This window comes from Haladaptatus marinus, from assembly GCF_051194195.1.
The window spans coordinates 115,344-173,014 of sequence record NZ_JBLZNK010000006.1 but is presented as its reverse complement, the minus strand read 5'-3'; the positions used below and the strand labels follow the sequence as shown (position 1 = coordinate 173,014).

48 protein-coding genes and 1 pseudogene (2 of these 49 cut by a window edge) are annotated in these 57,671 nt (G+C 50.6%); 24 read left to right on the top strand and 25 right to left on the bottom strand.

The window, feature by feature from the left end; genetic code table 11:
* The 10 genes from ACN2TU_RS20800 to ACN2TU_RS20755 all read right to left on the bottom strand — a co-directional run.
* Positions 1–615, bottom strand: the 5' end (the start) of a protein-coding gene (locus ACN2TU_RS20800; protein ID WP_435158100.1) for a long-chain-fatty-acid--CoA ligase. Its footprint begins 954 nt before the window's first position; only the first 615 of its 1,569 coding nucleotides appear in the window; its start codon is at positions 613–615; the stop codon falls past the left edge of the window.
* A gap of 248 nt (positions 616–863) precedes the next feature.
* Positions 864–3,137, bottom strand: a complete 2,274-nt coding sequence (locus ACN2TU_RS20795; protein ID WP_435158098.1) for a TRAP transporter permease — start codon at positions 3,135–3,137, stop codon at positions 864–866.
* 132 nt (positions 3,138–3,269) lie between these two features.
* On the bottom strand, positions 3,270–4,337 hold the full coding sequence (locus tag ACN2TU_RS20790) for a TAXI family TRAP transporter solute-binding subunit (protein WP_435158096.1): 1,068 nt from the start codon (positions 4,335–4,337) through the stop codon (positions 3,270–3,272).
* Between the two features lie 950 nt (positions 4,338–5,287).
* On the bottom strand, positions 5,288–5,740 hold the full coding sequence (locus ACN2TU_RS20785; protein WP_435158094.1) for a TRAM domain-containing protein: 453 nt from the start codon (positions 5,738–5,740) through the stop codon (positions 5,288–5,290).
* 144 nt (positions 5,741–5,884) lie between these two features.
* Positions 5,885–7,114: a hypothetical protein gene (locus tag ACN2TU_RS20780; protein WP_435158092.1), complete on the bottom strand. Its 1,230-nt coding sequence runs from the start codon at positions 7,112–7,114 to the stop codon at positions 5,885–5,887.
* A gap of 259 nt (positions 7,115–7,373) precedes the next feature.
* On the bottom strand, positions 7,374–7,778 hold the full coding sequence (locus tag ACN2TU_RS20775; RefSeq protein ID WP_435158091.1) for a hypothetical protein: 405 nt from the start codon (positions 7,776–7,778) through the stop codon (positions 7,374–7,376).
* The gene (locus ACN2TU_RS20770) at positions 7,775–8,107 is read right to left on the bottom strand and encodes a hypothetical protein (RefSeq protein ID WP_435158089.1); all 333 of its coding nucleotides are present in this window, start codon (positions 8,105–8,107) and stop codon (positions 7,775–7,777) included. Before ACN2TU_RS20770 ends, ACN2TU_RS20775 begins: the two co-directional genes overlap by 4 nt.
* Positions 8,104–8,541 carry a hypothetical protein gene (locus ACN2TU_RS20765; protein WP_435158087.1) on the bottom strand — a complete coding sequence of 146 codons (438 nt, stop codon included), beginning with the start codon at positions 8,539–8,541 and terminating at the stop codon, positions 8,104–8,106. Before ACN2TU_RS20765 ends, ACN2TU_RS20770 begins: the two co-directional genes overlap by 4 nt.
* A 386-nt stretch (positions 8,542–8,927) precedes the next feature.
* Positions 8,928–9,422 (bottom strand): hypothetical protein, encoded by a 495-nt coding sequence (locus ACN2TU_RS20760; RefSeq protein WP_435158086.1) that lies wholly within the window; start codon positions 9,420–9,422, stop codon positions 8,928–8,930.
* A 989-nt stretch (positions 9,423–10,411) separates the two neighbouring features.
* Positions 10,412–10,780: a hypothetical protein gene (locus ACN2TU_RS20755; protein WP_435158084.1), complete on the bottom strand. Its 369-nt coding sequence runs from the start codon at positions 10,778–10,780 to the stop codon at positions 10,412–10,414.
* Between the two features lie 328 nt (positions 10,781–11,108).
* Here ACN2TU_RS20755 and ACN2TU_RS20750 point away from each other — a divergent pair, with 328 nt between their 5' ends.
* Complete coding sequence (locus ACN2TU_RS20750; RefSeq protein WP_435158082.1) at positions 11,109–11,408, top strand: hypothetical protein; 300 nt, start codon at positions 11,109–11,111, stop codon at positions 11,406–11,408.
* A 649-nt stretch (positions 11,409–12,057) separates the two neighbouring features.
* On the opposite strand, the gene ACN2TU_RS20745 is transcribed toward ACN2TU_RS20750, so the two are convergent.
* The 3 genes from ACN2TU_RS20745 to ACN2TU_RS20735 form a co-directional block, all read right to left on the bottom strand.
* Positions 12,058–13,404 carry a hypothetical protein gene (locus ACN2TU_RS20745; protein ID WP_435158080.1) on the bottom strand — a complete coding sequence of 449 codons (1,347 nt, stop codon included), beginning with the start codon at positions 13,402–13,404 and terminating at the stop codon, positions 12,058–12,060.
* Between the two features lie 1,260 nt (positions 13,405–14,664).
* Positions 14,665–18,186, bottom strand: a complete 3,522-nt coding sequence (locus ACN2TU_RS20740) for a CHAT domain-containing protein (protein WP_435158079.1) — start codon at positions 18,184–18,186, stop codon at positions 14,665–14,667.
* Positions 18,187–19,319: 1,133 nt separating this feature from the next.
* A complete protein-coding gene (locus ACN2TU_RS20735) occupies positions 19,320–19,466 on the bottom strand; it encodes a hypothetical protein (protein WP_435158078.1) in 147 nt (48 codons plus the stop codon).
* 623 nt (positions 19,467–20,089) lie between these two features.
* On the opposite strand from ACN2TU_RS20735, the gene ACN2TU_RS20730 reads away from it, so the two are divergent.
* Entirely contained in the window at positions 20,090–20,293 is a 204-nt protein-coding gene (locus tag ACN2TU_RS20730; RefSeq protein WP_435158077.1) for a hypothetical protein, read from the top strand.
* Positions 20,294–20,696: 403 nt separating this feature from the next.
* A complete protein-coding gene (locus tag ACN2TU_RS20725) occupies positions 20,697–21,296 on the top strand; it encodes a hypothetical protein (protein WP_435158075.1) in 600 nt (199 codons plus the stop codon).
* Here the strand turns inward: ACN2TU_RS20725 and ACN2TU_RS20720 are convergent.
* Positions 21,245–21,700, bottom strand: a complete 456-nt coding sequence (locus ACN2TU_RS20720) for a 5-methylcytosine restriction system specificity protein McrC (protein WP_435158073.1) — start codon at positions 21,698–21,700, stop codon at positions 21,245–21,247. The two genes, ACN2TU_RS20725 and ACN2TU_RS20720, sit on opposite strands and share 52 nt — an antisense overlap.
* A 147-nt stretch (positions 21,701–21,847) precedes the next feature.
* On the opposite strand from ACN2TU_RS20720, the gene dptF reads away from it, so the two are divergent.
* Genes dptF through ACN2TU_RS20705 form a run of 3 tightly spaced genes read left to right on the top strand, consistent with a single transcriptional unit; the run spans position 21,848 to position 30,619 of the window.
* Positions 21,848–23,650 (top strand): DNA phosphorothioation-dependent restriction protein DptF, encoded by a 1,803-nt coding sequence (dptF, locus tag ACN2TU_RS20715; RefSeq protein ID WP_435158071.1) that lies wholly within the window; start codon positions 21,848–21,850, stop codon positions 23,648–23,650.
* Complete coding sequence (gene dptG, locus ACN2TU_RS20710) at positions 23,647–25,125, top strand: DNA phosphorothioation-dependent restriction protein DptG (RefSeq protein ID WP_435158069.1); 1,479 nt, start codon at positions 23,647–23,649, stop codon at positions 25,123–25,125. The genes dptF and dptG overlap by 4 nt, the downstream gene beginning before the upstream one ends.
* The gene (locus ACN2TU_RS20705; RefSeq protein WP_435158067.1) at positions 25,109–30,619 is read left to right on the top strand and encodes an FtsK/SpoIIIE domain-containing protein; all 5,511 of its coding nucleotides are present in this window, start codon (positions 25,109–25,111) and stop codon (positions 30,617–30,619) included. The genes dptG and ACN2TU_RS20705 overlap by 17 nt, the downstream gene beginning before the upstream one ends.
* Before the next feature lie 236 nt (positions 30,620–30,855).
* On the opposite strand, the gene ACN2TU_RS20700 is transcribed toward ACN2TU_RS20705, so the two are convergent.
* A complete protein-coding gene (locus tag ACN2TU_RS20700) occupies positions 30,856–34,218 on the bottom strand; it encodes a helicase-related protein (protein WP_435158065.1) in 3,363 nt (1,120 codons plus the stop codon).
* Positions 34,211–37,990 carry an Eco57I restriction-modification methylase domain-containing protein gene (locus ACN2TU_RS20695; RefSeq protein ID WP_435158063.1) on the bottom strand — a complete coding sequence of 1,260 codons (3,780 nt, stop codon included), beginning with the start codon at positions 37,988–37,990 and terminating at the stop codon, positions 34,211–34,213. The genes ACN2TU_RS20700 and ACN2TU_RS20695 overlap by 8 nt, the downstream gene beginning before the upstream one ends.
* A gap of 671 nt (positions 37,991–38,661) precedes the next feature.
* Here ACN2TU_RS20695 and ACN2TU_RS20690 point away from each other — a divergent pair.
* The 7 genes from ACN2TU_RS20690 to ACN2TU_RS20660 all read left to right on the top strand — a co-directional run bounded on the left by ACN2TU_RS20690 (position 38,662) and on the right by ACN2TU_RS20660 (position 43,187).
* The gene (locus ACN2TU_RS20690) at positions 38,662–38,898 is read left to right on the top strand and encodes a MarR family transcriptional regulator (protein ID WP_435158061.1); all 237 of its coding nucleotides are present in this window, start codon (positions 38,662–38,664) and stop codon (positions 38,896–38,898) included.
* 7 nt (positions 38,899–38,905) lie between these two features.
* The gene (locus ACN2TU_RS20685; protein ID WP_435158060.1) at positions 38,906–39,997 is read left to right on the top strand and encodes a type I restriction enzyme HsdR N-terminal domain-containing protein; all 1,092 of its coding nucleotides are present in this window, start codon (positions 38,906–38,908) and stop codon (positions 39,995–39,997) included.
* A gap of 190 nt (positions 39,998–40,187) precedes the next feature.
* A complete protein-coding gene (locus ACN2TU_RS20680; RefSeq protein ID WP_435158059.1) occupies positions 40,188–40,436 on the top strand; it encodes a DUF8139 family protein in 249 nt (82 codons plus the stop codon).
* A 49-nt stretch (positions 40,437–40,485) separates the two neighbouring features.
* Positions 40,486–40,785 carry a hypothetical protein gene (locus ACN2TU_RS20675; RefSeq protein WP_435158058.1) on the top strand — a complete coding sequence of 100 codons (300 nt, stop codon included), beginning with the start codon at positions 40,486–40,488 and terminating at the stop codon, positions 40,783–40,785.
* 1,174 nt (positions 40,786–41,959) lie between these two features.
* Entirely contained in the window at positions 41,960–42,127 is a 168-nt protein-coding gene (locus ACN2TU_RS20670; protein ID WP_435158057.1) for a DUF1931 domain-containing protein, read from the top strand.
* Positions 42,128–42,240: 113 nt separating this feature from the next.
* The gene (locus ACN2TU_RS20665) at positions 42,241–42,717 is read left to right on the top strand and encodes a helix-turn-helix domain-containing protein (protein WP_435158055.1); all 477 of its coding nucleotides are present in this window, start codon (positions 42,241–42,243) and stop codon (positions 42,715–42,717) included.
* Positions 42,714–43,187: a PIN domain-containing protein gene (locus ACN2TU_RS20660; RefSeq protein ID WP_395284227.1), complete on the top strand. Its 474-nt coding sequence runs from the start codon at positions 42,714–42,716 to the stop codon at positions 43,185–43,187. The genes ACN2TU_RS20665 and ACN2TU_RS20660 overlap by 4 nt, the downstream gene beginning before the upstream one ends.
* A gap of 29 nt (positions 43,188–43,216) precedes the next feature.
* On the opposite strand, the gene ACN2TU_RS20655 is transcribed toward ACN2TU_RS20660, so the two are convergent.
* Positions 43,217–43,483, bottom strand: coding sequence for a hypothetical protein (locus ACN2TU_RS20655; protein ID WP_435158054.1), 267 nt, complete (start codon positions 43,481–43,483; stop codon positions 43,217–43,219).
* A gap of 156 nt (positions 43,484–43,639) precedes the next feature.
* On the opposite strand from ACN2TU_RS20655, the gene ACN2TU_RS20650 reads away from it, so the two are divergent.
* Positions 43,640–44,032 carry an SWIM zinc finger family protein gene (locus tag ACN2TU_RS20650; RefSeq protein ID WP_435158052.1) on the top strand — a complete coding sequence of 131 codons (393 nt, stop codon included), beginning with the start codon at positions 43,640–43,642 and terminating at the stop codon, positions 44,030–44,032.
* Between the two features lie 100 nt (positions 44,033–44,132).
* Here the strand turns inward: ACN2TU_RS20650 and ACN2TU_RS20645 are convergent, their stop codons facing one another.
* Entirely contained in the window at positions 44,133–44,762 is a 630-nt protein-coding gene (locus ACN2TU_RS20645; protein WP_435158050.1) for a TMEM175 family protein, read from the bottom strand.
* Here ACN2TU_RS20645 and ACN2TU_RS20640 point away from each other — a divergent pair.
* Positions 44,742–45,185, top strand: a complete 444-nt coding sequence (locus tag ACN2TU_RS20640) for a SprT family zinc-dependent metalloprotease (RefSeq protein WP_435158048.1) — start codon at positions 44,742–44,744, stop codon at positions 45,183–45,185. The two genes, ACN2TU_RS20645 and ACN2TU_RS20640, sit on opposite strands and share 21 nt — an antisense overlap.
* A gap of 194 nt (positions 45,186–45,379) precedes the next feature.
* On the opposite strand, the gene ACN2TU_RS20635 is transcribed toward ACN2TU_RS20640, so the two are convergent.
* Both ACN2TU_RS20635 and ACN2TU_RS20630 read right to left on the bottom strand, forming a co-directional pair.
* Complete coding sequence (locus ACN2TU_RS20635) at positions 45,380–45,700, bottom strand: hypothetical protein (RefSeq protein ID WP_435158047.1); 321 nt, start codon at positions 45,698–45,700, stop codon at positions 45,380–45,382.
* The gene (locus tag ACN2TU_RS20630; RefSeq protein WP_435158046.1) at positions 45,700–46,080 is read right to left on the bottom strand and encodes a MarR family transcriptional regulator; all 381 of its coding nucleotides are present in this window, start codon (positions 46,078–46,080) and stop codon (positions 45,700–45,702) included. Before ACN2TU_RS20630 ends, ACN2TU_RS20635 begins: the two co-directional genes overlap by 1 nt.
* Before the next feature lie 144 nt (positions 46,081–46,224).
* Between ACN2TU_RS20630 and ACN2TU_RS20625 the strand changes: the two genes are divergently transcribed.
* Positions 46,225–46,380, top strand: coding sequence for a hypothetical protein (locus tag ACN2TU_RS20625; RefSeq protein WP_435158045.1), 156 nt, complete (start codon positions 46,225–46,227; stop codon positions 46,378–46,380).
* 315 nt (positions 46,381–46,695) lie between these two features.
* On the opposite strand, the gene ACN2TU_RS20620 is transcribed toward ACN2TU_RS20625, so the two are convergent.
* Positions 46,696–47,271 carry a DoxX family protein gene (locus tag ACN2TU_RS20620; RefSeq protein ID WP_076433614.1) on the bottom strand — a complete coding sequence of 192 codons (576 nt, stop codon included), beginning with the start codon at positions 47,269–47,271 and terminating at the stop codon, positions 46,696–46,698.
* Positions 47,272–47,407: 136 nt separating this feature from the next.
* Between ACN2TU_RS20620 and ACN2TU_RS20615 the strand changes: the two genes are divergently transcribed.
* Complete coding sequence (locus ACN2TU_RS20615) at positions 47,408–48,169, top strand: SprT-like domain-containing protein (protein WP_435158043.1); 762 nt, start codon at positions 47,408–47,410, stop codon at positions 48,167–48,169.
* Here ACN2TU_RS20615 and ACN2TU_RS26985 read toward each other — a convergent pair.
* From ACN2TU_RS26985 to ACN2TU_RS20595, 3 genes and pseudogenes are all read right to left on the bottom strand, one after another.
* A pseudogene (locus ACN2TU_RS26985) lies at positions 48,161–48,910 on the bottom strand (TraC-like domain-containing protein); the annotation flags it as partial. The gene ACN2TU_RS20615 and the pseudogene ACN2TU_RS26985 overlap by 9 nt on opposite strands.
* A gap of 237 nt (positions 48,911–49,147) precedes the next feature.
* Positions 49,148–50,401 (bottom strand): TrbL/VirB6 family protein, encoded by a 1,254-nt coding sequence (locus ACN2TU_RS20600; protein WP_435158039.1) that lies wholly within the window; start codon positions 50,399–50,401, stop codon positions 49,148–49,150.
* A gap of 120 nt (positions 50,402–50,521) precedes the next feature.
* A complete protein-coding gene (locus ACN2TU_RS20595) occupies positions 50,522–51,013 on the bottom strand; it encodes a hypothetical protein (RefSeq protein WP_435158038.1) in 492 nt (163 codons plus the stop codon).
* Positions 51,014–51,137: 124 nt separating this feature from the next.
* Here ACN2TU_RS20595 and ACN2TU_RS20590 point away from each other — a divergent pair, with 124 nt between their 5' ends.
* The 4 genes from ACN2TU_RS20590 to ACN2TU_RS20575 all read left to right on the top strand — a co-directional run bounded on the left by ACN2TU_RS20590 (position 51,138) and on the right by ACN2TU_RS20575 (position 53,873).
* The gene (locus ACN2TU_RS20590) at positions 51,138–51,383 is read left to right on the top strand and encodes a winged helix-turn-helix transcriptional regulator (RefSeq protein WP_435158036.1); all 246 of its coding nucleotides are present in this window, start codon (positions 51,138–51,140) and stop codon (positions 51,381–51,383) included.
* An 816-nt stretch (positions 51,384–52,199) separates the two neighbouring features.
* The gene (locus ACN2TU_RS20585) at positions 52,200–52,697 is read left to right on the top strand and encodes a hypothetical protein (RefSeq protein ID WP_435158034.1); all 498 of its coding nucleotides are present in this window, start codon (positions 52,200–52,202) and stop codon (positions 52,695–52,697) included.
* A gap of 58 nt (positions 52,698–52,755) precedes the next feature.
* Entirely contained in the window at positions 52,756–53,160 is a 405-nt protein-coding gene (locus ACN2TU_RS20580) for an FxLYD domain-containing protein (RefSeq protein WP_435158032.1), read from the top strand.
* A 182-nt stretch (positions 53,161–53,342) separates the two neighbouring features.
* Positions 53,343–53,873 carry a hypothetical protein gene (locus ACN2TU_RS20575; protein ID WP_435158029.1) on the top strand — a complete coding sequence of 177 codons (531 nt, stop codon included), beginning with the start codon at positions 53,343–53,345 and terminating at the stop codon, positions 53,871–53,873.
* Between the two features lie 319 nt (positions 53,874–54,192).
* Here the strand turns inward: ACN2TU_RS20575 and ACN2TU_RS20570 are convergent, their stop codons facing one another.
* Complete coding sequence (locus ACN2TU_RS20570; RefSeq protein WP_435158026.1) at positions 54,193–54,855, bottom strand: AIM24 family protein; 663 nt, start codon at positions 54,853–54,855, stop codon at positions 54,193–54,195.
* Positions 54,856–55,520: 665 nt separating this feature from the next.
* On the opposite strand from ACN2TU_RS20570, the gene ACN2TU_RS20565 reads away from it, so the two are divergent.
* From ACN2TU_RS20565 to ACN2TU_RS20555, 3 genes are all read left to right on the top strand, one after another.
* The gene (locus ACN2TU_RS20565) at positions 55,521–56,813 is read left to right on the top strand and encodes a TIGR00341 family protein (protein WP_435158023.1); all 1,293 of its coding nucleotides are present in this window, start codon (positions 55,521–55,523) and stop codon (positions 56,811–56,813) included.
* Between the two features lie 251 nt (positions 56,814–57,064).
* A complete protein-coding gene (locus tag ACN2TU_RS20560) occupies positions 57,065–57,364 on the top strand; it encodes a hypothetical protein (protein WP_435158020.1) in 300 nt (99 codons plus the stop codon).
* A 280-nt stretch (positions 57,365–57,644) separates the two neighbouring features.
* Positions 57,645–57,671, top strand: the 5' portion of a protein-coding gene (locus tag ACN2TU_RS20555; protein WP_435158018.1) for a M14 family zinc carboxypeptidase. Its footprint extends 1,296 nt past the window's final position; only the first 27 of its 1,323 coding nucleotides appear in the window; it begins with the start codon at positions 57,645–57,647; its stop codon lies beyond the right edge, outside the window.

Genomic DNA, 57,671 nt, shown 5'->3' with positions numbered 1-57,671 from the left:
GAGCGTCCCGATGAGCCGGTCATCTGGGCCAATGGGCGGATCTAATAACTCCATATTCGATCGTGTATTGGATGCAAGATTGTGGTGGGTAAGGAGAACTCCCTTCGGGGATCCTGTGGTTCCCGACGTGTAGGGCTGGACAGCAATGTCATCGTCGTTTCGTTCGACGATTTCTTTCGTTTCGTCGGCCAAGAACGACTCGAACTCCGTCCCATTGCTGACAATCTCGCCGACGGTGACGATCCTTTCAACGTCAGTATCTGCCTGAATTTCAGTAACCGCTTCGACGTTCTCGGAAAGCGTCACGACGGCTTTTGCGCCGCTGTCGGCGAGGAGATGACTAATCTCCTGAACCTTGTACTGGGGGTTCATGGGAACCACGATACATCCGTTGCGAAGCGCACCATAGAACGCCGTCACGAACTGCGGGAGATTGGGAAGATAGACGGCGATCCGGTCATCTTCACCGATCCCATGGTTGGAAAGAGCAGCCGCAAACTGCCCTGTTCGCTTCCATAAGGTCTCATAGGTCACCTCATTACCGTCGAACGAGATGGCCACCGAGTCAGGCATAGACTCAACCGTATTGGCAAGCGTTGTAACAAGATTCGTCATGATATTATCGAATAGTCTCGACCTCAGAAGAAAAGCTTCCCGATTGTTCGAACATAATGGCACGGGTGACCTCGTGGTGGGGGATGTTGGTCATGCGGTTGACACGGTTGACGAGAACACGAATCGGTTCAGACCCAGTAACAGAGGATGACCTCTGAACAGGTCATTGTCCGGCTATACGTGGCAGCCACTATCAAGCGATATTTATCGATAATAAAGGACGAACGCGAACTCGACGAAGCGAGTCCTCAGCGGTCTCCAGCTTCTGCTCTTGGTGTGATAACACTCGGGAGTCGGTCTATGTGAGCGAGGCTCAGCCCCAAAAGAGCGAGTAGTGCCGTCGCGAGCTGAACCGTCGTCGCGACGCCACCACCGACAAACTGAGAGAGTGCTGGTCCATACATCGATCCCAATGCCAGCGCAAGGTATACGAGCCGATGCGGAAGCTGGAGCACGTGCTGACCATCGAACCCAATGGTGACGGCCGTTAACGCGACAGTGCCGATGAAGACGCAGAAAACGGCGATTGGCGTCCCAGTAACAGTCCAGTTGACGAGGCTGTCGTTCGCAACAAGTGCGAATGGGATAAGGAACCCGGCGGCACCGATTCGAAGCGCTTGCTTGGCTGAGACAAGAAATCCGCTGTCGGCAATACGCGAGGCAACGGCCACCCCGACGGCGACCGGCGGCGTTATCGCCGAAAGCATCGCAAAGTAGAACACGAATAGGTGCGCAGTGATCTCCGTGACGCCGAGTTCCTGGAGCGGCGCAGTCAGGAGAGCCGCTACCAAGACATAGGCGGCTGGAGTTGGCATTCCCAGCCCGAACAGGATACTCGTGACCATTGCGAGGAATAACGCGATGACGAGAATTCCACTAGCCAGTGCGACCATACGGAGGCTGATTTTTCCAGAAAGACCGGTCTGGGTGAGCATTTTAATGATAACGCCCATTGCTGCAAGCACACCGACAAGCGGGGCCATGTCGAGCGCACCCTGTTTGAACCCGCGGAGGGTCTTTATCGTCGTGGCACACAACTGTCGTGGGACGGTCGATACGGTCGAGCCAAAGTCGCTTACCTCTCCGTCGTAGCCAGCGACCACCCACGCGTCGTCGGACGTGCCGGTTGTCAACAGGAGAGTAAGGTCACGGATGTACATGACAACGATGAGTGTCAACACGGTGTACAAACCGGTTGCGAGTGCCGACAGCTGCATCACGGCCAACGCGTAGACGAGTACTGCCATCGGGATGAGGAAATATCGACCCTGACAAAACCTCGCGACGGCGGTCTGCAGTTCCGACCAGCCACCCTCGTCCGAACCGGAGGCCACGCCGTGGACGTATCGACTGAAGAGGAGCACCACTAAAGTAACGATACCCGCGACGAGTAGCGAGAGCGTCAAAACCTGACGTGCTATGTAGAACGCGCCGACAGAGAGGGCGAAGTAGACGGCAACCAAAAGCGCACCCTTGCTGAAGGTGACCTCGAGCAACCCGCCGGTGCTCTCATCTTTTTCACTGGTCCACCCGTAGCGGAGTACCGCGAATTGAACCGCAATTGCCACGCTGAAATAGAACAAGAGTGCGGGGAAGAGCCCAGCCTGAATGATGCGGACGTAGGGAACACCGATAAAATCAGCCATCAGGAAGGCAGCGACGCCCATGACCGGTGGCATGATCTGCCCGCCGCTCGAAGCCACTGCTTCGATAGCGGCGGTAAAGTCCTCTCGTACACCCTGGCGTTTCATCATCGGGATGGTAAAACTCCCGGTTGTTGCGGCGTTGGCCGCTGCACTACCGGTGATCGACCCCATCGCCATCGACGAGACGACGGCGACGTGGACGATGCCGCTTCGGAGCCGTTTCCCGAGTCGCTGACTCAAGTCGAGGATAACGTCTAGGATGCCGTAGGCCCTCGATAGACCAGCGAACATGATGAAGATGGCCACGTACTTCGCGCCGGCTTGGGTGATGAACCCGTACACTCCGGAGCGCTCGACCTGAGTTGCACCGTACAGGGTCACGTCTCGCAGCCCTAAACCGGTGTGATTGAGGAATCCTGGGAAATACGCTCCATACAGCGCGTACAAGATAGAGATGACTCCTACTAGTGCGATAGACCACCCGTAGGCACGACGTGTGGCGTCAAGAATCATCACAACGACGATAAGCCCTAAGGTAAGATCGGTGTTCGAATATCCAAGCAGTATTGCGTCGCCCGTCAGTCGTCCGTACTCTGTTACAAAGTAGTAGCCCGTAATTCCCGCGAGAGTCGCCATTATGAGACACACGACAGTATCAAGCTGGGCGTAGCGTTGCTGAATGGATTCGTTCACTCGACTCAGTATCGATCCGTCTACCACTGATGGGCCCTCTGTCATTCGCTCAAAGGCGAGGTGCAGATAGTACAGGGCGAGTCCGAAGTGCAGGAAGATCATGCCGTGGATGATTTGTGGGAAGGGGCGGGCCCAGGCGTAGTAGATGGTGTAGGATGTCAACCCAACCGCAAAAAGAAGCACAGTTGACAATAGAACCTTCTCTGGTATCGAACGTGCGACGAAAGTTTCGTGCAGACTGCGAGGGGAGGTCATCGAGTCGTCGGTAGTTTCGTTCATTACTGGGGAATCGTGTTGTGCTATTGTGGCGTCTCGTTACGGTTTTTCTCCGCGCTGGAAGTCTTCTGACCAAATGCCTTTCTCCTCGTAGAAATCGGCAGCTGCGGGGTGGAACGGGAAGTCAGTGTACGCATTCTTTACCCAGGCGTCACGTGTTGCCAACGGTTCGAGGAGCTTCGTCTGCTTCTGGAGTTTCTTGCGTTGTGCCCACAGCGCCTCGAGGAATGAATAGAGCGTGTCGTAGTCGTGATCGTCACGAACGATGAAATTGTATGCCAGCGTTGGGGTGCTGAGCTTCTCGGGTTTGTAGGCGTAGTTGTCGAACTGACTCATATCGATGTCAGAGACGACGATAGCCGGGTCGTCTTCAAGTTTCTTGACGATATTATCTGGCCAATTAAGCACGCGGAGGCCGACCGTGCTTTTCATTTGCTGGAGCCATCCCGGCTCGATGGAGAGATTAACATAGGTCGCGGCACCGACATCCAGTCGCCCCTCGCTCATCGCACCCGCCTGGTCACTGTAGCTGACGCTGGTTCTTTTGTAATCGCCCGATACGGAGTTCAGTGCATGTTCGAGCATCTCCGCAGTGCCGGATCCCTTTGGGGTTGGTGAAACATCGGATTCGGCCTTGATGTCCTTCACGCTCTTCCAGCCGTCGTTCGCCGTCGCGAGGAACCATGCCAGGTCATATAAGTGAAATACTTGGTACGGCTGGTGTTCGAGGTTCTTAAACGGCTTCTCGTTCTGTCGTATTTTGTTTGCCGTCCAATTCTGGATGTACGCGATCTCCGTCTTCCCATTGATGACCTCTGAGACGTTTCGATTTGTTCCCTGACTCGGCCTAGCGTCAACCGAGACCTTCGAGTTCTGGCTGACGGCCGAGGCGATAACCTGACTCATTGAGTAGGCTGACGTCGTCTCAGAGGCAGTTTTCATTACCATCTTGCCGTTCGTTCCGGGTTGCTTCGAACTACCCCCAGTTTTATTTTCGTCTCCAAAGCAGCCAGCAAGTCCTGTTAGTCCTGCCGCCCCGGTAACTCCGGCCGAGCGTTTGAGAAACGTTCGTCTCGGCACATCCGGAGATCTGTCATGATCATGCATACCAAACTAGTATTGCCCTCATGTTAAATATGCTTCTATGGTATACATATATTAAATTTTTACACAATAAGACTATTATCTTGGCGATATATTTCCATCTCTTCTCATATATCGGCTATGACCAATACAGAAACGTCGATTACCGACGTTGTCCGACAGCACCCTGCTCAATTAATCCTCGATGGCGGGAGAATTTGTTATTGTTTCAACGGTCTGGATTGGAGTAGAGTCGTTACTTCTCTTGATTCTGACGACGGTTCAAGTTGTTAGAATATTTAATAAAAATGCCGGATCGAAGTGATATCACAATCAATCGAGTTCTCGTCGTTCAACTTTCTCTCACACTCGTATCGGTGTAGGGTCGAACCCGACGAATAGAGACGTCGATTCATCAACAACACGGAAGAAAAACCACGAAAGCTAGCAACTAAACAAAATTAAATCGCTTACAGTTGGAGAAAATTTTAAATAGCTATGTAGTCTAGAAGTCCGCACGAAACCTCTTGAAGTGACGGACGACTCGTGGTCGTCCGGAACAGCGTGTTTCTTCGGTGGTTCGTGTCCGTTCGTGGTTTGCGTGTCTTCGTGTCGCTGTCCACCGTGAGAACCGTCTTCGGTTTCATCGACCGGACAGGTTTGTTGGAATCGTGTGGACGAGAAGAAGATCGACGATTGTGATATCACTCCGTTCGGGTGGTGTTTCGTTGCATCGAGAGCGCGATTTTCTAAAGAATTGAGTTTCGCGGCTGGACGAGAATTCGCCGAGTGATATCACTCCCGTCGAAATGTCGTCAGGTGGGCCGGGCGCATGTAAGAGTCCTCGTTGTACAGCGACGGCTGGTCTGGATCCGTCTCTCCTGTTCGACTGCAAATCGCTGTTTCTTCGAGCTAGGCATTACGAAAACCGTGATTGAACAATCGTGGAAACGGTGAGAGACCAAGCAGAGAGACTACTCGTAGTAGGCTTTTCGTTCGACGACCTCAGCGAAGGCCACGGTTGGCGTGACATTGGCGATCTCGATGGTGACTCGGTCGCGTTTCTCCGTGTCGGGCACGATAATCACGTAGCCGCGCTCGACGCGGGCGATACCATCGCCTTGCTCACCAACGTCTTCGATTTCGACTGTTCGGCGGTCGCCCTCTTCAACTGGGGCTGTTGAGTGATTCGACTGTTGGTCTTGATTCCGTTCCTGGCGTGTCGACGGTGATGTAGTCGAGGATTCTGTCTCTCGCGCTGAGCTGTCCGCTGATGACGGCTGTTTCAGTATCGCCACACGGTATGCACTGTCCGGCTGGATGTCGCCATCTTCAATTTCTCGGCTTGGCACTGTGAGCGTGTACGATCCATCCTCTGCTTCGACTTCGCTACTAAACAGACAGCGTAGTTCGTCGGGAATTTCCATCTACCTACGAATTATTCTGTACATACAAGAATCTGTGTTTGTATCTGCCACTGGAGGCGACAATACGGGTTTGAGAGGTACCTCGGCAATTGGAGTGAGAAAGCTATCGCTATCGACCGCAGGCGATCACTGTTGTGGTGCTCGTTAGTTTGGCCGAGCGGCGGCGAGCAACGCATCGTCGAGGCCGTCGATGACCTCGGCCTTCACGTCCGCCGAGAGGGTGCCGAACGCTCTCCGCGCAGTATGTAGATGTTCGTAGAGTGCGTCGAACGCCGTTGCCGGTGTGTCGTCTTCACCAGCTCCCGACGCGTTCTCTCCATCGCGATCTGCGTTCAGATCAGTCTCATCGCCCGTGTTCGGAGTGGGAATGTCATACTCATCCCGTCGAAGTTCCGTGGCATACGTGCGACCGATATGTTTCGCTTGCAGAATCTCGGTCACCCACTGGTGGAGATCAAAGAACCACTGTTCTCGCGTCGTCTCGTCTTCTGGGTTGCTAACACTCGTGTGGCCCGCTCGTTCTTGTTTCCGTTCTTCGTTCCGTTTCCACGTCTCAAACTCGGTGATGGTGTCGGCCTGCTGGGCCAGCCGGTGAGCGGTGTCAACTTCGGCTTGCAATCTCTCTTGGAGTTGTGACTTGGTGCAGTAGTAGGACTTCGCGGTCGGTGACGGATTCTCGTACAAGTGGTCTGCCACGAGACTGGTATACGTTTCACGGATATGCGCTTTTCCACGTTCCTGTTCGTCGTCCGTGACGCGATTGGTGAGATGCAGACAGTGCTCCTCGACGAGTTCGTCGATCGTGTCCTGCGGTACGATGCCGTTCTCGTACGCTTTCGCGCGAGCAAGACCGGTGAGAATGCGGGCGGCAGAACGGTGGCTGGCTTTCAGCGTCGTCTCGTCAACTCGACTCTCGTGGATTTCGAGGTCGTCATTCCAGTAGCCACCGTCTTCAGGATTTGCGACGGCATCGCGGAGTGTTTCCCACTCGAGTTCTGATCCCGGTTCAGCGAGGTCGTCGGGTGTGACTGTGAGGTAGTACGAGTCCGATTCGTATTCCGCGACGGGCTCGGGTGTGTCGGCACTCAACTCCAGTTCGTCGACGGTGATCTCATCGTTCGCAAGCGCCTGGAGATCCTCGACGGACACTCGATCTTGGTCGATATACCTTGGATCGAGGTCGTCGAACTGCTCGGCGAAGGCCTCGTCAACAAGTGATCGAAGGAGTGCACCCTGCGAGCAGTCATTGAGTGCGGCGAGTGCATCGAGTTGGGCGTTTCCCTGACCATCCGTCCAGAAGGTTTTCTGGACGTTTTTGGGCTGAGAGCGTTGGGGATGGTGTGGTTGCGTGACTGAGTCGGTAGTTGCCGCCATCTATCGGTCACCTCCCACAGAACCACCGCCGCTGATCAGTGTTCGTATCGTGAATTCGTTGGGCTCGACTCCGGACGCAGGAGTGTGACTATTCGATGTTACTACAAAGTTTGACTCTATGGTAATACTGTTGGCTGTGAATTCTGCTGGTTCGTCTTGCAACGGTAGCTGAAATGCGACGAATCGCTGGACGTGCTCGAGGAAATCACAGATCGAACCCTCGCCATTGAGGGTACTGGACGCTCCGGAAATGATGGTGTTACTCATTCGCATCCACCTCCACTGTTGCCCCAGTGTCCTCTGTTGGCGTGGACAAATTCGGCAGGTGGGCAATGGTAGTGAGCGAACCAATACAACGAGACCTAGTGGCAGTCGGAGTGTGGAGATACTCGAGAACAGTCATGGCAGAATCGGGGTGACTGGTGCAGTGAAAGGTGGGTTGCTGAATCTCGTCCTGTGCCGTCGTGGTAATCGGCGGAGCCGTCAGGACGAGGTGTGGCCCACAGCGTGTCGATGTCTTCGTTGCTTTGACGGTGCAAATCGTCCGTGGCAACTCCGTGGTCGTGATACGAACGCGATCACCCGGCGAGAGGCGTCTGGTGAGTGCGTCGGCATCGCGTGGATTCAGTGGTTTCGGAACGATCGAGCGCTGGTTGGTACTCACGCCTGCCCACCTCCTTTTGGGTTGGTGATGGATTCGATACACGCACCTGTCCGAAGCCAGGTGTACCGACCAGTGGGAGTCAGATCGTATCGCTCGAGAGTAGCCTCGGTGTGTTCAATCTCGTTGTAGTAGCTGTACTGGAGTCGGTAGCAATCGTGGGTTGGCGTGGCGACGTACAGGACGTGCTCGCCGGGTTCAGGGCCACGACAGGTGAGTTCGGGTTCCGAATGGTCGCACTGGTAGACCACGCCCGTGATTGTGCGCTTTTCCGTGTGGATCTGGATCGGGTCTGCGCATTCGAGTGCGAGAACAGTCTCTTGGTCGGTCATCGGTCTGCCTCCTGTTTTTCGCGGATGCGTTCACAGCGCTGACAGGGCGCTTGGAGTTGGTCGTGTGCTTTTGCTCGTGCGAGGGTGACGAATGAGTCATCAGTGTTGGGCCAACAGAGTGGTTTGTTCTTGTTGTTGGGTTCGTGGTAGGCGTACGCCCTGCTCGTCGGCTTGTCAAGCATAAGCACCTGATCGTCGTCGGGAAAGGGGTTGGTCTCGATGCGACGGCGACGTTCCGGCTCGTCTGCATGGGGCTCGTATTCGGCTGGGATACAGGAGTGTGAGCCGTTGCATCGAACGATGAATGTGCCGCAATGGGAGCACTGTTGGAACGTCTCTGCGATCTCGTCTTCCGTGATTTCGTCGTCTAGTGACCACTCGTGGTCGGTATGCTGTGCTGGCGTTCGCGGTGGCTCATAATCGTAGTGGGCCATTACACTCGCCTCCACTGGTATGGCTGCTCGACAGGAGTGGCGAGGGCCGTGGGTTTGCTGGGGTTGTAGCGATCGGGCTGGAGTCGTCGTCGCTTGCTGGGGTTCCGTGATGTGAGTTTCATGTGGTGGAACCAGGTGTGTTGAGTTTGCGGTTGGCTGGTGCTCTTGGAGTACGGTACGTCGTGGCCGCGTTTTCGTCGATAAGGATACGCCCGCTGGCGTTTCGGGCTGTTTTGCCTTGGTTGCAAGTTCCCCACTAGGGAGAAATAGTTTACGCACATAAGTGCCAATTCTGACAAGAAACCGTGCTGGCTCACTGATGGGTTGTCGAGGGTTCGTGTGTCGACAGCTAGTGCTCTCCGGCGGGGGCGTTCGGTGGGGTGCATCTACGCGCGCACCTCGGTTGGTGTGGTGCGGGTGGTGGCGTCGATGTCGTAGCACCGTTCGAGGATGCGCTGGTAGTGTGCGCGGGTTTTGGCGTGGGTTTCACCCGATGGTGTTGAAGGGAGCTGTGGATTACCCGTTTTGGTGGTGGCGACCGACCGGTAGGTGTCGGTGTCCTCGGGAATTTGGAAGCCCTCCTCGCCGTACTCGATCGGGAGACGCCGTTCGAAGAATCGTTGGCAGTCCGGCGTGGCGTAGATGCAGTACAGGTAGGGCGCTTGGTCGGTGGTCTTGGTTCGGGTTTGAAAGCCCACGCGGAGTTCGACGAGGTACGCTCGGGTGATTGGCTCGTCGGTGTCGGGCGTGGGTTGGTCTGGGTCCTGAGTGGCAGTTTCGGAGGTGGGTTCGAGGCGCTTGACCGGGTGGAAGGTTTTTGCGCCGAATTGGGCCTCGAGGGAGAGGAGTCCACCGTTGGGTTTCTCGTCGAAGGACGCCATTAGTGGAGTCCTCCGAAAACGGGTGGTTGGTAGTCGATGCGTTTTTCTACGGAAAGGGTATTGCTAGTCATGCTTCGTCAGGTGGCGAAGCGTGGTCGGTGTCCTACCACCGGCCTTTCTGCAAGGCATTCCACGCTCCTTGCTGGATAGTACATCCCGACCCACTTAAAATTAACGAATCGTAAAGCATAGTAGTACTATGGTGAGTAAAGACAAGTACTAGTAGCTAGTACTAAGACCATAGTACGAAAATGATCCATCAACACATGCCGGTTCGTACCGACGAGATTATGAATAGGATTTTGAATGCTTTTCACGAGACTGATGGATATGCTACTACTGGATATCTAGTTGATGCTGCAAATTCTACCCGACCGACAGTTACTAAGCGTCTTGATCGACTTTATGCTGGTGATTGTATTGAGTATATTCACGAGCCTACCGCTTTCTGGCGATTGAAAGAAGACCCTCGAAATAATGGCTAAAATTCGCGAGGGCACTGTCTAGATAAGAGAAACCGGCAGATAGTGAGACGAAGAACGAGTCTCGGAGGACGTGAAACAGGTATCTATTCGATGAAACGAAGGATACTTGAATCATGAACGGCGTGAATTCGCCAATATTATCAGATATTCCACTAGAAGCGCATAACTCCTGCTACTTCACCACTAGTGTTAATGCTTGATCTGTGAGCGATACCCCGTAAATCGATCCGGTTGCGACTCCGGTGAGACTGCCGATTCCGAACGATGTCGGGATACCGGCAATTAGGTCTCCAAAGTCGTATCTCTCTCCAATGCTAATCATTGTTATTTTTCCTGTCACAAAGTTATTACTGTATTAGCGCTGTCTAGTTGAGCCAACTTGAGGTCAAGAGGAGCTAAACTAGACAGTGCCACTGTATTTTAATGATCAGTTATATTTTGATTCAGCACTGGTAGTCAAGGGTCTAGTAAAGAGGTTCCGGGGTGACAAACAGTAGCAAAGAACTATCGAAGCTCGATATTTTTATCTCCTATAGTAACAACCACAGAACCATCTTCCCCGTGATCAATTGATAAGCTCTCGAAATGGCCTTTATTTTCATCAATCTGTGAGAGAGGTTCGCGCACATACTTCTCTAAAAATTCGGCCATAGTGTCCCCTGCTTTCTCTTCAAGATGATTCCATGCATCATCACCAGTATATGCCGTCCCACCGTAATCTCGGAACTCCTCCGACAGTTTCCTTAGCTTCGCAGAGGCCGTAGGGTCAAGAACAAGCAATACCGGAGTATAAACCGAATTATGGGCGTCCTCTGCAAATTGAAGTTCCTCACCGAATCGCCCTTGGCCACTGGCCGCAATCGTCACCCGCATCTTGAACTCGTAGGCTGTGTCACCGACAATACAATCGACCTGACGGCTACCCTTCCGATTTGTTCTTTTAATTGGGGACTTACTCGAACTGTATGACGCACCACCAATTGACTCGGTTAAGATCGGCTCAAATACTTCCCAAACGAATGCACGGGCAAGTTGATTCGAAGCCGTAGATGAGTGTCGTGGTCAGAAGTGGTTTATCAGGAATTGCGTCCCCGGAGCGGTTGATCTGGTTATGTTAGCGATCACGAATTATATTTCTAATAAAATATGTGTCAGAAATATCTCGGTAAGTGTTATTAGCTGACACGTTGTCGTGGTACGCATGGATCAAACCGCCAGCGAAATAATAACGGTTGAGTATGATGATAAAGAAGCGCTTGAAGGACTCGAAGCTGAACTCGTGGAAAAATATGGAGAGAATATTTTAACAGAATTAGATAATTCGGAAAATGGAGATCTTGTTAAGCGATTTGGTGTAATCGAAACTACTTTTTTACTAGCAATTGCGACAGGAGCAGGAACTAAAATCGGTGAAGAAATTGCTGAGTTCTGCATCGACTATGTGAAAAAGAAGACTGGAAAAAAACCTAAAGTCCAAAAAGTAGATTTAGATTCTAAGTAAATTATAATTTAAGTCTTAATTAGATTCAAAATATCGGCTTCCTTCTCACCTTGACAAGAAAGGCCTTAAATTTTGTAACCCGACGCGCACGCCACCTTGATCGGTCAGACTAGCATGCGCTGCCCATGCTACGGCAGCCTCATTAGCCGAACCCGAGCGACCATCCGCCACTGATATCAGCTCTACGTGAGCAGTACGAGCAAGAGTTCACCGTCGAACCCAATCAAGTAGTGGTCAATGAGAAACAGATTCAGCTCGAAAATGAGCAAAAAACGTGGTTGTACACTGTGATTGATTTGGAGTCGAAAGTCTTTCAGACAAGACTTTCGACGAATCGGGGGCAAGATCTGGCTGAAACCTTTTTGACGAACTCAAGGAGAAATACCGCGTCGACGACGCGATGTTTCTTGTCGGTGGCATAGGGTATCTCACTGTCCTCGTACGAACCAAACTCAACGGCCATCTTGACTACTCCGAACGCAATATCGTCGAAAAACTGCTCCAGAAGTATACAATGTGAATCGAACGGTTCCACGAAACCTAGAACGGCAGCCAGACCAGCGCAGAGCGTTGATTGACTGCCTATAGGCCTATTACAGCCATCAAGCACTGGAGAGTTACCACTAAACACAGCACTTAGGAGTGCCGCTCACATTAAATCGTCCGCTAATTCCTTAGTCAACAGTCTTGCCCATTCTAGTTTTACATCCCCATCTATGTCTACGCATTTAAATATCCCCTCATACATATTGCTCAAAAATTTTTGATGATCCGTTGATTTGTGAGCAGCAATTTTACTTCTACATATTATTTCTCGTATTTGAGGATATATAAATTCAAGGAAAAACTCATTTTCAAGGCTTATTATTGAAGAATCTGAATAAATATTGATAAAATTTGAAATACATCGAGCAAACATGTACGAATATACCGCATCTGGATACGGTGACTTTTGAGCAAAATGTTCCGCTTGTTGTAGGAGTGGATCTAACCAAAGAAAATCATCTTCATTCCTAAGTGGGTCATCTGGGGGATCAATGACTATATTTTCAAAATCAGGAGTATTTGGTACGAGGGAACTAGATGGGGAAGGAGTATATTTTTCTTGGATTTGGTAGCTTGTCAGGTCTGCAATCACCCGAGCAAATATATGCATACAAACCTGATCTGGGTTCTTCGCATACGTCTGTGAACGCGATAAAAAGTTAGCAATTGGTATAATAAGTTTCTCATATTCGTCTCTTGTATTGTTTCTAATCGGCAAATTATGATTTATTACTATAAATCCCACGAATGCTCTCACGTATAAACTATTGAAGAACTCGTCACGCTTTTGTTCTAAACTCTTCTGTTTGAATGTTTGAGTGCTATCATCATCAATTATATTATAGATCTCACTTTCTACAATGGAATCCGCAGAGATAAATACTATATCGAGCATATCTATAGCGTCCTTCTCGTCATTATACGAAATCACTCCATAAATTGTGTGATTATATATCTCAGTAAGTAAGTGGGAGAGAATTAAGCTCCGTCCCAGTTGTGATGATACTGAATCAAGCTCCGCTACCAATTTAGATAGTATATTTTCAAACAATTTATTAATTATCTTAAAAAATTTATTAAATATAATTGAGGTGCATCCGATAGAGATACTAAGTAAAATTCTAGTATTGAATACGGATATTTCATTTACTATCTCCCACTTTTCAAGGGTACTTAAATCAATCATCGAATCCGTAAATTCATTTATCAATTTTTCAACTTCTCTTTTTGATGGTTGAGCAGAGGAAGATAATAGATTTCCTATTATACAAGAATATGTACAATTAAGATAATCTATAGGATCGTCCGTATGTAGCGCTAATTCTTCTATATAGTTGATTTCTTGACGTAATCTCCTCGTGCTTGGAAAATCACTCTCTGAAGTCATTTCTGAGAAAAATTCTGCAGATTCTACACTTGAAAGAAATCCATTGTTTGGCATTGGGATCATTAGATATAGGGGCTCAGTGAACATATACATGTTTGCCAATCGCACAATGTGCGGTGGGGCACCTAAATATTAATCTAGAGTCTGTTGAGTGTGAAACTGTAGAGCGATACCATGGCGGCGAACGACCAGCCATCACTGTCCCAGCGATGACTTCCAACCCCGGTCTCGTTCAGATAGACCCCGACTTTGTAATTGATCCGAATCAACTCACGGTCGCGATAAGTCGGATGCAACGAAGGGTAGTCACACTGAGAGAGTCTTAGAGTAATGCGGGTTGCGCTGAGTGATCAGTCTGGTAATCTGCCCGATAGTGTGATCATTGGATAAAAGCAAGTACTGACCGACGAGATTGTCTGGAGAATTGTTGAGGATACTCGGCTCACCATCCCCTGCTGTAGGAGATGACGATGATGATGTGAACCGACTGCTCTCCAAGATCAAGGACTTGAATTACCACTCAAGTTCCCTTCTCGATCCTTTATGCTCGATCGTCGTCATCGCATTGATCGCCAACTCTCGTGACTCGGTTCGTCACCTACTACGACCTTATTTTTGATCCTATTCTTTCAATTCAATTGGCAGGCGCGATCATCTTGATATAGTCAATCCGGAACTCGTATGGTCTTGTACAATGAACAGGTTCGCGTTTCCACTTTGAATCCGCTCTTCGATCAACTGGCCCTAGGTTCGGTACCTTGCTTACCGATTTGTCTGGTATTCGAGCGCGAGGAACTCGCAGTCGTATGGGATGTTGAGGATTCACTGAGCTAATACTCTGAAATTGTACCGAGGTAGAGGTGAGGGGTTGTGCGCGGTGATGGTCTTTGTAGAGGTAGCTCGCTCAATATGCGTACATGAGTGTACGAAATAAGCTACGAGTGCTTCAATGTCTTCCGCCGACGCAATCTATTTGTCGCGAAGGTCGAGATCAATCCAATGGTAGGGCGTAATCAAGCCGTCGGCATCATAATTGCCGAAGCCGGTAACGATCTCAGATTTCTTCTCTTATGAGAGCACTTCGTGGGCTGTCCAGCCTTAATCAGGGGAGGTTAGCTCTTACCTGCGGCCGTATGGGAAAAGAACGGATCCAGATTACTTGTGAGTGTAATCATACACTTCGTTCCGTATCCAGAGTGAGGCTTAACTACACATTTGACTCGATCTTTGGGTAGAGGCCGGTTGCTCCGATCTCATCGATATAGTTGAACGGAGTGAAGTAATTGAAGATGTCGAGTCAGGGATGCCTGGGGTATATGAATACTAATTTATTTTGATTTGGTTTAGATTTCCTTGGCAAATAAATGCTCCCCAATGAAGAGGTGCTGGATGTTCCGATTTTATTTTCAATTGTGCAGAACGCAGTGCATCGGTTGGTATAACTCCTGTTTTCAAATTCTCATAAAATTCTACCAATAACTTCTGGGTAATCTTATCATCTATAGGCCAAAGAGTCATTACCAATACCCCAACACCTGATAGAATGAACGCTCTTCGTAACCCAAAGATACCTTCGCCTACTTGACGATCACCTAATCCAGAACCACAGGCTGAAAGAACAACTAGTTCCGTTTCTAAGAGATCCAACCATAGAATTTCTTCGGCAGATAGTAATCCATCTCCTAATTCTTTGTCCGGGAAACTTCCCTGTAGAACTGTATTTGCGCCTGCAAATGCTAATCCAGACCGAAGCATAGGAGAGGACATTATTATTCTATGCTCCTTTCCCGGGAAATCTTCGATTGGAAGGTAAAATCCATGAGTTGCAATATGAATTATCTGTGGCGAGCCTTGGTGAGAGGAAATTTGCTTTGGAGAGAGAATCTGTTTGAATTCCTTTTCTCGTGCATCGTTGCCGACTATCTTGTCTGTATGTAATAATTTAGCTATTTTATCTGCCTCTTTTTTGGCTCCACTTAACGGTTTAAATATCATGTTTATAGTCTGCCACGGATTATCTGACTCTATTTTTGGGCTTGTATTTAGCCCAAGATTGTAGTTTGGGGCACCGATTACTAATGGCTTAGAAGGGGTTGAAGGTGAACTATTTTTAGCCGGTAGCAATTCACGTCCTGTGTTTAGGTATGATATTTTATACGAATCTATTAAGTATTCTTTCTCATCAGGAAGAATTTCAAATGGCAATGTATGCAGATCACTATCAGGTGCAATGATGATCCTTTCACACCCATTGATGTTAATTGGATCAAATATTTTCTCTCTTAGTCTTATTCCATAGACTTGAAATAGATTTTGTAATAGAGAGTTTCCCGTATATGTCCCTTCGAGATATTTTCTTATTAGCTCATCTATTGAATCTGCTTCCCCGAGAGGTATTGCTTTAATCAATTCTGAACTATCAGGATCTACAACAAACACTACGTACTGACGATCATTGATACTTTCGTATTCTACGAATTCTAAAAGAATCGTTTTTGGTGGAAGGGCTCCACTGATGGTTATTGGGTTTAAATTAAAAAATGAATCATCAAGTTCTTTTTCTACTATTTCTCTTGATAATTCTGCGTCCAGTTCATATTTTTCTTCTTCCCATTCCTTTAGTGTGTTCTGATACTCGACCGTAGACTCATTCTTTGGTCCTTGAAAAGTTTTCAAGGCTATCTGATCACTTATTTTATTTAATTTTTGTAGCTTAAAAGTAAGGTGCGGATATCGTCCTGCAAGTATAGCAGTACGCTGTAATTTGGATGCCTCTGTGGCAATACCTTTTCTGTGAAGTACAAGATCATATACAGCAGAGAGTGCATCACGGTTATCTAATAAGTAGTTAATAGACAGCCATATTACCTGATCCGTAGCAATTTTATTACTTTCTAAATATGATAGTCTCTTCTCATCAGATTGAATTGAAAGTATTTGGCTGATATTTTTATTGAGGATTAATACTGCTTCTTTAAGATACTCTACGGCCTCTCTCTGATTCTTCTCCAGAGCTGAAATCCGAGCGAGATGAATCAAACTCCATGCGACGTTTTGATGATCATTGCCAAAGACCTCTCGCTCAATTTCTAACGCTAACTTAGCCAACCTTTTTGACTCCTGATTTACTTCTTGAGGTAGAGCCTCACCTATTCCAAGCCTATGATAAAGTCCTTGGTATGATGCCTGGTGATCATCTAAATTTGGCTCTTGACTCCAGCTTTCATATTTGGAAAAAATATCCCACCATCTGTCTCTATTCATAAGGTCAAATTTGACATACGATAATGCGCTAATGATTTTTGCAGTATCTTGATGATATGGATGACGGTCTCCTTTGAACCTTTTCTGGATCATATAAGCACGCTCTAAACAGATCTCTGCCTTGCTTAATTTATTCTGACTATAGTATACATAGGCTAATTGACTAAGTGTCTCTGCAATTGATGGATGATACGGTCCAAGAATTTTCTTCTTTATTTTTATAGATTTTTTAAATATATATTCAGAAACATGTGGGTTTTGGTATCTAGAATCATTTATATAAGTTATAGCAATATTATGTAGATCTGTTGCACAGATTGGGTGATTTTCACCAAGGAGTTCAACATGAATATCTAGAGCTTTCTGAAAGTATTCTAAAGCAGTTGATGAGTCCCCCATCATTAGATATAACTGAGCAAAATTGCTGAGGTCAATCCCATAATCTACTGATTTACGCTCAGTCTTTTCCCAATTGCGAATTAATTGACGGTATTGTTTCTCGGCTCGCTTGTACTCTCCTTTATTGAAATAGAGATTGGCTAGATTTCCCGTTGCTGTCTCTACTGTTGGATTATGGAATGAGTTGAATTCTGAACTCATCTTGATTGATTCAAGGAATAACGATTCTGCCTGCTCGAAATTTCCTTTTGACATGCTAACAGAGCCTAAGTTATTTAATGTACTGGGGGATTCCATATTTATTTCACCAAGGATTTCATTTTGAAGGTGCAGAGCCCGCTGGTGTAACTTTTCGGAAATTTGGTAATAGCCCATATCCGAATATATTGTCCCAAGGATGCCAATACCTCTTGCGTAGATTATACTTTCTTGCCCATTTGATTTTGAATGATTACGAAGGCCGGATAGACAGTATTGGATCGATATTTCAAAATCTCCGCTCAACCTGTAAAATTCGCTGAGTCGTAGCAAATGACTACCTAATGATTCTAATTCCCTATCATTTTGATTTAGCAATGATTCTACCTGAGTAAGGACAGTAACTGATTTACTATGATCTCCAATTTCTAAATACATGTCTAGTAAATTTGAATAAATAGTAAACAATGAACTATTATGTTCTCCGAGTAATTGTTTGATTCGACGTATCGCCGTTTTATAGAGTCGTTCTGCATGATCATATTTGGCTAAGTTGCTATGAATGAGTGCTAATGCAGATATGTCGAGAGCAAAGCTAAAGTCGTCATCAGTTTGGCAAGAAACCACCATTACTCTCTTGTTAATATTTTTCGCGCTTTCGAATTTCTTGTTTTTTATATAAATATATCGGATTTTGACTAGGAGCTCCTGCAGAGGTTCATCTTCTTCTTCCCGTTCTTCGCCTCGGACCCCTAATATCTCTGTAGCAATTTCCTCTGCAAGAAAGTATTGCTTCAAGTCAAGATAGATATCCAATCTTCTTTCTAAATAATATATATATTCATTCGATACTGATGAAAAATTTGTTTGAATATCTTTACCTATTTGGTCAAGTAATCTCTCACCTTTGACTTGATTTGTTTCTAGAGCTACTTTCTGTGCTTTGTCAACTCGATCCTTTGTGTTATTGTCAATTTCCATCATACTCGTCCCCTCATGAGGCACCGGTTAATTCAATCTCTAGTGAGCACTTCGACGCATCCTTATATAGAATTTTTCACATATTTCAAAATACTTTTTGCAGTTTACATTATGCTCTGAGATGCCAGAATACACATACCAACTAATGGCGTTTGAGCTACTGACCATCGTTACTGTCCTACTAAACAGTTGAGACGAGCCAAAATTCTAGTTTCTCCCAGCCACGCCTGCCACCAACCCAGTAGGATAATATCTCCTATAAAATCTTGCATCCGGTACTGTCTAGATAAGGAAAACCAAGCGACAACGGTACGATTGGCAACGTTTTTCCCATCGGTCGTAGGCATCTGATTCTTGACATTGAGATCGGGTGTACTGTGAGAAGACGGAATTCGGTTCCTTCACCGAAAACCTAGTCGTGATGAGACAAAGTGGTTCGTTCGCTACTCCCGTTACAGACGCTAAAACGCCACTCTACTGCAAAATCGTTTAACTAGACAGTACCTTGCATCCCATGAAGTCAGTCGGCTGAAACAGGGTACCCGCCCTGGTGTGAAACACCTCCTCTTTCAAGTGAATCCCTGCAGTGCAGACAGTCACACAGGGTCGCTGCCAGTGACAGTCCTGCCGTCGCTGCTGGACGTTCAGTTTGTCCAGACACCAAAGTGGACAGTCCCATAGACGAGATCACACCTGGAATCTAGGCTGTATTGGTCGACAGATTTGACAGTCCTTTTTACGTGTCCGTCGGCGCACACGGCGCTATATTGCTGGATAGTCCTACGTGCTGGACCATCGGCTGTTGCATTCACTCTCACTGAAAATACGGTGTCTCGCCGAAGACGGCATCCCCATGGTTCGCTTGGGTCGGAACCCAGGTGGCGTATCGATCAGTGGCACCCAGATCGTGCAGTAACACCGGCACCGGCAGTGCGTGCAGCTGGCATCCCGGTCAGTGCTTCTAGAGTGATTTGACCTGTGTCGCTCACAGGCACCTCACATACCAGGAGCACCGGCTGACAGACTCTGCGGGACGCATAGCGGGTTCTTCGCTCTCTCCCGGCAGGCCGACGGTCCACTCCGCCCGTCTGTAACTGTCTCAACGGTATCACGGCCATTCTCCTCTGTGCTGGCCGTCACTCGATTTCAGGGGTGTCGTTGCTGTTGCTGGCAGCCTCCTGCTGTGCGGCCCACTGGCCGGTGCTGCTCTTGGTGGCTTGCCGCCTTGCAGTGTGGCTATCCTGTTGTCGGTCTGCTCGCTTCTGCGGGCCTGATGGTTGCATTGCTGGACTGTCCTCTTTTGTTACTCAGTCGTCTTCCTCTGGGCCCATCACGGTCTGACTGTCCCACGGTCTCGCCATCGAGATCTCACCTTGCGTGCCCTCGGCTGGACTGTCCTCCTGTCCGCATTTCCCTCGTTCTCGTGTGGCGTGACCACCTTGTCTTTCATCCGGCTCTCCACCTGTGGGGGTGCCCCTCTTCACGCCACTCTAGTTGAATTTTCTCGTGTGACAGTCTGGGGTGCCCTTTTGCTGGTTACTGGTCAGTAGTCTTTCCTACCGGTGATTGTTTCCACCCTCTGACATTCTTTTCTGGTAGCTTGCATTCTCTTCTCAACCGCCACTGCGAGATCGGGACCAGGTCGTCAGAGGGACCCAGTGTCTCACTGATCTCATTGTAATTTCGCTTCCATCCCATGAGTGATTCCCGATGATCCGATTCGACTCGCCCCAAGACGCCCGGCGCTGGTTGAAAGAGAATCAGGATACGCTGGTGAGTATCCTCCGCCACTGCGACGACGAGTTTGCACGCGCCTGTCTCTCATAGCACTCATGCACTGCGGGAGCGATCCCGACATCTAGCAGGTCAAACGTGAACTGGAACTCGCCCAGGAGATGATGGGGTGATGTCCACCGAGAAATTGCTCACCTCCCACGCGCGGTCATTCGAATGCGAGAACGAGTTCCGTCGTTCGACCTGCCGAGCTCGCTGTACCCGTACCCTCGAAGACCTCGAAATGAGTCACGGATACGACTGTCCCGAGCGTCCGAATCATCTTCCGAACGGCGGTGCTTCTGGTGGCGCGTACTACTCGGAGTACGACCGATGACGGGTCGAGCTCGGATGCTGACTTATACTATTAACTTGGGATTCGGAACTACGTGTTCTGTGCTCTCTCCGGGTTTCTGTTCGTGCAATTCAGTCTCTCGGCCTAAAGCTGGCGGTAAGGTTAGTATTACATACTAACTTTGAGTGCACTTTCTTTCCGATCCACCCATCAATTATCTGTAAACAACAGGACAAGTAAACCATCTGAGGAGAATCCAAATCTGGTTTCACAGATAGTCAGTAACAGGATTTTCTCAGATGGAACATTCCACTATTACACTGTTGAGGATGAGCCATTTTACGATTGGAGAGAAGACAACTTCGAAGGCAGGGTGGCCTATAGAAAATAACCGTATTTTAATGGTAATTACCACCAGAAAGGTTAAAAGTATACAATTATATGTATGGGTAAAATGGAACTACCGAAGAATGAGCAAGAAAAAGTTTTAGAATTCTCAAAGCGTCGTATTCGACTCTATCACTGGTTTTTCAAAGAATATAATAACACCTATATAAATTACGAAAAGTACTATAAGGCATCAGATTATTACAAGAAGTGGGCAAAGAGGCTTAATTTAGCAGTGACAGTCGTCAGTGCATCTATCGTGTTCATTGTCTTGGCAACCATCAAAGGAGCTTTCCCAAACATTTTCACTCCTGTTGCGCTTATGCTTTCGCTTGTCACCGGTGTGCTATCATTTGTTGATGCCGTTGGCGATTTTGAGCGGAAATATATTCAGTATTATAACGCTGGCCAGTGCCATGATGACTTATATTCTGAATTTGATAAGATGGTGAAGATCAAACTGCCGGACAATTCAGAAAAGGATGAAGATCTTGAAGCAAGGTGCGATGAATTAATAGAAAAGAAAAACGAGCTGAATAGCCTAACTCCACAGCTAGATAGCAAGTGGTACGATAAATTGATTGAAGAAAGGGGTAAGGATGCAGTTCACTGGAAACCAACTCCGTTAAAAGAGATGCGTGATGGCAAATTCCAGTAACCAATACAGGTAAGTTGGGACCAGTTCACTGTTGCACTGTTTGATTCAAAGCTGGGTAGCTTCCACTTTGCATCCCCCACGAGCGCTACCTCCCCGCCAGAATCACGAATCAAGATATCGGGCCTAATAGATACATTGTGTTTTCCATCGGTGACTAAGTTCCGAGTCGTCATCTGTGACCCAACACTCCATCCGTCTCGCTCCGCTACCACCTCAAAAACTGCCCGCTCAACAGCACGTTCAAAGATCTGGTTCATATCGATCAACAGGGCAAAAGACCGCTGCTTGCTGGTCATGAACTCGCGAACGTAGATACTTCGCTGAACGGGTTTGGTTAGCTGGAGTAGATCTACATAGTATTCGCTTAGTCGTGTGACCCCGACACGCTCTAATACGGGGCTCAAAATCGGTGTCAGCGTGATCTATGTCTTGATCGGCAAAGTAATGTTGAACTCTCCCTGCCACCATCAATAAGAGGTGGAAGCTCACTCGTCAACTTCACTCCTAATTAAAAACAAAATTTGATAAGGTAACCTGAAAATATTCATTCCATGGAAGAGGAGCAGTTGTTCCCAGAGGGAAATATCACCCACTCGCTATACTCACTTCTGCGAGCATGCCAACGAGGGCAGCGATTCGCCGTTGTTGGGAGTCACCTTGATATTGATGAATCGATCACACCGTTTCTCAACAAGCTCTACGTTGACGAAACGAGCGAAGATGAGCTCCTAAACGAATTTTTTGTCAACAACTATCAGGAGGACGGCAAGCTCCTGATCATTAGCGGTAGTGCGGGTGATGGTAAGAGCGCACTCCTGTCCAAAGGATACATTTCTGCACAAGCTGCTGGGCACACCTCTGTTACGGAGTCGCGCATCAATATGGACGCGACGGCTGCTGACACAAAACATCAACGATATCAGGAGCGTCTTCACGATTTCTTTGACCGTGTCTTACCCGATGTGGAGACCGGATCTGGCCCTCGATCTGGGCTGGCGATTAATTATGGATTGGCGGTGGACTTCTTCCAGCGTGGGGGCGCGGCCGATAAGTCCACTGATTATCAGAACGTATGGAAAGCGCTTCAAAAATCTCGTGAGAAGACAGACGGTATCTATGAAAGCGACTCGCTGGTAGTTATCAACCTGAGCCATCGGGAACTATACTCAACGCATCCTGATTCGTTCGGCGAGGGACTTCTCAGAAAGATGCTCGAACGGTTCGGTGTCGACAACGAGGCCGAGAGTCCCCTCTACGATGCGTATGTTCGGGAGATCGAGAACTGCCCCGCCAGTGACCAGTGCCCGCTGCACTACAATGTCGATCAGTTTGCGTCCCCAGACGTGAGAAAGCGGGTTGCGGAGGTGATAGCTGGGTGGAACGTTATCACAGGCTCGTACTTCAACCCACGAAGTATCCTAGATATCACCGCATCCATTCTACTTCCGGACGTATCGCCAGATATGATTGATCAGGATGCGGAGTGTCCAATCGGCGAGGCGATTGAAGCTGGTGATCTGACCCCCAGCATAGACGATCTCTTGTGGAACCGAGTTTTCGACGTACTCGCCGAGGCAGACAGCCAAATGGCGAACCAAACCGATCCATTGGCTCAATCATCAATCGAACTCGACACGAAGGTGTTGAGTTGGCGTGGAAAGCACGCCGAATTAAGTGAACAGCTATCTAACCCCCCGGGGGCCCCTAATGCCGATATCATTCAGTTGATCAAAACGACGCTCCGATACCAGTATTTGTCTGAAGCAGAGGACATAGTCGGCCTACTTGAGAAGGAGTCATTTACGGAATATCAAGCAGCTCTCACCTTACTCAATCACGACAACCCACCGCAAGCAAGTAAACTTGGCAACAAGGTTGGGCGCCTCTTCTCAACGGTCAAAAACTCGCTACGTGGGTGGTCAGGCCAGCAACGAGGATCAAACGAGATAGAGTTCGTTGATGCCCGGCGTTCCCCGGCTTACCGATTCATCTCTCGATGGGGCGATCCGACAGTTGATACTGATCATTCAGAACGGGAAACACGTAAACAGACTGTCCCAGGCCGGATCAGTATTCATTTGAACAATCCTACCACCAATGATGGAGAACCAATCAGAATTCCGCTTACATACGAACTCTATTTGTTGATGCAACAAATCAATGATGGATATACGCCGAGTGCAGTAGATATCGAACACTCAGAAGCAGTCACCCAGATCAAATCAAAATTGTCTGATCTGACTCGAAAACATAGTTTCGTAAAAGTGATCAACCGATCTAATTCACGTGAATTCACAGTCGAGCAGAATGAATATGGTTCACCAACTGTTCACCGACAGGGGCGGTGGGAATGACTGATTACGGTGAACCGGACTGGAGCCAAGTCCCCTCCCGGACGATCAACGACGAGATTGAGGCATACATGCCGATCTCTCCGACGAGTACTCCTCGCGAGGCAATCATAATGCGGACGCTCTCCTCAATATTAGAGGCAGATCCTCAATTTGATGTCAATAACGATTTGGAGTCCGCAGTCAAAGGGTTGGATCAATTCAGAGGAGATCAGATACTTGCTGATGAAGCGTGGGAAGCATTCGCGTCAGCATATCTCACCAGCAGTGAAAAGGGAGTGAGGAGGCCCTCAGCTCAAGCTCATGATTACATTATACCATTCCATTCCAGAATTCCGCTTCACATAAAGACTGGTGAACCACGTGATTGGGGACGCTTCTATCGGATGTTGATGACCGACGGCGAGGTATCGGGATTCAATACCGAACTTCACGAGAAACTTAAAGGCAAATATACGGATTTGCGTCCCTCCAATACCGTTGAAGAGCTTGTTATCTCAGCTGTAGACGAACTCGTCGTCACAGCTGACTCCGCCGGTGAACCGAGCGATTTGGAGGATGACAGCCCTGAGATCGGTATCACACCGTATGTGCCCGATATTTCGGAAGTATTCCAGCAGGATCTCCGGAGTTGGCTCAGTATGCTCGATGATGAACCATCGGCGCTGTGGCTCCAGACGCTGAAAGATCTCGTCTGCTTCCACTATATGATGTACATGATGCAGCTCGGTCGGAACCTTGCTATCGAGTACGATCACGCGAAGGAGGGGTCCCTGTCTGAATTCTCCCCGAAGTGTCGACCAATCCATTTTGGTATGTGGGATGAAAAAGCGAGTAAGACCCGTGAATTCGCTAACGAGTGGAATGATGAACGACTCGCAGGCGAAATATACGATTCGTGGGGGAAGTTGGTTGTTATGCGGATTCTCACTGAGATGACTACGAAAGACGACTCCGAAGCCAAGCCACAGCCACTCACACTGGCTGAGGCTGTGACAAACACCTCACCAGAATTTCAAGAGCGCTGTCGGATAGGACTTCTCGACGAGTTCCCCTCTAAGGATCGACCCGATGACACAGATGCTCCTACCCTAATCGAGGCAGCGAGAATGCTTGACCATGCTGTGAGGCGGTATAACTCTCGCAAACCAAACCGCAAATCTCAATCTGCATTCACAATGGGGTACAATGTGATACGACAACTCGCTAACGGTAGGGAACGAAAGTACCTCCGTGTTCAGCCAGGCCAAGCTGGAACGAACTCGCGGCTCAACCAGGGAGCGCTCCGGCTCTTTGCTCGTCTCTTCGAACAGGAGAGTACTGATGGCCACCTACGAAAGTTATTCCAATATCTTGAACGCAGAGGAATCAGACTGGATGAAGAATCGAAAGACCAAATGATACAGCAGTTGGATCAGATGAGTCTACTCAACAAAATGAGTGACAGCAAGGAGGCAATCTATGTCGAAAGCATTTGAACGGCAGCTAGCACAGGAAACGGCAGATTATTTCAAAGAGAACCCCCCTGAGTCCGGCGAACGCTTTGTCGGTCAGTTCTACGAGTCGGAGATCGTAGACCAACTTGCAACTGAATTCTTGAAAACGACAGGGGAAGACGAGATCACACTTACAGTCACTGGTAGCGAAGAAATACTGCCGGCGTTTCATCTTGAGGGCGGGACAACGATCATTCCCGTCCGAGTGCGTTCCAGCGAGTGGGAGCAGGAACTCGCGTTTCATGAAGTTACTCAGGGCTTCGCATCCAGGCTTCGCGACTTCACCTCATCATCAGCAGATGATTATGATATTGCACTACTCCTGTTCTATGAACGGAGTTTAGAGATTGACACACTTGAGAGTGCCCGCCCCACCCCACTGTACGCCAGTAATGGATTACTCCCGCTACGTGACACGTGGGACTCAGTGTTATCTGAGTCTCCCTCGCTCTCGTCTCCTGCTAATGCTCTATTGCTAGCGATCCATGACCAGATTGGCGAATATGGGACTATGCGGAGTGACATTGGGCAGTTGCGAACACTCTGTACCCTTCGTGAAGTGATCGAAAACGAAGAGTATGATAGAGTTCCCGATCTCATCCCTTCATTAGGAACGTATTTGAAACCCGACGAATTCGATGAAGAGTGGTTCAATCGCGGAGACAGCCAGGATTCGCTTCGCGAGGTGGCAAAGAAACATTTGCGAAGTAATCAAGAGCATGCTCAGCGCATCCAAGACTCAAAAGGTGTTGGATCTACTCCCTTGCGTGCTCTTGACGGAAAGTATGAAGACTCATTCATTACTTTCGTCGACCGACATGACTTGAGCGAGATTCCTCACACCAAAGCCGTCAAAAACAAAACCAAAACAAAAACTCGGAAGAACCTAGATCCAAAGTTTGATTCATTCGAGGTTACCGCGAGTTCTTGGGAATCGTGTAGTGCCTACAATACGATTTCTCAGATCTCGCCCCATCGAGGCATTATCGCGGTTGCCAACGATGGAATATTCAGTCTCTCTGTAGAATTCGATCGAGAACTCGAAGGCCCAAATAAAACTTCATTCGAAGCAGTCAACAGTAGCTCGACCAGGGATGTCTCCATCAGTGGATCCACCGTGACAGCTACTGCCTCTGCGCTGAGCCCTAGCGAGATTCAATTTCTGTCCCTTGAAATCTACATCAATAGCTCTACCCGGCGAGGGTATCCAACCTGCCAATTCGATATCGCAGTTATTCCAGAGTGGTTTGATGAATCGCGCAAGAACTTGAACCTCCAGGTTAACTTTAACGAAGGCGCCCTCGCCACACGTCGGGGAGTATCTCCGATCCTTCAGCAGGGTGAGGAGAGCCCGGAAACTATCGAAATCACGGAAGAAGAGTACCATTTGACGCTAAACCGTTCTGTAGAATTGAATCCGTCATATGCCGGAAGTGACGAGATACGCTGCTTCATTTCCCCTGCTGACGGGGGAGATCCAGTGACCCTGTATTTGGTCCCAGACTCACCGGAAAGAGATCTTTCAGAGGACAAGAGCGAAGAGGATGACGACTTAGGTCCTCTCTCCGACGTAGAATTACCGCTTCATCTAAATGCGATCGGAGATCCGGAGATCTGGAGCCGAAACTCTGACAAATTGCTGGTTGACCAGGGACTCGGATACGACCCAGATGAAGGCGAATTCCAGACCTCTTCTGCGGAGGGGATTTCGGTCACGAATGAGCAGCGAGACCTGCTCAGAATAGAGAAAGAGATTCGGGATGAGGGGACTGTTGCTCCTCGAACGATTACCCGTGAACCCCTACGGTCTGGGTCGGTTCCTGATGATGCGCCCTCTGTCCCTGACTCGATTGCCACTGAGTATGATCACCTGTTCGATCATCTTAAAGACCGTAACCGTATCCTCTCAACGGACTCGTGGGATGATGAGACACTAGTTATCATTGAGAACATCCTGGAAACGTATCTCCAAGAACTCAGCTCAGTGAATAGTGCAGTCTATGATGATTACGCGATATTCCGTGAGATTGGAACTATCCGCATCGATGGGATTGACAAACACTGGTTAACCCCATACCACCCTCTGATGCTCGCATATGGGTATAAGATCGCGAATTGGCGAGACGGTGAGGTCGTTCCACAGGATCTGTCGGGCGGATTCAAAGAACGTGCCTCCTATAGCATGTTCAGTCCAGTTGGCTTATTCCCGTATCGTTATGGCTCCGCCTCTGATTCACTCCTTCACGGCTTTACGCTCGAGGGACACCACCTCTGGTGCGGGTACTCTGGGGCAAATACTTCGACATCTGATACCCCCGAGTACATGGATCAGGACATCGCGAAGAAGCTCTATTCTTTCACACAGACGTTCGATACTCTGGTAAAGCTCCATCCTGACCGGCCAATCAATATCAACCTGATCAATATGGGGGATCTCGAGCCTATTTTGCGAGGCATATATCAATACTATAAACGGATTCGAAATGAGAATTATGAGCCACCAAGGATCCAGCTCCGGGTGATCGGTCCAGTAGGACAAGCAGAGCAGCTTGAACGCTTTTTCAATGAAGATGCCGAGTCGAAAATCCGCGAGAGCATCTCCAACCGTCGGACTATCGATACGATGCTTCGTCGCGTCTCCTATGTCCAATTCAGCGAAGACGTCGAGACTAAATTCCCAGATTCGCATTTGACATTTTTCCGTGAACTGCTCAAGCCAGATCGTGTTTCGAGATCCTCTGAAGATCTCGGAAGTAGTTTCCGCCTTGACGGACTTGTTCCTCAGGAAGCGGTTAATGTCACGTATAGGGGGGGAGAGACGATCTCTTCATCCGGATATGCCGACGACCCGAAGGACTCACAACTCCTCGCGAAGGTTGCTCGATCTATAAACGCACTTGAACCTGTCGCTGACAAAGAGGAATATTCCCCTGGTTCAGCGTTCCGGCAGCAAATTCGATCAAAAGGGGGAGCCATGGAACTCAAGAATATCTGGGATAAATCAATCTGGGTTTCGCATGTCGAACCACAGGTTCGTCTTGATTTCTATATTTCACCAAAGCAGGCAAACAGGGAGATCGATGGTAAAGTGCCCGACGCCGAGGAAACGGAACCACTCATGATCCACTATTCGGATCAGTACGATCCGAGTTCGCCTGGCTTCGACGTAATTACAACCACGAATAAACAGGATCTGTACATTGGGACTCTGTCCGAAGCTCTAGAGGAAAGCGGTTCTCTATCTCGAGTGCCAGCCAACCTGGTATTACAGCACCTCGTTGCGATCGATGGGTCATTTGCCTTACAAATCCAGCAGGCTGAGGAAAAGAAAGTTAGCGAATTGATCGGGCTGATCGGCAGTCTTTCGATCACACGCACGTTACTACAGCGATTCAAATCTGATTACGTATGGTTCCCAATTTCGCTACGGGAGATCGCACAGAAAGATTACGCTGAACGCATTGGACGAGGAAGCGGCTTCAGATTCGATACCAATGGCCGGGCTTGTGATGATCTTTGTTTCGTCGGCATTCCTTCCTCATTTACTGGTGAGCTTGAGATTAAATTGTGGATTGTCGAAGCTAAGGGCGGGAAAGCCGACGCGAAGTCCGGTCTCGGCCAAATCGAAGGAGCGTACAAGGAGTTCATGACCAAATTTCATCCGAGCGAACCTCTGGCTGATACAACGCTCCGACGGGCTGAGTTCGGGGAGATCATTACGAATATCGGTCGCCGATTAGCGCACTACGGTGTCTATGAGGACGCATATGAGCTTATCAAACAGCACGAGACCTATCTGATAAACGGAGAGTACGAACCTACGTTCCTATGTGATGAAGACGGGCATGTCGGTAACGTTGTCAGCGTTGATCCAGAACGTGACCAAGCGGAGATCGAAACTCACGAATATGGCCGAGTTCTATCTCTTCCATCGACAGTTATTGAGCTTCTAAGTGAGGACTCTCGACCTCTTGAGGAGATTCTGGAATTCACCGACATCACGGAATTTGAGTTCGGTGAAGAAGGCGAGCCACCTGAGTTAGAGGAAGACTCCGATGATAGGGACGATCGAGAGAAAAGTAGTAAAGACGGACCTGATAGTGGCGAGAACGATCAAGAAAATAGTGACGAGACCGAGGGGAATGAGAGCATCGAGGATGACTTGGATTCCTCCGAACTGACCGATTCTGTAGAAGACGAGGCTGATTCTAATGATAACGAGAAACCAATGGAGTCACCTAAAGCTGAAAAGATCGACGACGGTTCAGAGACTGCTAAACCGGAAACAACGGATTCTGATCCCGAATCCATAGACTTCGAGTACGACTGGGATAGTCATCAACTGCGTCAGATCCTCAACACGATGTCCAAAAATCCGAAGATGGATGTCGAACTGGATACTAAACGACTTACTGCCGAGTTGGAGTCCCAGTTCAAATCACTTGGAATCGACATCTACACCCCTGACCCATCGTCTGTGACAATCGGTCCGCGGAAGATCGGAGTCAACGTCCGACCGAAAAGTGGCCAGCGAATTGAAGGTATTCTGAATAATCTGAGCTCTTTAGGTGTTCATATTCAGGCTCAAGGTTCGATATCTGGGTTGGTCAACTCAGCTGAAGGGGCTGTACGATTGGAGATTCCGCATGGACAACCTCAGCCGGTTCATCTTCGAACCGGGCTTGAAGAGGCGTTCAATCAGTTGGGCGAACGACTAACATTCCCTCTAGGTGTGGATACGAAGCTCGAACACCATACTATCGATCTGGTTGAACAGCGTCACGTCCTAGTGGGCGGTACTACCGGGTCCGGTAAGTCGAATTTCCTAACCGCATTGGTGGTTAGCTTAGCCCTCACTCGTTCTCCTGAAGAACTGAACCTCAGTTTGCTTGATCCAAAGGGTGTCGACTTCCAGACGTTTGCAGATCTGCCACATATACGGGAAAATGGGTATATTGATAATGGCAATGCAAGTGTTGAATATCTGCTAAACTTGGTCGATACGGAGATTGAGGAGCGGCGGGAGATCCTGAAGAGTTCGCCTGCGCGGACTGTTGAGGAACATAACGAAATGGCTGCGAGCACTGGCGCGGACAAAATCCCGTATCATGTGATAGTGATCGATGAATTCGCCGATCTCATCCTCGCGTTGGATGACAATCGCGATGAGTTCATCGATGCTGTCCAGCGGCTCACCCAAACCGGACGCGCCTTTGGAATCTCATTGGTTATCGCAACCCAGCGACCATCCGCGAACGTCGTTCCAGGCGAAATCAAAGCGAACCTACCATGTCGAATCAGCTTCGAGCTGCCATCAAATACTGATTCCCGCGTAATCCTGGATCAGCCTGGAGCTGAGGAGCTCGAAGGGGCTGGTGACATGATCGTCCTCCCACGGACAGGTGGTGAATTGCAGCTCCAGAGCTACTACGTCCCGCCTGTGGATATCCTGACAACCATGAACCTCTTTGATTGATCAGTGCCCTTGAGTCGATTGGCCGTAGATTATACCTCCACGATCCTCGAGCAAGTCGAACTCGAAGATTCTCTTGCCTACTATGATAGCGTTGGTGACCATGTGAACGGCGAATACGAACTTGTGAAATTCATCAATTGCAACCAGATCGACCTTGATAATCGACGCCACTTCCATAACGAGAAAATATCAAGCAGATCCCGTCGTAAAGGGAAGAATCTGTATAAAATGCTAGTCTATACGTTGAACGTCACTTGAGACATCAACTTTGGCCGACTATCTGTCTGATCTGGCTCTTGGGGTGCAACAACCATCCAACAGATTAACTTCACCTCGTCCTCCTGAATCGGCGGAAGTGGGTCAGGAGCCTCGAATGGTTGGAGGCCTAGATCTTCAACCTTCTCGACGAGCTGACGAGACTTCTCGACCGGACTGAGGCTCCCGTCCTCGTAGATTTCGCGGAGTTCTCGCTCATACCGGCGGCCCCACGGAGCCTCAACCGCCTCAACTGTCTCTGTAAGCTCATCCTGGGTCATATCGTCCGGCCAGTTCTCTCGCAGATGTTGGGCAACTTCACGGAACAGCCGCCGGATGTCGGGTTGTACATTCAGTGGGTCTGTCTGTTCTTGCCACTGCTGATAGATATCTTCTCGTGCCGACTCCCAAGCGTCGTACACACGCTCTCGCATCGAGTCCGGAAACGATCGTTCAGTCTCCTCGGTACACTCTATCCGCTTCAAACAGGTGAGTGTATCTTTTACGATCTCTTCATCGTCTCCCATTTCGTGCGGGAGGAACCGCATAAACACTTCATCACCGATTCGGGCGCAGAAAAAATACCCTGGCTTGTCGCCTTGGAAGCCTGAACCCGCAGCCCACGGGAGAGATGTGATTTGATCTTCTCGAATCTCTAACCCCTTTCGTAGCTCTTGACGGTACTCTTCACCGGAGTACGCCGCCGCAGTTCCGCCGCCTTCCTCGTAGAAGTCCTGGTCCTCCTCTTGGATTGAACCAATGTCCTCAAGACGCTCTGCGAAGTTCTGGTTCAATCTCTCCATATCGGGAATCACGCCGCTACTCACACCGATCGAACGCGCAGCCTGCGTGAGTTTCTGACGGACACGGTGTTCAAGCTCAAGGAGGTCGTCAAGCCGATCCTCGGGGAAAAACGTAATCGGGTAAATTTTCGAATGCGGCGAGTTTACACGGTCGATACGGCCATTTCGTTGGACGACACGCATCGGGTTCCACGGAAGGTCGTAGTTGATGACCGTCCGCGCCTCTTGCAGATTAACACCTTGACCGAGCACGTCCGTCGTCACGAGAATATCGAACTCGTCAGTCGAATCCGGAGGGGCGTCACCCGAGTTAGGTGCAAACCCATACACCGCCTGCTCTCGTGTAACTCCATACTTCGAGCCGGCGCCACTAACGGCTGCGATCCGTCCCTCGTAGCAGGATAGCTCATCGTCTTCCGCGATGATCTCCTGCAAGTATTCGTATACCCAATCGACGGTATCCTCGTAGTACGAAAACAGCAGCACCTTCCTATTTCGGCGGAAGGCCGCCTTGACACCCTCCTCGGATACTTCCTCGGACTTCGCATCATCAAGAGCCTCTGTGATGACATCGTGAAGGGTATCACGCAGGGCATGGAGTTTCTCGTCGTCGGCACGCTGGACATCTCGAGCGCCGTCACGCCAGCGTTCGAGGATCTCAACGTCGTTCTCCAAGTCAGCCCGTAATTGACCAGGATCGGTTTCAACTGCACCGAGCGGGATGTGACCATCAGATGCGTCCCCAAGAGCTTCGTTGAGAGCCTCGTCACTGTCCATCTCCACCCACTCATCGATCGCATCCGGCTCGGGAAAGTAGCCCTCTTCCATAAGCCCGAGAGCGGCACGATTTTGCCTCACCATCCGGTCAAGCGTGTTGGCAAACGCGTGGCTGGAGGACTCGAATCGCTTGAGTAACCCTGTGCGCAGGAGTCCGACGAGAGATAGCTCAGACGCATCCTCCTCCCCTTCCAAGTAATAAGAGGGTCGATAGCGGGCCAGCGTTAGATCTGCCTCGTCGTGATCGCCTGCAGCCAGCCCACGGGCTACGTCTTCGAAGTAAGCGTCACCAAACGTCTCTGTAAACGTGTAGTCAACACGGCGGGGATTTGGGTCTGGGAAGTTGATCCGCACCGACCCACCTTCCCCATCTGGCATTGTCGCATTTTCGTAGTGGTTCTTGATGAACCGCCGCGTCCGTCGAACCGTCGTCTCATCGAGAACGTCGAACAGCATATCCGGGCTGAGGTCGGACGGGTCCTCCGCCTGTGCCGTCTTGAACCGTTCTCGAAGCGACCGGATACCTCCGTTAGCGAACTCCGCGTCGTTCTTGATGAAGTAGTTGAGCAGGTAGTACAGGTCCCAAAGCGAGTTGTTAACGGGCGTCGCCGTGAGCATCACAACGTCCTTCGGTGGGTCACCGCGGAGGAGCGTTCGGAGCGCGTGAGATTGCTGCGCGCCTGGATTGCGAAACGCGTGGGCTTCGTCGATGACAACCAGTTGGTACTCATCAATGTCAAGATTCAGAACGTTCAAGTCACCGCCAAGTTGCTGATCTCTACGGAGTTCTGCGTATGACACCGTCTCGAACTGGACGCCCCACTCTGGCCCTTTCCGCGCCCACATTCCGTCGCGAAGGTAGGCTGGTGCCACCACCAGCGCCCGTTGTCGATTCTGCTGAACGTACTGGCGGAGTAGCTCACCCGCGATGTATGTCTTCCCGAGGCCGACCTCGTCACCGACGATGACGCCACCATGTTTGTCAAGAAAGCGGTTTGCTCGTCGCACAGCGTCCTGCTGGAAGTTGGTGAGGTTGATACCGCCGTCTTCCTCTTTCTCCTCTTCGAGCTCGTCGCCGTATCGCTCGTAAAGGACGCGTAAGTAAATTAAGTACGGGTCGTAGGGCTCAAACCGTTCCTCGTACAGTGCGGCGAGATCGAACTCCTCGCTCTCGGCCCAAAGATCCTCGAACCAGTCCTGAACCTGGCCTGTAACATGTGGATCATACGCTCCGATATTCAATTCCAAATTTGAATTCAGGCCTGCTCCGGTGAAGTTTGACGAGCCTGCGATGACACCCTGGTGATCTGAGAACAAGTACGCTTTGCCATGGATGAACCGATCCTCATGACGGCGGACTTCAACGCGTTCGCTGCGAAGGAAGTCGACTAACTTTTGAAGGTTCTCGTCAACCTCGCGTGAGAATCCGAGCAGATCCCGATCACGCTTGAGATTGAAGTCAAGCGTCTGGAGGGATTCGTTGATGCGCTTCTGATTGTATTCCTCGTCACGCGGCTCTCCGGGCTGTCGCCAGCGTTCTGTGCCTTCGTTGCTTGGCTGTGCACCAACTAGGAACCGCATTCGACCGACGTGTTCGAGGCCGTCGGAGATCGAGAAGTACCCACGAGGGTTGAAGTAGCCTGTAACGATGTCGAGGTCGGGGTCGGCGGCGAGTGTATCGTCGAGATCCGTGAGATAGGCATTGATCGCGGTTGAGAGCGTGTTACCGTCGCGATTGTCGACGAACTGCGGTTGCTCAGTCATCGTTTCGTGTGCTCGCTTTTTGTTCCTCCTTGCGGTAAGCATGGTCGAGGTCAAGTTTGTCGGCCCAGCTCGCATAGTAATCGAGGACGCGGTCTAAGCGTTCCTCGTAATCCCAGCCGTCGTGGAACGTCTCGAAGATGACCTCTACGTGTTCGCGTGAGAGGCCATACAGATGCGCGACGACGGCATCAAGTTCGTAGATCTTGTTCTGTTTCTCCTCTTCGTCAAGGGGCCCGTAGTCGACCCCAACCACCTCGGCCCAATCTTCATAGCGATCATCGATGGCGGCAAGGCGGCCCGAAAGCTCGACGACGCGCTGGTAGAGGGGGTTGTCGTGTCCAGGCCGGGGAACTGGAAGGGCCTTTAGTATATGATATGTAAGATGAACCTCAACGAACAGTCGCGAATACCAATCAAGAGGGATACTACTTAGAATTCCGAGTAGATATGCTTCGTCTTTTTCATCGCCACGGGGCCAAATAAAGTACGGCGCGGTATGAGTAATGAATGTCTGCGGTGGGATAAGTGCGGGAATCGTAGTTCGAGAGTTAGTTCGTTGGGTAATATCACGGAATGCGACCCGCGGATACCAGCTGGGTAGTGTTTCTTTATTACTCACCCAAGTCTCGTCCATCTCAGAAAAAGGAGACCGGCTTCCAGCATACCGATATGAATTTTCTCGTTGAGATTGGACGTAATCAACCGTAACATCTGGATCAGCCCAAGCGTAACGGTCACCAGTATCTGGATTCCAGATATTGAATGAACTTCCTTTATAGACAGGCCAGAAACTATCTGGTTTCTTTTCATCAAAGTGCATAATCCGGTCTCCGTCATCAGCTATTTTATCCTGAGTTGCATGAAGTTCTGTCGCTGGATGTACACGCCACTCGCCAGAGATGTCCGCATCAAGATTGGGCGTGTCTGCTAATCTTCCAAATGGTTCTATCACGCGCGTATCTGTTGGGAGAAGTGGGAATGTGGCCGTTTTTGTCCAATTTTTAGCAACATCAACAGGGAAGCGATATGGCTTGGACGTCACTCCTTCCTCGAAACTCACTGCATCTTGGAATGGTCCGCGTAGGGGAACCGTTCGGTTTTCATCTATCATCCCTTTCTGGAAGCAAAGAAGACCGATCGTGTATCTCCCTCCTACTCCATCAAATGCCCAATGAGATTTGTTTTTGATGAATGTAATATCAATAATTAGACTTTCATCAAGGAGTTGTTTTCTGAACTTCTCCGAGCTCGAATTGCCGAAGGCCCCACGGGGAAGAACCACTCCGACTTGACCTTCCTCGTGGGTAAGGCTCCAGAAGCGCCATGAGAAGGCGAGGTACATATCGGGGTCACCACCGCCAATTCCTGGGTACGGACCTTGAGTGAGGAGTTTGCTGCGAATCTCTTGTTCTCGTTTTTCAGCCTCATATTCAGCGGCCAAGTCGGGGCGTTCCTCCCTCAACTCTTCAATTCGGGTATCGCGTTTCCTCTGCGAGTGCCCGCGTTGTAGCCCTGGCTCATATCGTGTCCAGAAAATATGCTCTTCCATCTTGGCCTTCTCCCACGGCGGATTTCCTACAATGACGTCAAACCCAGCCTCATCACCATCAAACACCTCCGGAAATGCCGCTGGGAAGTGCAACGGATCAGTTGATTTCAATACATCCTTTGCCTGGTCGTAGCTCTCGTGCTCGGCGACGTTGATACTGGTATCTGAAACTGGATTAGTATCAATCTCGTCGTCAATTCGTGAAGCCGCCAAAATATCGAAGCGGGCACGCACCTCTTCCAGCTTCTTTTCTATTTCGGCGCGTGTCTCGCGGGCCTCCTGCACCTGCTCAGCGCTGGCATCCGCGAAGTCACCCAATTCTTCGATGTCGTCGCGAATCTCCTTCATCACGTTCTGACCGCCGGCAAACATCCCCAGTGACGACTGCTCAATGTCCAGTATCTCGGTCACCTCGTCCAGCGTCCCAATCCCTGCCAGCGAATCACCGGTCACGAGGTTGTAGTCGAGGAACGTCAGCGGGAGACCAGGAACGAACGTGTGCACCCAGATCGACAATCGCGCCAGTTCAGTCGACAGGGGGTTCAGGTCGACACCGTAGATACAGCGCCGGGCAACCTGGCGACGTAGAAGCTGTCCACGCTCGACCGGAGGGGCATACTCTTCATCTTCGAAGGCCTCCAGCGCCGCATCTTCCAGGTTATCGAGTTCGTCTTCAACGGGCGACAGCGGGTTCTCGGTTAGGTACGAGTAAAATCGTGATTCGATCCGGTCGACAGCGCCAACGAGGAAGTGCCCAGACCCCATAGCGATATCCGAAACTCGAAGATCGAAGAACGCATCCGCAGCTGCATGTTCGCCTTCTTCCTCACGGATCTGGTCGATCTGTTCGAGATGTTTGTCTAGCGCTGGTTCTAATGAGTGATCAAGGAGATGCTCGACAAAGCGCGATTTCGTGTAGTACGTACCCGTTGCTTTTCGCTCACCGGACTGGCCGTGGAGATACACCTCGCCTTCATCGATGATGGCGTTATCATCCTCACCGACTGCCTGCTGGCCATCCGAGTTGATCGGAATATAGCGCCCCTGGTCGTCGGTGGTAAGCGGCTGTTCGGCCAGCGACAGCTCGGATTCCAGTAAGCCCTCGTAGATCACGCCGAACTCACGGACACCAATGTTCCGGAAGTCGACCGGTCCCTGATATCCGTCGCCAGTCTCGTCGATCAGCAGTTTTGCTAAAACCGGGCCGAACTCGGCGTTATTGAGTCGGATGTTCGACAGCTTCGCGCCCGCGTCGGAGATGTCCTCGTCCTCGGACAGCAGGCGGCCGTCGTAGGCCGGAAGCCCTAGCTCGTCGTGACCGTGGTGGACAGCCCGTGAGAGGTGCATCACGTCGTCCCAGTGGTCGTAGAAAGCTGCATCGAAGTTGCTGCCTTCCTCGATAAAATCGTGAAGGTCGTGAGCCTTCTGCTTGAGTGAGTTCCGGTCATACCGTTTGTTGCGCCGTCGCGGGAGGAACTCCTCGTCCTCCGCGTATGCAACGAACAGCAGTCGGTAAAGAAGTACCAATGTCATCTCGTAAGTCTCGTCAAGCTCCTCTTTCGTCGGGTCGTCCAGGTCGCGGGCACGGGCGATCGCCTCCGCGAGATCCGGGACGACATCGTCGTAGATTCGCTCACGGAGTCGTTCTCCAAGAGCCGTCGCGTAGTCCTTCGACCGCTCCATGATGTCGTGGAGCGATCCATCTTTTCGAAGTGCGTTAGAGGAGAACAGCAGCCAGAGATACGCCGCTTTATCGTCTGCAAGCAGGCTCGTGTTTACCTCGACATAGGTATCCGTCCGCCCCCGTGACCCAAACCCGGCGTCGGGATTCGTCGTGTATAGCCGTAGGGTATCCCCGCTACTACCAATGACGTATTCGAGGTTCCTCTTGTCAGCCTCGTTAAGTGCATAGGCCACCGGTGACTTGCCTACGAACCGATCCTGTGTATGGTCGAATGATTCGTCTTCCTGGAGAAACATCGCCACGGCGCGTTCGTGGCTGTCGCTCGTGTCTTTGAGAACATAACTCTGGTCGGTGAGCTGATCGATCTCGTAATTCAGTCTTTTGATTAGCTCGCGTGGATCATTGTCGATTGCTTGCTGAGCGCGTTCGGTCGCTTCCTCCCAGTCATCGCGCTCAGGGACGCCAACTTTGAGCTCGTGCGTCGAAAGGAGACCTTGATTTCGAAGCCCAGTTAGCTCCTCGTCAAGCTGCGGGAGCATTTCGGTAAGGAAGCGCTGGGCTGCGTGTCGGTGTGGCTGGTTGAGAGCGGTGTCACAGACGCGCTCTGCTTGACCACGATTAATATCCCGATAGATGGGAGGTTCCTCACCACTTGGGCCGCACAGTCCTGCACGGTTGCCGTAGAGGGCTACGACAAGAATCGGATTAACGCGTCCCCCACGTCGGTCAGAATACGTTTGCTGGAGGAACTCTTTCGTCGGTTGTTCGCCGTGATTAGCGACTACGATCTCAAGTGCACTGGAGCCATTTCCCTGATAGAACTCGAAATCATCACTCTCACGGTCGTAACTCCACAGCCGACCGTTTCGTGATTCCAGAAAGTCAGCAGTCATGTATTGAGACATGGAGAGGGGGGACATATATTTTAATTATTGTAAGAATGATGGAGTTACAGCGGTAGCTCAAATTGTGTATTTAGTGGATCGGGTTTTACTGGACAGCATTTTACCGCTAGAGCTCACTTCCGCCACCGAGCAGGAAGTCTGTTGATATCATATCGTTTTTTTACTAAACGTCGATAACGCTCCCTTTCACCTCCTCATTTAGCGGTCTACTATTACATCGTAACAATACTATTAACGATCGCAGTAACTCATACCAACAATATTTTCGTAACATTAATTGTAACTAAGTAACACCTCTTGTCATAATGGTCAACGAGAAGTTCGAACCAAACGACCGCCAAGAGGCTATTTTAGAGGTGCTCAAAGCAGGACGAGATGAGACACAACCCTGGGGCTATGCCAATCCAAAACGCCTCGAAGAACAACTCGATACCCGTAAACAGTACATCAACCGGGAACTTCGTGGACTCGTCGATGCCGGATGGGTCGAAAAGGTCAATCGAGGTCTCTATCGCTTCGTCGCTGATGCACGTGAGGACTAACTAATCGATGAACGACTCTGAGATCACAGCGTACGTCGAACGGTCCCGATCTCTCATCGACCAAGCACCGCAAATGGATGAGGAAAATACGAAGGTGAAACTCATCCAGCCACTCATCGATCTTCTTGGCTGGGACGTGTTCTCGTCAGAAGTAGAACTCGAATATCCGATGCAAATCGGTCGAGGGAATACCCGTGCAGATTATGCCCTTCTCATCGAGACCGCCCCCGTCGTGTTCATCGAAGCGAAGGGCTGCGATAGTACACTCACTGACGCCGATCGAAGTCAGTTGACGAGCTACATGCGACAGAAAGGGGTGGATTGGGGACTCCTCACAACTGGCAGTCAGTTTGAGATCTTTCGCCGTCGCAAAGACAGCTCTCGTCCTGATGAGGTCTCATTAGCACAGTTCTCAATTGCTGAACTCGAAGACAATTGGCACGTCTTGGAACTCCTCTCAAAGGGCCTCGTCAAGACAGGCGAAGCAGACACGATTGCTCATCGTATTGAAGCACGACAGCATGCTGTCGGAACACTCCAACAGCAAAAAGAAAGCCTCGCTGAGCGAGTGACGCAGCTCGTAATTGCAGAAATCGACGATTCGCTAGCCCAGGAAATCGAACCAAAGTCAAAGGAGTACATTGATTCGCTGATTCACACGCTCGCAAACGGTGATGAAGCAGATCTCCCGGTCGTTGAAAACGGGGGCGAGATTGTGACCACTTCGGATGAAGTTGTCTCTGATACTTCTTCTACAGTCGAGACAGAGTATATCGTCCATCTTTCTGCAAACGGAGATCGCGTGTGGTCATGCTCTGAGGCAAATCAATCTGATGCAATGGCAGAAACGGTTGATCTCCTGATTCGAGAGTATGATCTCATCGACCAGTTCGAGTCGTTTCCCTATGTTCCTGGCTCCAAAAATGCGATCCTCAATTCAGAGCCGACTCATCCCACCGGAGAGCCAATGCGCCAAACAAAGGGTCTATCGGATGATTACTATTTGTATGTCGCGTTGAATCAGAAGAGCAAGAAACGGTATCTGACGAAATTCTCCGAGTTGTGTGGTCTGAAAGCCGAGTTTGACGGCGACTGGTGAAGATATACCCCACCCAAGTTCATTTGATTCTCGCTGGTGTCATTCCAATCTCCTTTGGACCTCTTCGCTACCGATTTGTATGATGATCTTCCTCGCGAACATCGTCAGTATAGCTAAGGGGATCGTTGGCCATCGAATCGTGTAGATGTTCGATACCGATTAAACCCATTACACAGAATACCGAGTATCGATGGAGGACGTGCCCCAACCAGCGAGCGACCCCTACCAACCGGGTGACGACGTACAGGTCTACATCTCAGAGACTGATCTCGACAGCGAACACCACGAGAAAGAAGGCACCATCACAGACGTCCCGCAGGATACTCTCGGAGACGAGACTGGGCGCGAACTGGACTCCTATAGCTACCGCATCGAAACCGATAGTGAGGAAACCAATGTCTGGTTCCGGCATCGCGACTTGGTACCGGTATCACAGTAATTAATTACCGATACTCCACTGCAATGGGCAATCACGAAAGTCAACCTACGTGGCCACAATCCGAGATGCACTCGAAGTCAACGAGGATCGCCTTTGCAGTGCGTGGCTTACGGGGAATTTTGTGAACCCGACTAAAGAAGTCACACAAGCAAGCGATGTTGATGTTGTCCTCGCATTCGAGAGCTTCGATGCTATGGACGACTTCGACTATGATGGGCGCTCTCCGGAGACAATCAAGGTCGGAGGCATCACCCGAGAGCTAGATCTCATCATCGATGGTCCGGAGAGCGATTACGATGATGGGGAGAGTGAATTGCTCTATGCGCGTCCCAACGGTGATTTCGAATAACATCGCTCAATCGAGAGCGTACGCAGATCACCCTCTGAGCGACTTCTTTGTTTGAGAGTGCTACTCCCATCAAATAGCGAACGCCCGTACCAACGAATGACTGCTAGGGTCGAATCCATTCGCTAATTGTCTCCTCTGTCGACCACTTCCCGAGACTCCCCTTGTCGATACATCTAGCAAATAACCAACTGTCTCCGTTATCGAGGGGGAGAGCCATCAATCGTTCACTGCTCAGACGCTGTTATCAAATAGTGAAAATACAGTTGTTCAAAACTGTCTTACATTCATAATATTCTCATCCCTGTAAATCCTCGTTCCATTTGTTCGTACCTCCCTATTACTTTGGACAAATTTGGAGGTGCGCAGACCGATTTGACAGCTTTAAAATTGCATATAATCGCTTAGGGCTGGTTTCCACCCGTAAAATCCAGCCTTAGAATCCTAAGGCTGGATCGAAATGATAAATGCAGCCTTCCACGACTTCAAACGACTAAAAACTGGATTTCACCATGTTATTCCTATTCCTGTTACTCACCCAACCTTAGGCGCTCTTATTCATGTTACTATTCCAAGCTTAGGTTTTCGGGCCGATATTGGATCACTCGGGTATTATCGCGGAAAAGAACGCCCCGATTCAGCCTTAGGTTTGAACTATTAAAATTCTATAAATATACTTATCTGTACCTGTGTCTTCGAGGAGATTCTCGTCGAATCAGGACATCTCTTGCGTTCCCAAAGTAGTTGGTACAGGAAGCCGTTGAGAAATGAAATGAGTCCTGGCCTCACTCAATGTCCTGACTGTGGATGGACCGGTAAGACAAGTGCTTGTGTGATCGATGAACTCGACCGAAAGTGTCCTGTCTGTGACTACGTCTTTCGACGCAATTCGTGACTCGGGAATCTCTTCACTCTTTCTCTGGAAGCCATCAGATAACAACCTGTTGACTCAACTTCCCACGTTCTATCTCACCATCCTCATGTAATTCTTCTAGACGTAGATGCGCAGACCACCGCTCTTTCACAAGTGTAATCGCCTCCTACCTAGCAATTACAACAGGAAACGCCGACTCGTGTACCGCTGTAGGAGTCTCGTCGTCAGTGGCACGACGTAGCGGCCCTTTCTCAACTATTTCACCACTGTTCTTTTGTAGTATTATACCGTCTGGGGGCTTGTATGGCTGATTTGATTGTGAAATCCGCAGTGAAAGAACAGCTCGAAGGTCAAAATGTGGCGCGTGACTTCTACGATGCACTTGATGAAGAAGTCGCAACAGTCCTCGACAACGCTTCCCGACGAGCCGAAGAAAACGACCGCAAAACCGTCCAAGCGCGCGATCTGTAGCTGCTCACCGACTCCTATTTTTGATGACCGAATACACAATATCTTCTCTCCGAATGAAGACAGTGCGAAACGCTTAGGCATATACGAATGTTTCGTATATTCGTGAATCCCGTATGAGCGTCACAGACGATACACCCATCTCACGAAAACGCCTCCAAACCGTGTTTGAACAACTGGCAAACGACCGAAAACTCGACATCCTCAGCTACGCGGCCGACCACGAGCAGTTCACCGTAACGGCCCTCAAAGACGACCTCGGAATTCCACATACGACAGCACACGACTATTGCCGTGAATTGCACCAAGCAGGTCTTCTGCATCGCGAGCAAATGAAGCCTGCAACCTACAGCGCAGTTGATTTCGACATTCAACTGTCACTCGATGCCATTGCGACAGCTGTCGAGACCGAGTCCGAAACAATCGACTACATGCTTGCGACGTATGGTGACGGTATCATCGACGAACTCCTCGATATCTGGGTGCGTGTCGAAGCAGGTGAACTCACGTACCGCGAGGCGAGTGGTACGCTTGACATGCAGCATGCTGACTTCCTTCGGTTGGCGGCTGAACTCGAGTTGTTCAACCGATGAGTGTCGTTGTACTGGATGCAAACGCAGTTATCATGCATGGTCGAGCGTTTCCGGATCGCGTTCGTACCGCCGTTGAAAAAGGGTCTACTCTCATCCTCCCGCGGTCGGTCAAGCAAGAACTCGTTGACGATGTCCTTGCGAATGACGATGCACCAGTCAATCATCGTGCCTCAGCACGGGCAATCCAAGACCTCGTCGACGAAGGGTTCCTCGTGCTTCGGACACCGGATTTCGAAACGTACAGCGGTATCATTGATGAAGCGCGTCGACGCATTGCAGACGATACGCTCCCGGAACATACCGTCAAAGCCGATCAATACATTCCAGCCCTTGTCTGTGGTCTCGCTACTGACAATACCGTCCACCTGGTAACCGCCGATACAAAACTTCGTACTATCGTCCAAGACATTGCTGCTCGGAACGGGGTAACAGAGAACGTTATTTTGCGTGATCCGTTGACGGTGCTGTAGTAATCAAGATCTGTTTTCCATCCTCTTGGTCATTCTTTGGGAATCCACCAAATAACTACCCGTGGACTCAATTTCCCACGTTCTAACTCACCTCGCTCATGCAGCTCCTCAAGCCGCTGATGGACTGGCCGCCGTTCCATCTCGACCGCATCCGCAACCCATCGAGCGGTCACTGCCGGAAACTCAGACTCGCGAATCACTCGAAGAATATCGTCGTCACTCGCTTTCTCCGTAAATCGTCCCTGCTCGTCGCGCTCACTCTCGTTCTCAGTCATTGCCCATAGTCTCTCAGCCATCTACTTAATACCAACTCCTACGTGGGATTCCGTAAACTTTAATACCGGATTCCACATAGGATATGGTAGGAAGAACGGTGCTCTCGGGCGTGTGTAGAAACGCGCCGGGTGTTACAGCACCCGGCACCGGTCTTCCAAAACCTATGTGGAAAGACCATGTCAACGAAAACGCCTAGTGAACTTGAAGCTGACGAGACGGCACAGAAACGCGCACAGACCGAACAATTTTCCTTCGACGTCGATGCCCCCGGACTAGTAGACGTCACCAACGAGAGCCACGAGAACCCCGCGAACCACCAGTACACAGTCTCCATCGACGACGTGACCGAGAACCTGATGGCCTGCACCTGTCCGCACCACGTCCACCGGAACGCATTCTGCAAACACATGGCCGCCGTCGAAAACGCGACTGAAGACGGGACGCTCGACGCGTTCCCGTCGGAGGACAGCGAAAACGATACCGAACCAGACAACTGCGACTGTGAGGGTCTCGGTGACTTCCCGTGCTGGCCGTGCGTGAGAACGGGACGAAAGGAACTGCCCAACTAACCACCGCTTCAGATCTTTTTATCCATGGCACGCCAAGTGACGTTCTGGGAGATCACTGATTAGCGAACACTCGCTGAGAGTACGAGACACTATGCTGTAACTACGATTCCTCCAGACTCTCGACGACTCGCGACTGTAGAACGGCATTTATTGGAATCAGAAGCAACCAAGTGAGGATGGCCCATGTCGGATCGAAGATCGCAACGAAAATCGAGAAGACAAACACCAGTGGAGACGCGAAAAATCGAGTTGCCTGAATTAATGCGGTGCGTGACGTAATACCCTCTTCGGTGAGATCTTCGCGTGAGGCGTAGCTCCAGAGAAGTGCAAGACTGAACCCAGTGAGCGCCAGCACACCCGCATAGAACATGACACCGAACTGGCCGGGATAGGTGCTGAACAAACTCGTACCGAACGGGACGAATGCGACCATAAGTAAGAAGAGGAGATTGAGCCAGACTACCCCGCGAGTATGCTGTTCGACATGAATGAATATACGGCGATGAAGTATCCAGTATAACCCGATTATTAAGAAGCTCAGCACATAAGCAAAGAATTCATGCCACTCTTCGAGGAGTAGCTCGGGGAGTACCGAGACTGAGCTGCCTGCGGGAACGGTCGGAACTGTAATTTCAAGCACTAACAACGTGATTGCGATTGCAATAACCCCATCACTCAGTGTTATGACCCGATCTGTCTCTTCGGCGTCTTGGCGAATGGAACGTCCCATGGCATACACTATGGCCTCAATCCAGAATCATATTTTCTCTCAAAGCATACTCTGCGACAGGCGGGCGTCACGAAGTACGACCCTGCAACAGAGGCAATTACAATTGCGCTGACCTGGAAGGCCTCCGAACAACACGGCTGGGAGCAATTCAGCGAAACTGTCCGGCACGAACTCATTCACGCCTGGCAGTACCACGAGTTCGGTGAGGCAGATCACGGGCGAACGTTCGACCGGTGGATCGATGTCCTCGACACAACCCAACACTGCGAACGCTTCACCACGCCAAAGTGGTGGCTCGTCTGCGAGGACTGCGGCGGTCGAATTCCGCGCTATCGACGGTCGAAAACAATGCGTAACCCCGAGCAGTACAGCTGTAGCAAGTGCGGTGGTGCAATCCGCGTCGAGAAGGGCGACGGTTACTGACCGATTCTCGTTTACGTAGTTCTCGCGATAAGGAGTAGATACGAGGAAGATTTTCGCGAGTTGCAGTGTTCTGTGTGAGTCGATTCTATCCCTCTTGCTTCGAGTTTTAGAACAATCTTTGGTTAGTAGCTCATACTAACAAACGGTGGCCACTCCGACGACGAGTGACACTCGACGAAGAGTAGACGTGAATATTACTCGAAAACGTACTGCGTCATCGTTTCGACCGCGGTGTCCACAAACTCTGTCGTAAGTCGAGCAACGGCACGGTCAATATCAATGTCCATGAGCGAAACGACAGCCCACGGAGAGACAAACGACTCTCGATTCAGTGTGCCCGCCTTGAATTCGTTCGCTAGTGAGAGTCCTTCGAGATACTCTTTGGTGGTGATACCGAGCGCGATGTACTGTTGCCCGGCAAACGGATGGTCCTGACCGCTGATAATCAAATACGGCCGTCGAGGTGTATTTCCAAACGGGTCAGAAGCGACGACCACGGCACCACGGCCATACATCACTCCTCCTCCGTCGACGCGCTCTCTTGCTCCTCTTCGTCAAGAGCCGGCAGATCATCGTCCCAGTCTGGATTCTCGTCATAGTAGTCACCCTCGAACTGCATCGCAACAGTCTCTAATCCGATGAGGCTCGCCGTGTGAGCATCGTACGCTTCAGGGTTGATTGCCCAGTACTCACCTTTGTGCCGGACGAGCCCCCGTGTTTCGAGTCGACTCAGTGTGGTTCCAACACTCCCACGGGGGATATCGAGTTCCTTGGCTAATTCACCAGCACGGTATCCCAACTCTGGATCGTCGGCAAGGAACTCGAGAATATACCGTCCGTTCGTGTTTTCATTTGGTAGCTCTGTTGGGTGGTAGCTCTCGAAGTCGACGGGCATACGTAACAGTATGTAATCCAACGTAATAAGACTGCTGTAGTGGACACCATAGGTACGAAACGATGCACCAATCACAGTCACCATTGACGACGTGACCGATGCACGTGCTCGCACCATGTCCACCGCAATGCCTTCTGTAAACACATGGCCGCCGTCGAAACCGCAACCGACGATGGGACGCTCAACGCCTTCCCCTCCGAGGACGACGAGACCGAACCCGAAGACTGCGACTGCGAGGGTCTCGAGGATTTCCCGTGCTGGCCATGCGTGAAAACTGGTCGTAAGGAACTGCCGGAGTAACCCTGTTCAAACTCTCTTTTCGAAGACACGTTAACAAACGCTTTCGCAAATCGCTGACCAGTACACGCTCACGGAGTGCATCGACAACGTGGATGCGAAGAGTTGCGACCGTATCGCACCAGCGACACCGCTGGTCTTCCCGTCTAGGTGCGTGTACGTATTATAGAATTAAAGAATTCATGGCTATTACAAATATCAGGCCGATTCATTCGCTGAACGAGTGAGACGGCTAAATTTGGCATATAGTAATAAAGGCGAAGAACGAATGGTGGCCCGATTCTAACAGGGAAGCAGTATAGGCTCAGTTGTCAGATTCTACCCGAGGACGTACTCGAGGATTGGGTAGCGCTCGAGGAGTGACCGCCCACTGATCTCGTAGTTCTCAATCCAGGCATCGAGACCGAGGATCCGGCCGGCACCGAACGCTGCAACGGCCAGGAAGACGAGCATGTACGCGAAGTCGCCGTTGATAACGCCGTGAGCGATGTCCCAGTTCCCGAAGTAGAACATGAGCATCATGAGCGCGCCGAAGAACGCCGCAAGACGGACGACCGCGCCGACGAGCAGTCCAAGACCGATGAACAACTCGCCCCACGGGACGGCGACGTTCGCGAATTCGACGAACCACGGGGTCGAGCCCATCCAGGCGAATAGGCCTGCGATCGGGTTGCCGTTGGTCGCGGCGACGTTCGCCAGGTAGCCACCGGCCGAGAACGGTTCGGCGGCGACGATTTTCGTGAATCCCGAGTATGCGAACGCCCAACCCATCATGAGCCGAAGTGCGAGGACGAACCAAGCTGAGAGGCTGTGAGCACGGGTGCCAACCGTGTAGCCACCGATGGTGCTTTCGAAGGTGTTGCGAGTGTCTGGAGAGATGGTGGATGCAGTCATGGTATCGGAAGAAAAACTTCCTACTTTCTAAAACAACGGCAAAGTATATAAGTGTATTTAGATAGGCTGTGTCATGGATTTGTATTGGTTATAGGAATTATTTAGCTCCGCTATCGACTCATTTTTGCCTCGGTGAATGGAGACGAGAGTGAAGATACTGAGATACCTATCGACGACAAGAGCGGGCCACCAGAGGACCGTGACTGTGATGGCCTCGATGGCTTCCAGGCTGTCCGTGCGTGAAAGCGAGACGGAAGGAACTGCCGGACAAACCTGCGCTTCAGCTCTTTTATCCATGGCACGCCAATTGACGTTCACAGAGATCACCGACCAGCGACCGCTGACGGAAAGCGCGAGCACTGTGACCGACGATACACCGGAGACACCGACAGCCCTGCTCGACCGAGCACGACAGCACACAACGAACGTCGCCGCCGAGCACTTCCCTGGCCTACCGGTCGAAACCATCGACTGGGAAATGTCCCACCGAACGCAACGACAAGGAGGGGTCATGAAATACGACCCTGCAACGGGCGAAATCACGATTGCGCTGACCTGGACGGCCGACGAACAACACGGCTGGGAGCAATTCAGCGAAACCGTCCGGCACGAACTCATTCACGCATGGCAGTATCACGAGTTCGGCGAGGCGGATCACGGGCGAACGTTCGAGCGGTGGACGGACCGCCTCGACACCCCGAAACACTGCGAACGCTTCACTGCACCCAGGTGGTGGCTCGTCTGCGAGGATTGCGGCGGTCGGATTGCTCGGTATCACTGCTTCAGGTCGTGGACTGTCGCCATCCTCGGCGCTATGTGGCCACACTGCTGCATCGACGTCCTTCGTCACACTGGCGGCGTCGAAAGAGTGCTCAGTCCCACTCCAGTAGCGTCCTAAGAGGAGTGCGTGCTCGGCAGGACCAACGCGAGTGGTCTCACAGCCATCGGTACTTCCGAATGCACGGGAGAGCCGCGAAAGCCGGCTCTTCACTTCACGCTGCATTCGTCGGCGCTTGGCATCCCATTGTTCGTCGTCGCTGCCGAACAACAGCGACCGAATCTCACCGTCGTCGGTCGTGTCCGAGACCACCACTTCGTCAGGGCGAACTTCGACGACGAGATAGTGCTGCCACTCTCGGGCGTCGAACCGCGGAAAATCGGTGTTCTCGGTCCATGTGATAACACTCCGAAGGAGCTCTCGCGCTAGCTTCCACTCCTCGCCAGCGTACTCTGACGAGTAGAGTTTCGTCCGATACTTCTCGGTCACGTCTCGAGGGCCGACCTCCAGCGCCGTGCTGAACAGCCGAAAATTGAAATCGCTCACATGTTGGTCGAGTTCACCACGAATCCGACCAATCATCTCGCGGGCGTCACCCGTCTCTTGCATCGTCGTATTTCGGCCCGAAATTCGCGCCATCGCGACGAGTCGCCCGTCGTCCATCTCGGCAGTGCCGTCGGCGTGGATTCGTTTTACGCCGTGCACTGTGGCGGCTTCATCGCCTGACTTTGGGAACCCACGTTTGGCCTTTGCATAGGCGAGTGGGGTTTTGATCCGGTCGAGCCCCGTTGAGTACTCACCCGATGAGACGGCCAGGCCAACGGCACCGAGCCCGCCGAGTACGCCGACACCGGCACCCATCAAGGAGGGGCCAAGCCGGGCTCCGAATAGTGCAGCAAGACTGCTGGCACCGACGATACCGGCACCAGGAATGCCGTAGAGCAGGTCGTTCACTTTGAACCCGTGATAATCCAGTCCAGAATCGACGTACGGAGGGACGAGCTGACTCGGGTCTTTCGGTGCTTCTTCGTTGTCTGTCATGGGTAAGGCCCGTTCCCAGCCTTGCACTGGGATGCCGGCGTGAACCGAAACGGGGGATCAGTCGTAGCGTTGCAGTATCTCACGGCCCTGATTCAGCTCATAGTCAGCGCGTTCCCGATCTTCTCGTGCTTCTTGAGCGTCGATACCCCCGTCTGCATTCAACGCGTTGTTCACCGATCGGTAGTTCACGGTGTCCTCCCTTGCCGACGTGCCGGTGCTAAACGTCGAATTGGCCGACTGGTCCCAACTGGAACCGCCGTCACTCTGGTAGTCTTGGTACTTCTCGTGCACTCCGTGCCCGACACGCTCACCGGCTTTGTCGACGTATTTCCCTGCCTTACGCTGGTTTGCTGCTGACGTCCCGAGTGCGATCGAGGCGGCATCATTCGCGTGTGCCAGCATCTCCTTTGGAAGAACGAGCAAGGCGAAGACGAGCCCGCCAACGACGAGGGTGAACGTCTCCAGCACGCCGAGTGCGCCTGATGTCCAGGGTAAATCAGCGAGCAATCGAAGGACGAGTGCTTGAAAGAGCTTCGTGACGATCACGACGCCAAAGAGATAGACGAAAGTGTCACCAATGCTCTTCAAGAAGCCCAAGAAGCTGCGACAGGCCCAGGAAAGCGGCCACAGGAACACACAGACGTAGATGAGGGCGCGCTCGAGGCCAAGGATGAGAACCCCGACGGCAATCGTTCCCGACTGAAGAATACCAAGAAGGGCACCAAGACCAATCCCAACACCAAGTTTCGCAAGTTTTGAATTCGTCTGAATGAACTCAGCACCGTCGGGTGCAACCGATATCGCGGTCTCGTTCGCCAGGTGGAGCAAGAGCGGCGGGATGATCCAGGTCGTTGCGACCATGACAAGCGCGACCCCGACGCGCTTCCATGCTTGGCGTTTCTCGTACGGATCCGACCGATAGAACGACATCCCAAAGGCCGCCATCAACGCGACGCTTGCGAGACCGGCCGTCCATGCTGAGGCTTTGTACACGCCGGGCCACAGACCGTTGTGAGGATTGACCCAGGTACTCGGCTTGTCCGGTTGGCCGGGGGCAGGCACTGCAGCAACGCTATCGCGAACCGTATTCGCGATGCCCTTCCCAACACCCAGGAAAATACCAGCGATGGCTTTGAGCTGCCCCTTCGCCATATCGACTGGATTGATCGACGGGACGAGCCCACCACCAAGCCCTCCCAGGACCCCGTTTCCACCGTTTTCGCCGCTCGTCGAATTATTCGATGGTGCGGTCGTCTGGCCGCTGCCGGGACTACCGATCCAGTGGTTCTGGGACGTCGTCGAGTTGTTCACACTGGCTGATTGTGCCGCGACTGGAGCAGCGAGCGACGCGACTAGCACGATCAATAGGAGTGTCGAAAACCATCTGCTGCGTCTCTTCCAAGTCATGGTCAGAAAGGGAATTCGAGAAGCTCACATTATATTCGCGAAATTCACGCACGAGAGCGTGCTCACGCCAGCCTTGTCGAGCACGACGGCGAACAATGGGAAGAACCACGCACCACAAAACGTGATTACTGCCCCACGGGCCGCATCACGACCCTCTTTCTTCTTGTCCGACCGGGCGCTCCCCATCTTTAGCCAGGCCATTGCACCGCGAAAGGCGGCGAGCAGAAACATCCCGATCGTGATCATCCCGAACGCGAGCGTAATGACGGGACCAAGCCCGGACGAGCACATTACGTCGCTAGCCTCCTGTGTCGCTTGGGCCGCCACTGGCACTGAAAACGCCGCGGTTGTGGCGACGATCCCGACACTAGCACGAATGGATCGAGTAGGGACCGCCCCCCACTTTGCAGCGACCACGCGCTTCAGTGCGTGATAATTCTCGTTTGAATCGTCCGTCAATCGGTGAAGTCGGTCAGAGATGTGTCTCTGGGCCGATGTCGGCTTTTGATCATCCATTGTACTCACTCTCACATCTAGAGGGCTAGATAAATACCTTACGCACACACTGAGACGCCGTATACTACCGACTAGAGTCAGTGTGTCCGTAATCTATTTATGTCATACCCTAGGGCTGTACTACATGCTCTCACGCAATTCCAATCGAATGGTCTCTCTCACCGATGTCGATAAGGAGATTCTCGAAATACTCCGAGGTGGGCGGGCAACGCAATCATACATCGTCGACGAAACCGGTCGTTCGCGCCAATACGTCCACAATCGGCTCGGAATACTCACTGCTGCCGGGTATCTCGAGAATATTCATAGAAAAACGGCCTTGTACGAGTTAGTCGGCGATCCGCTTTCTGACGAGGAAAATGGAGGATAAGACGATGCGACTCCCACCGTTGTCGATCGAAGCGCCGAACGAAACTGCACGAGAGACACTCCACCATCATTTCGCGATACTCATCGGCCTTGGGAAAATCGTTCTCGTCGGCAGCATCATCCAGATCGTCGTCCCTTCTATAAAAAATATCATTCTCGAGGATCCAAGACAAACTCATATAGACCACGAGTATACCGACGAATCCAGCCTGCGTTGGTCAACTCACGTAAATAGAACTCAACGTTCCCCTTAGTAATGCCCGTATCCTCGTGAATAGACCGTGGGGTATGGCGTCCCCATGGTTCGTCGGTACCACGACCCTTCTTGAAGGCCTCTAACACCATCTCCCCATCACCGGTCGGTTCGAAACTCTCGTTCACTGCAGCTCTGGACATGTGCTCACCTATCTCATAGTAGGTTTCGCTACGATATCTACTTTCCTTCTTGTCCAGGAAATTCACTATGAGCTACAAATCTTTATTATGGTTGTAATCGTACATGTGGTTGAGGAGAAACGAGGACATAGTCTTCTATTGCTCCGAAAAGTGGCAAATGAATCGGGAGGCGAGCATTTCCGTAAAGGGAGTGTGCCGATGAACGATTTGAGGGTGGAACCATCCCCGTAGGAGTCACACCGCAATGTGGTCACTGGCAATGACAGGCGGGCGGCAACCACAAGCTGGGAGCTAAGGATAATCCTGGCGTGTACCCATGCGATCTGTGTGATCTCACAGACGTTCGTACTCCATTTAGCGAGAAAGGATGCGAGATCTAGTTCGATGTCTTTGACCGAAGGAGTACAATCAGGTGATAACAATGGCAAACAAACGAAAGGAAAACCCATCAGCGGAAGATTCCCAGTTGGAGTTTGATCGGGGATTCGATGCGGGGGTGGCACAGGAACGTGAATTCTACGAACGAAACCGACCCTACGAAAAGCGACGCAGTGGATTGAAAGCAGTGATTGGCATTGTGCTGTCACTGCTTGGTATCTTGTTCATAGCGATACTTGCAATCGGTCTACTGTTCGTCCTCTTCATAGGGGGTATCTGGTTAGGTGCGCTTGCAACGCCCGATATCGGAGATATCCCAGTTGCGCCAGTCATTCCCCAATCGGGAGTCGATGGGGATGTTACCGTCGTTGAAGGAGATACGACGGTCACCGTTGCCGGAAGTGGTGGGGCGAACGTGCCGGTGCCCAGATATGGTGGGGTGGCCGTCTATGTCGAACCAACTTCAATCACGGTGCCGACAAATGGAGATGTATCAGGAATCAGTATTCGAACCGGTGGGGTCTCGGTGCAACGAACCTAATCGGCATTTCAAATTCAGTACCCCCCGTAACGGATTTAGGCGGGGGTGGAGATAGAAAATGAAGCGAAGGCAGTTCTTAACAGCGGTGGGGGCAACAGTTGCAATCGGTACAACGGGTACCGCTACCGCCTGTAAGCACAAGCACGGCAAGAAACGAAACAGACGCCACAACACTGCACCCAACACCACCATTATTGGTGACCGGTGGGGAGTAATTAGTCAATCATTCGGTATGAATGAGTGGGCTATCACGGGTGAATTGAACTGGAATGGTGGATTCCCGGCGGATATCTTCATCACGGCTACATTTTACGATAAACACGGCCGGGTGTTATCATCCGACGGAATAGACAATATCCAATTGGCACCGGGGCAAACAGGTGGATTTCAAATCGATTACCTGAATGGAAACGCCAAGGCAGTCAACAGCTACAGATTAGCGACAGAAGTGTTTCGACGATGAACCACGATCGACGAGCGTCAATGAAAGCAATGGGAGGAATGGTGGCGCTCGGTGGTTTGAAACAACAGTGGAATGGTTTGTTCGGGACTACCTCCCGTGGAGTGCAATCGGGGGAATCGGTTGTCACGGTCATATCACCCTACGGCCAACCGATGTATTACCAGTTTTCAGTCACAGATAGTGTGCGAAAACTTAGCCACGATCCGTTCGACAACGTCCCTACCAAAGCCGTCACAGTCGATGGCGAAGATGACATCAAAGGCTGTCTTGTGCATGGTGGGACAAACGGTGGTGCTGATGTGTATGCCGTCACTGGCGAACTGACATACGGCAATCTTTCCGGAATGGGGAAGAAAAACGGTACTGGCAAGGTATACGTCGATGGGTCGGATGCAACTACTACATTCGAACGAGGAATTCCGCCATCAAGTGGAACGAATACCGACTGTGACGAACCGACAACCACGACAAAACAAACGACAACGCCACCGGAACCGGAAAGTAAAGTCATCTGCGATGCCCGCTCGGCAGATTCACAGGTTGAGATTACGATTCAAGTCACCGAAAAGGTATACTATCAAGGTGTGGCTCACGATGGTGTAACGTTCATAATTGATGCCGGAGAAAGCGCAGCAGTTCCGTTCTCGGGTGAACTGATTTGCTTTACTGTCACGGGTGGTGATTGTGACGTGACGATGCAGTACCGCAACTAATCGGCCTGGATTGTATCTACGTCCTACCATCTCGGTCTGTGATTGACGGGACGACTTTTAATACAGTCACCAAATAGCAACCCGCGGACTCCATATTCCTCTTGATCTATCTTTCCATCTCCCCTGAAACTCCTCCACCCATTGATGAGCGAATGGCCGCTCAATCCTAAGCGTGTCCACCACCCACCGAGTGCTCACCGCAGGAAACTCCGCCTCGCGTATCGCCACGAGAAGATCGTCGTCAGTCGTTTCCTCTGCATACCCGCCACGAGTATTGCCCTTCTAATAATGAGAGAGGAAAAGCACCCTCACTTTCGGATTATTTTCCAGGTTGCAGTTCTTCGTACGGCTGAATAATGACGAATCCACCTTCCTCGGCAAAGTGAAGCTGATACGTTTCTCCGGAGGAGCGTCCAAAGAAACTCTTGAGATTGAGGTCTCGCTTCGAGCTTGGTGATACATTACTGCTCCAGGCGACAGTCGCATTGGGATCAGTACTCACGGGTGTCGGAATAACAAGTGGTTTTCCGTGGGTGGTGATGGCCACATGCCCCGGTCCCTCAAGAAACACATTGAACAGCCCACCTGTAGAGGCACCAGCAATACTTTTCATCATCTTAATATCCCAACTAACACTTTCATCAAAAGCCAGTACATCGTTCCCATTGACACTGATCTCGTCTTCCTCGTTCAGTTCCAAGATCTGTACCTCTTTACCCTGGTCAGCGAGGTACAGATGACCAGTCCCCGTTGCTTGCATCATTATGCCGCCCTCACCAGTGGCTTTCTTTTTCAACATTCCTTTCAGTCCACCGGCTGATTTTCGCTCAAACGAGATATCACCTGTATAGCCCACCATTGTTCCCGCTTTAGCTATGATGCTCCCATCTATCGAAACATCGAGCAGCTTCGAATTCTCCAGTTCGAAGGTTTTTCCTTGGTCTTGCGGTGCATGTGTATTGACAAATTCATTGAGATTCATTGGTTTCCTCTGAGCCGCATTCTATGCAGCTCTGCATAAAGAAGGTGTTCGAAGACGATATAATTATAGAGTGCTGAGTTTGACGAATCATCAGTGGATGGATAATAGAGCAACAGAAAGTAGGAATATACCCTTGTAAGGAAACTAGAAAATGAACCCACGAGACGGCACAGAAACGCGCCCGGGCCCATTAATACTCCTTTGAGATATCCCGACTCGTTAAAGTCACCAACGAGAGCCACGAAATTCCTGCAGAGATCCACACTTGCTGCGACTTCTTCTAAAAAATGGTAAATTTTGGATCAGTTCCCTCAGGCAGTGATCTCGAGGATTTATTCAAGAAGGTTGTTGAGGAGATCTTGAAGTAGTCCGTCTAGCATGTCAAGAAAAACCGACAAGCTGCTGCATGTCGAGGAATCCAGAAATCCTGCAACGCCACACAGCAGGTTAACGCCACACAGCAGGTTACCGAGTATCGGGTGTAGGTGAGAAGCTGAAAATCAACCGCGGTGAATATCTCTACAAATCATGCAGTTGTGGATCCTTCGGGATTTTGGCATTTTAACAAGGAAAAATTAACTAAGTATTATTTTTCCCGATTTAGTTAGGATAGTTTTAAAATAACCACCACACTTTAACCATAGTTCTGTGAACGAGGGCAGTACATGCGACTCGTCCGCACACTCATTAAGGACGAGGACAAGGAGGCTGTTCTTCAGGTCCTCAATGACGAAAACATCGACTATATTGTCTCGAAGGAAGCGAGTGACCGTGGAGAATTGGTCGTTGTGGAGTTTCCCGTTCCCGAACAGGCTCTCGAAGTTGTCCTCGAGAAGTTCCAAACGGCCGGTCACGGTGAACATCAATATACTGTCGTCGCTGATGCAAAATCCGCTCTCTCAAGCAATATGGGCGAGATGGAAGAGCGATTCATCGTCGGTGAAGAGGCAGACGACAGCATTGCTGCTGAAGAACTCCGGTCGCAAGCACTCGAACTGCTCCCGAATGCATTCACTTTTCTTCTTTTGACATTTTTGAGTGCGGTGGTTGCGACCGCTGGGCTCCTTTTGGATTCGCCGGCCCTCGTCGTGGGATCGATGGTCATTGCACCACTCGTCGGTTCTGCACTCACGGCAAGTGTTGGGACAGTTCTCAGTAATCGCAAGATGATCGTTGATGGGTTCACGACACAAATATATGGACTGGGAATAGCGATCATCGGGGCAATTATGTTCAGTCTCGTCCTCAAAACGGGGCATTTTCTTTCTCCATCACTGCATCCTGGAGCAATCAATCAGATTGCACAGCGGATCTCACCTGGATTACTATCACTTATCATTGGGGTCTGTGCCGGTGCTGCCGGTGCAGCTGGTCTTGCAACCGGTATCTCCGCTGCACTCGTCGGTGTCATGATCGCTGCAGCACTCATACCAGCCGCCGCAGCAGTTGGTATCGGCATCGCATGGAACAGCCAAGCAATCGCACTTGGATCACTCATCCTCCTCGTCGTGAACGCAGCATCGATTCACGTCTCTGGTGTTGCCGTGTTCTGGTATCTCGGGTATCGGCCTGACTGGTGGGAACCCGGTGCTATCCGGCCAAACTTCAAACTCGGTCGGATTGGTCCATCACTCGTGGTCGCAATTGCACTCCTCGTCCTATTTGTCACTGCAGGGGGCGCTGTTTCGACCCATGTTGGCTTTGAACAGTCAGTCAATGAAGTCGTTGGCGAGACACTCAGTCAACAACAGTACCAAGAGCTCGCGCTAATGGAGGTTCGAGCGGAATTCAACCAGGGGATATTATCGAACAATCCACAGGAAGTGACTGTGGTTGTCAAACGACCACCCGATCAGAACTACCCGCGGGTAAGTGAGCAGCTCAAGAACCGTATTTCGGCGAAAACTGGCCGCCAGGTGACTGTCAGTGTCGAGTTTGTCGACCGGCAACAAGCGTGAATTCTTCCAATTCCACTTGTTCACGGTGTTCGACATCACGTGTGCCCCTACCGCGAGTTCGTGGTTTAAAGATAGGCGGCAGCAGGTTTCCTGGTCGAATCACCTCTTCATCGTCCTTCACTACTATACACTCTCTGTGATATCGGACAAGTTTGGGGGACACTGCAGGTTTCACTATTCGAAGTGCTGTGTTTCCGATTTCGTCTACCTCGCAGGAGAAGAGTTGATACACTATCCATAGAACATGTATTGTGATATCGACGGACGAGCGAATCTCGACAACCACCAACCACGAGGAAACGTTCAATGATCTTCTCACCTACGCTGAACTCCTGAACACCCCACAACTGGTCCGCCTCTACATCTACATTCTCCAAAACGGGCCAGTCGCAATCGAGACGATTAAAACGGATCTCGATATGGCCCATTCGACGACCTACATATCGACGCGATTGGCCGCCAGCACAATATACTTCGAATCTCATCGACTAGCGAACGCTGACCGAGTGCGCGGCTGGTTCGGCCGAACGCGAGGACACACCGACGACTGAGCGCGCCCTCCTCAACCGCGCAAAAGCACATGCGGCGGACGTCGCCGCCGAACAATCTTCATTGGTGTCTGTGTTGGTCTCACTCTAATTTAATCCAGTTGCTACGACCGTTGAGGAGGACTATTTTAGCCATTGAACTATCTAAATTCGCTTTGCTTTCGCTTAACTAAATACGGTTAAATGTACACACATAGCATTAAGTAGTTATGGTTTTTAATTATTTAGTGAAGAGAAAGTGGTTCGAAAGACCATTTCTTCTCTTCCCACTCGTCACTCAACCATGATAAACCGCAGAAACTTCATTAAA

Coding starts and splice junctions, on each gene's coding strand:
- ACN2TU_RS20790 (WP_435158096.1), bottom strand. CDS start 4,337: ATGCATGATCATGACAGATCTCCGGATGTGCCGAGACGAACGTTTCTC.
- ACN2TU_RS20785 (WP_435158094.1), bottom strand. CDS start 5,740: ATGGAAATTCCCGACGAACTACGCTGTCTGTTTAGTAGCGAAGTCGAA.
- ACN2TU_RS20780 (WP_435158092.1), bottom strand. CDS start 7,114: ATGGCGGCAACTACCGACTCAGTCACGCAACCACACCATCCCCAACGC.
- ACN2TU_RS20770 (WP_435158089.1), bottom strand. CDS start 8,107: ATGACCGACCAAGAGACTGTTCTCGCACTCGAATGCGCAGACCCGATC.
- ACN2TU_RS20765 (WP_435158087.1), bottom strand. CDS start 8,541: ATGGCCCACTACGATTATGAGCCACCGCGAACGCCAGCACAGCATACC.
- ACN2TU_RS20760 (WP_435158086.1), bottom strand. CDS start 9,422: ATGGCGTCCTTCGACGAGAAACCCAACGGTGGACTCCTCTCCCTCGAG.
- ACN2TU_RS20755 (WP_435158084.1), bottom strand. CDS start 10,780: ATGCGGGTGACGATTGCGGCCAGTGGCCAAGGGCGATTCGGTGAGGAA.
- ACN2TU_RS20750 (WP_435158082.1), top strand. CDS start 11,109: ATGGATCAAACCGCCAGCGAAATAATAACGGTTGAGTATGATGATAAA.
- ACN2TU_RS20745 (WP_435158080.1), bottom strand. CDS start 13,404: ATGATCCCAATGCCAAACAATGGATTTCTTTCAAGTGTAGAATCTGCA.
- ACN2TU_RS20740 (WP_435158079.1), bottom strand. CDS start 18,186: ATGATGGAAATTGACAATAACACAAAGGATCGAGTTGACAAAGCACAG.
- ACN2TU_RS20735 (WP_435158078.1), bottom strand. CDS start 19,466: ATGCAACCATCAGGCCCGCAGAAGCGAGCAGACCGACAACAGGATAGC.
- ACN2TU_RS20730 (WP_435158077.1), top strand. CDS start 20,090: ATGTCCACCGAGAAATTGCTCACCTCCCACGCGCGGTCATTCGAATGC.
- ACN2TU_RS20725 (WP_435158075.1), top strand. CDS start 20,697: ATGGGTAAAATGGAACTACCGAAGAATGAGCAAGAAAAAGTTTTAGAA.
- dptF (WP_435158071.1), top strand. CDS start 21,848: ATGGAAGAGGAGCAGTTGTTCCCAGAGGGAAATATCACCCACTCGCTA.
- dptG (WP_435158069.1), top strand. CDS start 23,647: ATGACTGATTACGGTGAACCGGACTGGAGCCAAGTCCCCTCCCGGACG.
- ACN2TU_RS20705 (WP_435158067.1), top strand. CDS start 25,109: ATGTCGAAAGCATTTGAACGGCAGCTAGCACAGGAAACGGCAGATTAT.
- ACN2TU_RS20700 (WP_435158065.1), bottom strand. CDS start 34,218: ATGACTGAGCAACCGCAGTTCGTCGACAATCGCGACGGTAACACGCTC.
- ACN2TU_RS20695 (WP_435158063.1), bottom strand. CDS start 37,990: ATGCTCCCGCAGCTTGACGAGGAGCTAACTGGGCTTCGAAATCAAGGT.
- ACN2TU_RS20690 (WP_435158061.1), top strand. CDS start 38,662: ATGGTCAACGAGAAGTTCGAACCAAACGACCGCCAAGAGGCTATTTTA.
- ACN2TU_RS20685 (WP_435158060.1), top strand. CDS start 38,906: ATGAACGACTCTGAGATCACAGCGTACGTCGAACGGTCCCGATCTCTC.
- ACN2TU_RS20680 (WP_435158059.1), top strand. CDS start 40,188: ATGGAGGACGTGCCCCAACCAGCGAGCGACCCCTACCAACCGGGTGAC.
- ACN2TU_RS20670 (WP_435158057.1), top strand. CDS start 41,960: ATGGCTGATTTGATTGTGAAATCCGCAGTGAAAGAACAGCTCGAAGGT.
- ACN2TU_RS20665 (WP_435158055.1), top strand. CDS start 42,241: ATGAGCGTCACAGACGATACACCCATCTCACGAAAACGCCTCCAAACC.
- ACN2TU_RS20660 (WP_395284227.1), top strand. CDS start 42,714: ATGAGTGTCGTTGTACTGGATGCAAACGCAGTTATCATGCATGGTCGA.
- ACN2TU_RS20655 (WP_435158054.1), bottom strand. CDS start 43,483: ATGGCTGAGAGACTATGGGCAATGACTGAGAACGAGAGTGAGCGCGAC.
- ACN2TU_RS20650 (WP_435158052.1), top strand. CDS start 43,640: ATGTCAACGAAAACGCCTAGTGAACTTGAAGCTGACGAGACGGCACAG.
- ACN2TU_RS20645 (WP_435158050.1), bottom strand. CDS start 44,762: ATGGGACGTTCCATTCGCCAAGACGCCGAAGAGACAGATCGGGTCATA.
- ACN2TU_RS20635 (WP_435158047.1), bottom strand. CDS start 45,700: ATGTATGGCCGTGGTGCCGTGGTCGTCGCTTCTGACCCGTTTGGAAAT.
- ACN2TU_RS20630 (WP_435158046.1), bottom strand. CDS start 46,080: ATGCCCGTCGACTTCGAGAGCTACCACCCAACAGAGCTACCAAATGAA.
- ACN2TU_RS20625 (WP_435158045.1), top strand. CDS start 46,225: ATGGCCGCCGTCGAAACCGCAACCGACGATGGGACGCTCAACGCCTTC.
- ACN2TU_RS20620 (WP_076433614.1), bottom strand. CDS start 47,271: ATGACTGCATCCACCATCTCTCCAGACACTCGCAACACCTTCGAAAGC.
- ACN2TU_RS20615 (WP_435158043.1), top strand. CDS start 47,408: ATGGAGACGAGAGTGAAGATACTGAGATACCTATCGACGACAAGAGCG.
- ACN2TU_RS20595 (WP_435158038.1), bottom strand. CDS start 51,013: ATGGATGATCAAAAGCCGACATCGGCCCAGAGACACATCTCTGACCGA.
- ACN2TU_RS20590 (WP_435158036.1), top strand. CDS start 51,138: ATGCTCTCACGCAATTCCAATCGAATGGTCTCTCTCACCGATGTCGAT.
- ACN2TU_RS20585 (WP_435158034.1), top strand. CDS start 52,200: ATGGCAAACAAACGAAAGGAAAACCCATCAGCGGAAGATTCCCAGTTG.
- ACN2TU_RS20580 (WP_435158032.1), top strand. CDS start 52,756: ATGAAGCGAAGGCAGTTCTTAACAGCGGTGGGGGCAACAGTTGCAATC.
- ACN2TU_RS20570 (WP_435158026.1), bottom strand. CDS start 54,855: ATGAATCTCAATGAATTTGTCAATACACATGCACCGCAAGACCAAGGA.
- ACN2TU_RS20565 (WP_435158023.1), top strand. CDS start 55,521: ATGCGACTCGTCCGCACACTCATTAAGGACGAGGACAAGGAGGCTGTT.